Origin of the sequence: Aeromonas sp. SrichE-2G, from assembly GCF_017939565.1 — a bacterium.
Taxonomy (GTDB): Bacteria; Pseudomonadota; Gammaproteobacteria; order Enterobacterales; family Aeromonadaceae; genus Aeromonas; species Aeromonas taiwanensis.
Genome location: NZ_JAGKRG010000006.1, coordinates 168222 through 223470, shown reverse-complemented (window position 1 = coordinate 223470; position 55249 = coordinate 168222). Strand labels below are relative to the sequence as shown.

55 protein-coding genes and 1 pseudogene (2 of these 56 only partly in view) are annotated in these 55249 nt (G+C 63.4%); 30 read left to right on the top strand and 26 right to left on the bottom strand.

From position 1 onward, the window contains the following. Both J9885_RS10925 and J9885_RS10920 read left to right on the top strand, forming a co-directional pair. Positions 1 to 1167, top strand: partial view of a LapD/MoxY N-terminal periplasmic domain-containing protein gene (locus J9885_RS10925; protein ID WP_210549453.1) — the 3' portion only. Its footprint begins 129 nt before the window's first position; the window shows 1167 of its 1296 coding nt (coding positions 130-1296); its start codon lies beyond the left edge, outside the window; it ends in the stop codon at positions 1165 to 1167. Then, a pseudogene (locus J9885_RS10920) lies at positions 1164 to 2105 on the top strand (TAXI family TRAP transporter solute-binding subunit). Before J9885_RS10925 ends, J9885_RS10920 begins: the two are co-directional and overlap by 4 nt. Here J9885_RS10920 and J9885_RS10915 read toward each other — a convergent pair. Beyond that, positions 2100 to 2771 carry a transglutaminase-like cysteine peptidase gene (locus tag J9885_RS10915; protein ID WP_043809034.1) on the bottom strand — a complete coding sequence of 224 codons (672 nt, stop codon included), beginning with the start codon at positions 2769 to 2771 and terminating at the stop codon, positions 2100 to 2102. The pseudogene J9885_RS10920 and the gene J9885_RS10915 overlap by 6 nt on opposite strands. A 76-nt stretch (positions 2772 to 2847) precedes the next feature. Beyond that, positions 2848 to 3780, bottom strand: a complete 933-nt coding sequence (znuA, locus tag J9885_RS10910; RefSeq protein ID WP_210549452.1) for a zinc ABC transporter substrate-binding protein ZnuA — start codon at positions 3778 to 3780, stop codon at positions 2848 to 2850. 94 nt (positions 3781 to 3874) lie between these two features. On the opposite strand from znuA, the gene znuC reads away from it, so the two are divergent. Both znuC and znuB read left to right on the top strand, forming a co-directional pair. After that, positions 3875 to 4639 carry a zinc ABC transporter ATP-binding protein ZnuC gene (gene znuC / locus J9885_RS10905; RefSeq protein WP_043757349.1) on the top strand — a complete coding sequence of 255 codons (765 nt, stop codon included), beginning with the start codon at positions 3875 to 3877 and terminating at the stop codon, positions 4637 to 4639. A 9-nt stretch (positions 4640 to 4648) separates the two neighbouring features. Next, complete coding sequence (gene znuB / locus J9885_RS10900) at positions 4649 to 5428, top strand: zinc ABC transporter permease subunit ZnuB (RefSeq protein WP_043757346.1); 780 nt, start codon at positions 4649 to 4651, stop codon at positions 5426 to 5428. A 6-nt stretch (positions 5429 to 5434) separates the two neighbouring features. Here the strand turns inward: znuB and J9885_RS10895 are convergent, their stop codons facing one another. Next, a complete protein-coding gene (locus tag J9885_RS10895; protein ID WP_210549451.1) occupies positions 5435 to 6352 on the bottom strand; it encodes a LysR substrate-binding domain-containing protein in 918 nt (305 codons plus the stop codon). 91 nt (positions 6353 to 6443) lie between these two features. Here J9885_RS10895 and J9885_RS10890 point away from each other — a divergent pair, with 91 nt between their 5' ends. Continuing rightward, positions 6444 to 7298, top strand: coding sequence for a DMT family transporter (locus J9885_RS10890; protein WP_043757341.1), 855 nt, complete (start codon positions 6444 to 6446; stop codon positions 7296 to 7298). Between the two features lie 10 nt (positions 7299 to 7308). Here J9885_RS10890 and J9885_RS10885 read toward each other — a convergent pair whose 3' ends face one another. Next, a complete protein-coding gene (locus J9885_RS10885; RefSeq protein ID WP_210549450.1) occupies positions 7309 to 7890 on the bottom strand; it encodes a uracil-DNA glycosylase family protein in 582 nt (193 codons plus the stop codon). 100 nt (positions 7891 to 7990) lie between these two features. Between J9885_RS10885 and rarD the strand changes: the two genes are divergently transcribed. Continuing rightward, on the top strand, positions 7991 to 8884 hold the full coding sequence (gene rarD, locus J9885_RS10880; protein ID WP_210549449.1) for an EamA family transporter RarD: 894 nt from the start codon (positions 7991 to 7993) through the stop codon (positions 8882 to 8884). After that, positions 8881 to 9216 carry a GIY-YIG nuclease family protein gene (locus tag J9885_RS10875; RefSeq protein WP_210549448.1) on the top strand — a complete coding sequence of 112 codons (336 nt, stop codon included), beginning with the start codon at positions 8881 to 8883 and terminating at the stop codon, positions 9214 to 9216. The genes rarD and J9885_RS10875 overlap by 4 nt, the downstream gene beginning before the upstream one ends. A gap of 86 nt (positions 9217 to 9302) precedes the next feature. On the opposite strand, the gene pspG is transcribed toward J9885_RS10875, so the two are convergent. From pspG to J9885_RS10855, 4 genes are all read right to left on the bottom strand, one after another. After that, on the bottom strand, positions 9303 to 9521 hold the full coding sequence (gene pspG, locus J9885_RS10870; RefSeq protein ID WP_043757328.1) for an envelope stress response protein PspG: 219 nt from the start codon (positions 9519 to 9521) through the stop codon (positions 9303 to 9305). Between the two features lie 48 nt (positions 9522 to 9569). Then, positions 9570 to 9776 (bottom strand): PspC domain-containing protein, encoded by a 207-nt coding sequence (locus J9885_RS10865; RefSeq protein ID WP_043757374.1) that lies wholly within the window; start codon positions 9774 to 9776, stop codon positions 9570 to 9572. Positions 9777 to 9778: 2 nt separating this feature from the next. Continuing rightward, on the bottom strand, positions 9779 to 10441 hold the full coding sequence (gene pspA, locus J9885_RS10860) for a phage shock protein PspA (RefSeq protein WP_210549447.1): 663 nt from the start codon (positions 10439 to 10441) through the stop codon (positions 9779 to 9781). Positions 10442 to 10653: 212 nt separating this feature from the next. After that, positions 10654 to 11382, bottom strand: a complete 729-nt coding sequence (locus J9885_RS10855; RefSeq protein WP_043757323.1) for a 1-acylglycerol-3-phosphate O-acyltransferase — start codon at positions 11380 to 11382, stop codon at positions 10654 to 10656. 163 nt (positions 11383 to 11545) lie between these two features. Here J9885_RS10855 and J9885_RS10850 point away from each other — a divergent pair, with 163 nt between their 5' ends. The 4 genes from J9885_RS10850 to J9885_RS10835 are packed head-to-tail and all read left to right on the top strand — an operon-like array spanning position 11546 to position 15288. After that, complete coding sequence (locus tag J9885_RS10850) at positions 11546 to 11920, top strand: hypothetical protein (RefSeq protein ID WP_210549446.1); 375 nt, start codon at positions 11546 to 11548, stop codon at positions 11918 to 11920. A 52-nt stretch (positions 11921 to 11972) separates the two neighbouring features. Next, on the top strand, positions 11973 to 14012 hold the full coding sequence (locus tag J9885_RS10845) for a protein-disulfide reductase DsbD domain-containing protein (protein ID WP_210549445.1): 2040 nt from the start codon (positions 11973 to 11975) through the stop codon (positions 14010 to 14012). 10 nt (positions 14013 to 14022) lie between these two features. Beyond that, positions 14023 to 14760 carry a DsbA family protein gene (locus J9885_RS10840; protein WP_210549444.1) on the top strand — a complete coding sequence of 246 codons (738 nt, stop codon included), beginning with the start codon at positions 14023 to 14025 and terminating at the stop codon, positions 14758 to 14760. Positions 14761 to 14763: 3 nt separating this feature from the next. Next, on the top strand, positions 14764 to 15288 hold the full coding sequence (locus J9885_RS10835) for a protein disulfide oxidoreductase (protein ID WP_210549443.1): 525 nt from the start codon (positions 14764 to 14766) through the stop codon (positions 15286 to 15288). Between the two features lie 73 nt (positions 15289 to 15361). On the opposite strand, the gene J9885_RS10830 is transcribed toward J9885_RS10835, so the two are convergent. After that, positions 15362 to 15793 carry an EF-hand domain-containing protein gene (locus J9885_RS10830; protein ID WP_134695271.1) on the bottom strand — a complete coding sequence of 144 codons (432 nt, stop codon included), beginning with the start codon at positions 15791 to 15793 and terminating at the stop codon, positions 15362 to 15364. Between the two features lie 290 nt (positions 15794 to 16083). Between J9885_RS10830 and J9885_RS10825 the strand changes: the two genes are divergently transcribed. From J9885_RS10825 to J9885_RS10800, 6 genes are all read left to right on the top strand, one after another. Further along, complete coding sequence (locus J9885_RS10825) at positions 16084 to 16368, top strand: DnaJ domain-containing protein (protein ID WP_041212306.1); 285 nt, start codon at positions 16084 to 16086, stop codon at positions 16366 to 16368. 22 nt (positions 16369 to 16390) lie between these two features. Beyond that, positions 16391 to 16939 carry a hypothetical protein gene (locus J9885_RS10820; protein ID WP_210549442.1) on the top strand — a complete coding sequence of 183 codons (549 nt, stop codon included), beginning with the start codon at positions 16391 to 16393 and terminating at the stop codon, positions 16937 to 16939. A 12-nt stretch (positions 16940 to 16951) separates the two neighbouring features. Continuing rightward, positions 16952 to 17719: a hypothetical protein gene (locus J9885_RS10815; RefSeq protein WP_041212370.1), complete on the top strand. Its 768-nt coding sequence runs from the start codon at positions 16952 to 16954 to the stop codon at positions 17717 to 17719. An 11-nt stretch (positions 17720 to 17730) separates the two neighbouring features. Then, positions 17731 to 18633, top strand: coding sequence for a hypothetical protein (locus J9885_RS10810; RefSeq protein WP_210549441.1), 903 nt, complete (start codon positions 17731 to 17733; stop codon positions 18631 to 18633). Between the two features lie 223 nt (positions 18634 to 18856). Then, positions 18857 to 19108, top strand: coding sequence for a hypothetical protein (locus J9885_RS10805; RefSeq protein WP_210549539.1), 252 nt, complete (start codon positions 18857 to 18859; stop codon positions 19106 to 19108). Positions 19109 to 19166: 58 nt separating this feature from the next. Next, the gene (locus J9885_RS10800) at positions 19167 to 19541 is read left to right on the top strand and encodes a hypothetical protein (protein WP_210549440.1); all 375 of its coding nucleotides are present in this window, start codon (positions 19167 to 19169) and stop codon (positions 19539 to 19541) included. 121 nt (positions 19542 to 19662) lie between these two features. Here J9885_RS10800 and J9885_RS10795 read toward each other — a convergent pair whose 3' ends face one another. From J9885_RS10795 to nudF, 9 genes are all read right to left on the bottom strand, one after another. After that, entirely contained in the window at positions 19663 to 19875 is a 213-nt protein-coding gene (locus J9885_RS10795; protein ID WP_210549439.1) for a hypothetical protein, read from the bottom strand. Between the two features lie 834 nt (positions 19876 to 20709). Beyond that, positions 20710 to 23004, bottom strand: a complete 2295-nt coding sequence (parC, locus tag J9885_RS10785; protein WP_210549437.1) for a DNA topoisomerase IV subunit A — start codon at positions 23002 to 23004, stop codon at positions 20710 to 20712. An 81-nt stretch (positions 23005 to 23085) separates the two neighbouring features. Continuing rightward, positions 23086 to 24984 (bottom strand): DNA topoisomerase IV subunit B, encoded by a 1899-nt coding sequence (gene parE / locus J9885_RS10780; RefSeq protein WP_210549436.1) that lies wholly within the window; start codon positions 24982 to 24984, stop codon positions 23086 to 23088. Between the two features lie 128 nt (positions 24985 to 25112). Continuing rightward, a complete protein-coding gene (locus J9885_RS10775; protein WP_210549435.1) occupies positions 25113 to 25508 on the bottom strand; it encodes a GFA family protein in 396 nt (131 codons plus the stop codon). 36 nt (positions 25509 to 25544) lie between these two features. Then, the gene (locus J9885_RS10770) at positions 25545 to 26168 is read right to left on the bottom strand and encodes an NUDIX hydrolase (protein WP_210549434.1); all 624 of its coding nucleotides are present in this window, start codon (positions 26166 to 26168) and stop codon (positions 25545 to 25547) included. 2 nt (positions 26169 to 26170) lie between these two features. Next, entirely contained in the window at positions 26171 to 26758 is a 588-nt protein-coding gene (locus tag J9885_RS10765; RefSeq protein WP_210549433.1) for a YqiA/YcfP family alpha/beta fold hydrolase, read from the bottom strand. Between the two features lie 10 nt (positions 26759 to 26768). Beyond that, complete coding sequence (gene cpdA / locus J9885_RS10760) at positions 26769 to 27587, bottom strand: 3',5'-cyclic-AMP phosphodiesterase (RefSeq protein WP_134695282.1); 819 nt, start codon at positions 27585 to 27587, stop codon at positions 26769 to 26771. Between the two features lie 28 nt (positions 27588 to 27615). Continuing rightward, positions 27616 to 28062, bottom strand: a complete 447-nt coding sequence (locus tag J9885_RS10755) for a DUF1249 domain-containing protein (protein ID WP_210549432.1) — start codon at positions 28060 to 28062, stop codon at positions 27616 to 27618. 102 nt (positions 28063 to 28164) lie between these two features. Further along, positions 28165 to 28806, bottom strand: coding sequence for an ADP-ribose diphosphatase (gene nudF, locus J9885_RS10750; RefSeq protein ID WP_043757266.1), 642 nt, complete (start codon positions 28804 to 28806; stop codon positions 28165 to 28167). Between the two features lie 307 nt (positions 28807 to 29113). Between nudF and tolC the strand changes: the two genes are divergently transcribed. Next, complete coding sequence (tolC, locus tag J9885_RS10745; protein WP_043757263.1) at positions 29114 to 30439, top strand: outer membrane channel protein TolC; 1326 nt, start codon at positions 29114 to 29116, stop codon at positions 30437 to 30439. A gap of 99 nt (positions 30440 to 30538) precedes the next feature. On the opposite strand, the gene hldE is transcribed toward tolC, so the two are convergent. Then, positions 30539 to 31966 (bottom strand): bifunctional D-glycero-beta-D-manno-heptose-7-phosphate kinase/D-glycero-beta-D-manno-heptose 1-phosphate adenylyltransferase HldE, encoded by a 1428-nt coding sequence (gene hldE, locus J9885_RS10740; protein ID WP_210549431.1) that lies wholly within the window; start codon positions 31964 to 31966, stop codon positions 30539 to 30541. A gap of 262 nt (positions 31967 to 32228) precedes the next feature. On the opposite strand from hldE, the gene lpxL reads away from it, so the two are divergent. Continuing rightward, on the top strand, positions 32229 to 33152 hold the full coding sequence (lpxL, locus tag J9885_RS10735) for an LpxL/LpxP family Kdo(2)-lipid IV(A) lauroyl/palmitoleoyl acyltransferase (RefSeq protein WP_210549430.1): 924 nt from the start codon (positions 32229 to 32231) through the stop codon (positions 33150 to 33152). Between the two features lie 117 nt (positions 33153 to 33269). Here the strand turns inward: lpxL and J9885_RS10730 are convergent, their stop codons facing one another. The 3 genes from J9885_RS10730 to J9885_RS10720 all read right to left on the bottom strand — a co-directional run bounded on the left by J9885_RS10730 (position 33270) and on the right by J9885_RS10720 (position 37041). After that, complete coding sequence (locus J9885_RS10730) at positions 33270 to 35249, bottom strand: bifunctional 2',3'-cyclic-nucleotide 2'-phosphodiesterase/3'-nucleotidase (protein WP_210549538.1); 1980 nt, start codon at positions 35247 to 35249, stop codon at positions 33270 to 33272. 127 nt (positions 35250 to 35376) lie between these two features. After that, complete coding sequence (gene lysE, locus J9885_RS10725) at positions 35377 to 35997, bottom strand: L-lysine exporter (RefSeq protein WP_043757303.1); 621 nt, start codon at positions 35995 to 35997, stop codon at positions 35377 to 35379. Between the two features lie 261 nt (positions 35998 to 36258). After that, positions 36259 to 37041 carry a LuxR family transcriptional regulator gene (locus tag J9885_RS10720; protein ID WP_210549429.1) on the bottom strand — a complete coding sequence of 261 codons (783 nt, stop codon included), beginning with the start codon at positions 37039 to 37041 and terminating at the stop codon, positions 36259 to 36261. A 578-nt stretch (positions 37042 to 37619) separates the two neighbouring features. Between J9885_RS10720 and J9885_RS10715 the strand changes: the two genes are divergently transcribed. The 7 genes from J9885_RS10715 (at position 37620) to J9885_RS10685 (ending at position 47336) form a co-directional block, all read left to right on the top strand. Beyond that, positions 37620 to 38519: a LysR family transcriptional regulator ArgP gene (locus J9885_RS10715; RefSeq protein WP_210549428.1), complete on the top strand. Its 900-nt coding sequence runs from the start codon at positions 37620 to 37622 to the stop codon at positions 38517 to 38519. A gap of 86 nt (positions 38520 to 38605) precedes the next feature. Beyond that, positions 38606 to 40627: an exoribonuclease II gene (locus J9885_RS10710; RefSeq protein WP_210549427.1), complete on the top strand. Its 2022-nt coding sequence runs from the start codon at positions 38606 to 38608 to the stop codon at positions 40625 to 40627. 751 nt (positions 40628 to 41378) lie between these two features. Beyond that, entirely contained in the window at positions 41379 to 43307 is a 1929-nt protein-coding gene (locus J9885_RS10705) for a PTS mannitol transporter subunit IICBA (RefSeq protein ID WP_210549426.1), read from the top strand. A 37-nt stretch (positions 43308 to 43344) separates the two neighbouring features. Next, the gene (locus J9885_RS10700; RefSeq protein WP_210549425.1) at positions 43345 to 44493 is read left to right on the top strand and encodes a mannitol-1-phosphate 5-dehydrogenase; all 1149 of its coding nucleotides are present in this window, start codon (positions 43345 to 43347) and stop codon (positions 44491 to 44493) included. A gap of 117 nt (positions 44494 to 44610) precedes the next feature. Then, positions 44611 to 45132: an MltR family transcriptional regulator gene (locus J9885_RS10695; protein ID WP_043764261.1), complete on the top strand. Its 522-nt coding sequence runs from the start codon at positions 44611 to 44613 to the stop codon at positions 45130 to 45132. Between the two features lie 95 nt (positions 45133 to 45227). After that, positions 45228 to 47018: a sodium:proton antiporter gene (locus J9885_RS10690; RefSeq protein ID WP_043809038.1), complete on the top strand. Its 1791-nt coding sequence runs from the start codon at positions 45228 to 45230 to the stop codon at positions 47016 to 47018. Positions 47019 to 47087: 69 nt separating this feature from the next. After that, positions 47088 to 47336: a hypothetical protein gene (locus tag J9885_RS10685; protein ID WP_043757232.1), complete on the top strand. Its 249-nt coding sequence runs from the start codon at positions 47088 to 47090 to the stop codon at positions 47334 to 47336. A gap of 52 nt (positions 47337 to 47388) precedes the next feature. On the opposite strand, the gene J9885_RS10680 is transcribed toward J9885_RS10685, so the two are convergent. After that, positions 47389 to 47907 (bottom strand): mechanosensitive ion channel domain-containing protein, encoded by a 519-nt coding sequence (locus tag J9885_RS10680; RefSeq protein ID WP_210549424.1) that lies wholly within the window; start codon positions 47905 to 47907, stop codon positions 47389 to 47391. Positions 47908 to 47916: 9 nt separating this feature from the next. Next, positions 47917 to 48882 (bottom strand): zinc transporter ZntB, encoded by a 966-nt coding sequence (gene zntB / locus J9885_RS10675; protein ID WP_043757227.1) that lies wholly within the window; start codon positions 48880 to 48882, stop codon positions 47917 to 47919. Positions 48883 to 49014: 132 nt separating this feature from the next. Between zntB and J9885_RS10670 the strand changes: the two genes are divergently transcribed. Next, positions 49015 to 49464, top strand: coding sequence for a YaiI/YqxD family protein (locus J9885_RS10670; protein WP_210549422.1), 450 nt, complete (start codon positions 49015 to 49017; stop codon positions 49462 to 49464). A gap of 118 nt (positions 49465 to 49582) precedes the next feature. Here J9885_RS10670 and J9885_RS10665 read toward each other — a convergent pair whose 3' ends face one another. Next, a complete protein-coding gene (locus tag J9885_RS10665; RefSeq protein ID WP_210549420.1) occupies positions 49583 to 50788 on the bottom strand; it encodes a nucleoside transporter C-terminal domain-containing protein in 1206 nt (401 codons plus the stop codon). Positions 50789 to 51306: 518 nt separating this feature from the next. On the opposite strand from J9885_RS10665, the gene dbpA reads away from it, so the two are divergent. The 3 genes from dbpA (at position 51307) to J9885_RS10650 (ending at position 54768) form a co-directional block, all read left to right on the top strand. Continuing rightward, positions 51307 to 52686 (top strand): ATP-dependent RNA helicase DbpA, encoded by a 1380-nt coding sequence (gene dbpA / locus J9885_RS10660; RefSeq protein ID WP_210549418.1) that lies wholly within the window; start codon positions 51307 to 51309, stop codon positions 52684 to 52686. 90 nt (positions 52687 to 52776) lie between these two features. Continuing rightward, positions 52777 to 53067 (top strand): YkgJ family cysteine cluster protein, encoded by a 291-nt coding sequence (locus J9885_RS10655; protein ID WP_043757207.1) that lies wholly within the window; start codon positions 52777 to 52779, stop codon positions 53065 to 53067. Positions 53068 to 53367: 300 nt separating this feature from the next. Next, positions 53368 to 54768 carry a PepSY domain-containing protein gene (locus J9885_RS10650; RefSeq protein WP_210549417.1) on the top strand — a complete coding sequence of 467 codons (1401 nt, stop codon included), beginning with the start codon at positions 53368 to 53370 and terminating at the stop codon, positions 54766 to 54768. A 91-nt stretch (positions 54769 to 54859) separates the two neighbouring features. Here J9885_RS10650 and J9885_RS10645 read toward each other — a convergent pair whose 3' ends face one another. Continuing rightward, a protein-coding gene (locus J9885_RS10645; protein WP_210549414.1) for a 1,4-dihydroxy-2-naphthoate polyprenyltransferase crosses the window boundary here: on the bottom strand, positions 54860 to 55249 show its 3' portion. Its footprint extends 516 nt past the window's final position; only the last 390 of its 906 coding nucleotides appear in the window; its start codon lies beyond the right edge, outside the window; the stop codon is at positions 54860 to 54862.

The following is a 55249-nucleotide window of genomic DNA, read 5'->3' as shown; positions in this document are numbered from 1 at the left end:
ACCTCCATCACGGCGCTCGGTCTGGTGCTGCAGGGCTCCCTGCTCAATGATGACAAAGTCCTCGCGGAAACCATCGTCAACGCCATGTTCGACGGTGGGTTTGTCAGCTCCGTCGTCTTGCTGGATCCGGATGGCCAGCCGTTGTTCCAGAGGGTGTTCCACTCCGCACAGCAGAACGTGCCGAGCTGGCTCCCCTCCCTGGTCCACATGCCACCGGTCAAGGTGGAGCAGGAGCTGACCGATGGTTGGCGGATCCTCGGCACCCTCACTCTGGAAGGGCACGAGGGATATGCCTACCAGCACCTGTGGAATGCCATCAGCCGCACCGGGCTCGCACTGCTCGCCGGTGTGCTGGTCTTTACCCTCATCATCACCTGGGTATGCCATCGCCTGCTGCGCCCGCTCGAACAAGTCAGCCTGCAACTGACGCAGCTTCGCCAACGCCAGTTCAGCGGCAGTCTGCCCACTCCCTGGCTGCGCGAATTGAAGGAGGTCGTCGCGTCCATCAACCAGCTGGTCTCGGAACGCAAACGGGATCTGCTGCAACAACGGCTCAAGATCACCCAGCTCGGCAAGCAGGTCACCCCGTCAGCCCATCAGAAGTTGACGGGATTGACCGACACCGCAGGTGACATGTACCTGCAACACTTCGTCTCCACCCAGGGCAGCATCAGGCTATATAGCCGGCTCCTGCCCAAGCATCCCCCCGGCACGGACAGCTCGCCCGACGAGATCCGGTCCCTGATCCACGACTGGCTTGCCCAGAAGGCGGAGGGGCTCCAGCTGCCTCTCAGTCTGCTCAGCCATCCCGACTGGGCACAGTTCGCGCCCGTGCTGGCCGGCGCCAGGGGCAGGACCCTGGACTGGCGCTGGGATCTGCCAGCCTTTCCTGCCCTCGCCGAGGAGCGACTGGATACACTGCGAGCCCAAGGCGTCGAGATGGCCTTCAGCAATGTGCCGATGAGCAACGACAACCTGGCCAGGCTCGACCCCGTCAGGCCCGTCTTCATCTGCTGCCAGCTGACCCAGGCCCCCCTCTACTGGAACCTGCTCTCCCAGTGCCTCCATGCTTCCGGCTATACCCTGCTCGCCGAAGCCAGCGAGGTGAGCGACGTGGACACCCTGCGCAACTGGGGCATCGATGGTTATGCCCAGGAGGCCGTATGAGAACCCCGCTGCTGTTGCTGGCCCTGCTGTGGCAACCCGGTCTGCATGCCGCCATGCTGACCATAGGCACGGGGGGCGAGCAGGGCATCTATTACCAGGTCATCAAGGAGTTCTGCCGGCTGGCCCAAAAGAGTGACCCCGGGTCGCAATGCAAGCCGCAGGCCAGTTCGGGTTCCATCGAAAATCTGCACCTGCTGCAGACAGGTGACATACCCTACGCCCTCGTCCAGTCCGACTGGCTTTATTAAGCCAGCAACGGAACCGGGCCTTTCGCCCAAAAACCCCAACCCGAATTGCGGACGCTCTTCGCCACCCACGCCGAGCCCTTCACCATAGTGGTGCGAGCCGATGGGGATATCACCACCTTGGCACAGCTCAAGCTCGCGCCCATCGACATGGGGCTGAAACACTCGGGCACTCGCCAGACGGCATTGGCACTGTTCAATGCACTGGGCACCAGAGAGCAGGACCTCGACCTGAAGAGCGTGGCCAATCTTTCCGAAGCACTGTGCAGCAAGCAGATCGATGCCTATGGGCTGGTGATGGGACACCCCAACCGGATCGTCTTGGAGACCGCGAAACGCTGCGCCATCCGCTTCCTGCCGATCGAGGGGGAAACGCGGGACCAGCTGCTCAAGGGGGTCAAATATTATCAGCGCAGCCAGGTGCCGGCGCGTATCTATCCCGGCAACCTCAAGGCAACCCCGACCTTTGCCATCGCCGCCACCCTGGTGACCAATGCCGCCACGCCAGACGAAGATGTCTATCGCCTGACCAAAGCCATGCTGAGCCGGCAAACCAGTTTCAACGAGCAGACCTACGGCTACGCCAACCTGTTCCACAAGGCCCGCAACAAGGTGGGTCCGGTGCTGAGCGTCACCCAGCATCCGGGAGCAGCAAAATACTTCGAGGAGTTGAAGGCGGCAGGCAAGCTATAGCTGGCGGCGGGGAGTGCGCAGATGGTCGCTGGAGAAGCGGCTCTGCATCGAGGTCCACTGGGTCAGGCGATCGGCACTCCCCGCCAGCGTCCCATCACGGCGTGACTTCATGATCCAGATGCTCCTGGCATCGAAACTGTAGACAGGTTGCAGATCTGTACGCTGACTGCCCGGCAAGATGCGGCCATTGATGTTGTCGAGCACCATGGGATCGGACTTGGTCGTCGCGAAATAGAGCGTCACCATATGAAACTGGTTGTAACGGATCGCCTTCACATAGGCCAGCCGCAGTTTCTTCTCGTCGACGCCGAGCTCCATCAGGGTGTAGTACTTGGAGATGCTGTAATCCTCGCAATCCCCCCCCCGGGCACCGATAAACTCCAGCGGATTGGCCCAGTAGTCCTCTTCTCCCCACAGCCTGGGATCTTCGCTGTACGTCAGATTGTTGAAGTAGTTGTTGACCAGCTCCAGCTTCTGCTGGTCCGTCGTACCAGCCCTTGGCGTGAGCAGGCGAGAAAAGGCTTCGGCTCGCTGGATAGCCCTTGCCCCATAGACGGCCTGCATCTTTGCCTTGAGCTCGGGGCTGACAACGTGCTTGGAGAGACGAGACGCCTGCACGTTGCCCAGCAGGGCCAACGTGCAGACGGGAACTAACCACCATTTCATAACAGACACTCCATGTCGGATGCTGGAGGTCAGTATAGTTGGCAGTGACAGTCCTATCAGAAATGTCGGGCGTGGCTCAACGACACTGGGCGAAGGCGTCGGCCAGCTGCTGCATGAACTGCGGATAGGCATCCGGGCCGAGCGGCACCTGCTCGCCCACCTCATCCAGCAACAGCACCTTGGCCCCGGTGTTGCGGGCGACCGACTCGATCACCGCCGGCGAGAATTGTGGCTCCGCATAGATGCAGCTCGCCTTCTTCTCTTCCAGCGCCTTGCGGATCTCCACCAGAGTCTTGGCGCCGGGGCGACGCTCCGGACTCACAGTGAAGTGCCCCCTGGAGCTCATGCCGTAGTGGCGTTCCCAGTAGCCATAGGCTTCGTGAAACACGAAATAGCCCTTCTGGTTGACCACCTTCATCTGCTCGGCGATCACCTTGTCCCTGGCATCTACCTTGTGCTCGAACGCCGCGAGGTTGGCGGCATAACGAGCCTGGTTGGCCGGATCCAGTTTGCCCAGCTCGGTCGCGATCGCCCTGGCGATCACCTTGGCCTGGGTCGGACCCAGCCAGAGATGGGGATCCACCCCTTCGTGATGGTGCCCCTCGTGCCCTTCGTCATGGTCACCCTGCTCATGGGCACCATGCTCGTGGTCATCATGATCATGGTCGTCGTGATTCGCCTGGGTGGCGTAGTTGAACAGGGGCATGCCCGGCACCTGGGTCAGAGTCAGGGCATGGGGATGCCTTGCCAGTGGCTTGGCCATGAAACCTTCCAGTTCAGGGCCAACCCACACCACCAGGCCGGCGTCGTTGATGCTGCGGATGTCGGAAGGACGCAGGGAAAAATCGTGGGGGGAGGCGCCGGTCGGCAGCAACACCGTGGGCTCGCTCACGCCGTCGGTGATCGCCGCCGCGATGAAGCCGAGGGGCTTGATGGTGGTCAGCACCTCGAGGGCACGGACAGGCAGGCTCACCGCCAGCAGGGCAGTGATCAGGGCAAGAATTCGCATAGGGGTCTCGTCAGGGAGTGTGTGTGTGATAATATAACAAACCAACATCGCTGTTATATTATAACTCTCACAGGCTGTAAACCCCGGAGCTGTCATGACCCAACTGGTGGAGCTGAAAGAGGTCTGTCTGTCGTTTGACGGGCGATCCGTGCTCGACAAGGTCTCCTTTACCCTGAACAAAGGCAAAATCACCACCCTAGTCGGCCCCAACGGCGCGGGCAAGAGCACCCTGAGCAAACTGGTGCTGGGCCTGCTCACACCTGATTCCGGCAAGATCACCCGCCGCCGCGATCTGCGGGTCGGTTATGTGCCCCAGCGCCTCTACCTGGATCCCACCCTGCCGCTGACGGTGCGCCGCTTCCTGCAGCTTGGCAAGAATGGCCGCCTCTCCATCGAGGAGGCCCTGACCCGGGTCGGCGCCCAGGATCTGCTGGACAACCGGATGCAGAAGCTCTCCGGCGGCGAGATGCAGCGAGTGCTGCTGGCCCGCGCCCTGCTGGTGAAACCCGAGCTGCTGGTGCTGGACGAGCCGGTGCAAGGGGTGGACATCACGGGCCAGATCGAGCTCTACGCCCTCATCAGCCAGCTCGCCGCCGAGTTCCACTGCGCCGTGCTGATGGTCTCCCACGACCTGCACCTGGTGATGGCCAGCACCCACGAGGTGATCTGTCTCAATCGCCACGTCTGCTGCCACGGCGAGCCGGAGAGCGTGGCCCGCCACCCCGAGTTCGCCCGCCTGTTCGGCCGGCCGGAGCGGGAAGTCCTCGCGGTCTACACCCACCATCACCACTGCGATGGCGAACATCACCACCATGAACCGCAGGCCCCCGTCATCCGCCTGCCCTCTCGCAACAAATAGGATCACCCCGTGGACAGCTTTCTGTTATACGCCCTCGCGGCCGGCCTCGGCATCGCCCTGCTGGCAGGCCCTCTCGGCAGCTTCGTGGTCTGGCGCAAGATGGCCTATTTTGGCGACACCCTCTCCCACGCCTGCCTGTTCGGCATCGCGCTCGGCATCCTGCTGCAGGTGGATCTGACCCTGGCTGTGGTGGTCTGCTGCCTCGCCATGGCCATGCTGCTGGTGATCATGAGCCGCAACCAGCAGGTGGCCACCGATACCCTGCTCGGCATCCTGGCCCACAGCGCCCTGTCGCTCGGCCTGGTCACGCTGAGCTTCATGGACAACGTGCGGGTGGATCTCATGGCCTACCTGTTCGGCGACCTGCTCTCGGTGCAGCCCATGGACCTGCTCTGGATCTACGGCGGCGGCGCCCTGGTGCTGCTCACCCTGTGGCGGCTGTGGGATCCCCTGCTCTCCATGACCATCTCGGAGGAGCTGGCCCGGGTGGAAGGGGTTCGGGTGGATGTGCTGCGCTGCGTGCTGATGCTGCTGATAGGCCTGGTCATCGCGGTGGCGATGAAGTTTGTCGGGGCACTGATCATCACCTCGCTCCTGATCATTCCCGCCGCCACCGCCCGCCGTTTCAGCCAGACGCCGGAGCAGATGGCCGGCTTTGCCGCCCTGATCGGGTGCCTGGCGGTGCTGGGGGGGCTCTCGCTCTCCTGGTATCAGGACACGCCGGCCGGTCCGTCTGTCGTGGTCTGTGCCACCAGCCTGTTTGTGCTGAGCCAGTTCAAGCGCACCTGATCCGGTTCACCCTCTCCTGAACGGCTCATTCTCCCCGGGACGCAGGCTCGCCTGCGCCTCCTGCCAGAGCCACTGGCGCAACCGGCTGATGGCGGGCTCATGGGCCCGCGAGCGCTTGCAGACGAAATAGAAGTTGTCACCGGTCTCGAGTGCATGCAGCGGTAGCCGCACCAGGCCGGGGTCTTCCGGGCGCAGCATGTAATCGTTGATGAGCGCTACCCCCTGATCCCAGCTGGCCGCCTCCAGCGCCAGCAGGATATGGCTGAAGTGGTGCATCCGCGCCTCGGGGGGGATGCTCAGCCCGCCCACCTCGGCCCAGCGCCGCCAGTCCTCCCCCTTCTCCCGGTAGATCGCCTGGATGGAGAGCAGCGGCAACTGCCACAGGGCCGCGGGCCACTCCCCCTCCACCTGCTGCCACAGGCGACGGCTGCACACCGGCATCAGCCGCTCCCGGTAGAGCAGGTCGTGCAGATAGCCCGGCCCCTCGGGGGAGACGGTGATGAAGCCGTCCGCCACCCGGTCGGAGAGCTCGGGGTCTTCCGCCACCATCTCCAGGCTGAGATCCAGCTCGGGATGGAGCTGGCGCAACCCTGCCAGGCGCGGGATCAGCCACTTCACCGCGAAGGAACTGTAGACAGCGAGCCGCACCCGCATCTCGCCGCCGCCGCGCAACTGCTCGCTGCTCTGGGCGATCTGGCCGAGCCCGGCGGAGATCCCCTCGAAGTAGACCTCCCCCTGGGGCGTCAGCGACAACAGCCGGCCCTGGCGCAGCAGCAGCCGCTCCCCCAGAAAATCCTCCAGCAGGCGGATCTGGTGGCTCACCGCGCTCTGGCTGACGTTGAGCTCCTGGGCGGCGCGGGAGAAGCTCAGCAGGCGGGCAACCACCTCGAAATATTGCACCGCACGGAGGGGAGGCAGCTTCATTATCCAAAATTCTCATGCATGGTGATTTTTTATCATTTTACTGGATAACTGAGGGCGGGCTACCCTCCTCTCATCTGAATCTGGAGGTGGTATGAACGCAGTCGGAATAGGCATCCTCTATCTGGTGCTGGGCAACATGGTGGCGGTCTTTTCCGATGCACTGGTCAAGGTGCTGGAGCCGGATCAGCCCCTCTTCCAGTTCGTCTTCTTCCGCCAGCTCTCCGCCGCCCTGCTGCTCGCCCCCTGGCTGCTCTGGTCCTGGCGTCGCCACCCGCCGGTGGCCCTCAAGTGGCATCTGCTGCGGGCCCACATCTGGGCCATCGGCGTCTGCCTGATGGTGGTCGCCCTCACCCGGTTGCCGCTTGCCACCGCCAACGCCCTCTTTTATGCAGCGCCGCTCCTGATGGTGCCGCTCGCGGTCTGGCTGGCGGGGGAGGCGTTGTCGCGCCAGAAGGTGCTGACGGCGCTGCTCGGCTTTGTCGGGGTGCTCATCGTGCTGCGCCCGACGGAGGTGAACTGGGCCGCCCTGGCGGCGCTCGGGGTCGCCCTCTCCCTGGCGCTCAACAACCTGCTGATCAAGCGGATCCCGCTCCAGCAGCCCATCGCCCAGACCCTGTTTTTCACCAACGTGCTGAGCATGCCCCTCATCCTGGCGCTGGCCTGGTGGGAAGGGGGAGAGTGGCAGTGGCAGATGTGGTGGCCCGCCTTCGGCTCCTCGGCGCTGATCATGGTCTACGCGGGGCTGTGCGTGATGGCCTATCGCAAGGCGGAGGCGAGCAAGATCGCCTCGGCAGAGTACACCGGGCTGCTGATGGCGGTCGCCATCGGGGTCTGGCTGTTTGACGAGCAACCAGGCCTGCCGCTGCTGCTGGGGTGCCTGTGCATCATACTGCCGCTCATCGCCATGGCCCGCAAACCCAAGCCCCAGGCCGAACCGGCGCTCTAGGAGACACGGTTTATCCCAAGAGCGGGGCGACCCTCTGTTGCAGATGGGGGACGACCTCCTGCTCGAACCAGGGATTCTTCTTGAGCCAGAGGGTGTTGCGCGGGGACGGGTGCGGTAGCGGCAACCAGGCCGGGCCATAGTCCGTCCAGTGTCGCACCGTCTCGGTGAGGGATCCCCTGGCCGCCTTGCCCAGGTAGTAGGCTTGCGCGTACTGGCCGATAAGCAGGGTCAGCTCGATATTGGGCAACAGCATCAGCACCTTGTCGTGCCAGGTGGGGGCACACTCGGGCCTGGGGGGCAGATCCCCCGACTTGCCCCGGCCGGGGTAGCAGAGCCCCATGGGCATGATGGCGATGCGGGATTCGTCGTAGAAGACGCTCTTGTCCACTCCGAGCCACTGGCGCAAGCGATCCCCCGAGGGGTCGTCCCAGGGAATGCCGCTGGCATGGACCCGGGTCCCCGGGGCCTGGCCGATGATCAGCAGACGGGCGCGCTCGCTACCGCGGATCACCGGCCTCGGTCCCAGGGGGAGGTGAGCCTCGCACAGGCGGCAGGCCCGGATCTGTTCAAACAGGGAGTCGAGTCGGTTCATGGCCGGATAGTAACAGAGTTTTCCCCCGCTCCCGCTTGTGAAAGTGTCAGCGGATACTTATCATGCAGCCGCCATTGTTTAGTTTAATAAACGGAGAGAGATGAAGAACTGGATGGGCACCGGCAGCGCGGCCCTCTCATTCGTGCTGTGGGGCATGCTGCCCCTCTATTACCAGTTCATGCCCGAGATCAACATGTGGGAGCTGCTCTCCCACCGGGTGCTCTGGTCCGTGGTGCTGCTGGCCGGCCTGTTCCTGCTGCTCGGTCACCGGGTGCCCTGGGCGACCCTGCGCGGCGAACCCCGCCAGCTCGGCCTCATCCTGCTGGCCGGCCCCGTCATGTCCATCAGCTGGTGCATGTTCACCTGGTGTCTGACCACGGGTCAGGTGCTGGCCACCAGCCTCGCCTTCTTCATGACGCCCCTGTTCAACATCGCCTTTGCCGTCCTCTTCCTGAAAGAGAGACTCACCCCGCAGAAGCATCTGGCGGTGGCCCTGGCACTGGCGGGGCTCGCCTACATGCTGTTCTCCTACGGCCAGCTGCCCTGGTTCTCCCTCATCATGGGGGCCAACTTCGCCCTCTATGGCCTCATCAAGAAGCAGGTGAAGCTGGACGCCGGCAGCAGCCTCTATCTCGAATCCCTGGTGCAGCTACCCGTCGCCCTTCTCATCATCGGCTGGCTCTCCCTGTACGGCGCCAGCCAGTTCATGGCCGGTGACTGGACCGAGCGACTGCTGCTCATGGGCAGCGCCCCCGCCACCCTGCTGCCGGTCGGCCTGTTCTGCTACGCCGTGACGCGCACTCCCATGAGCACGGTGGGGCTGCTGCAATACATAGAGCCGAGCCTCGCCTTCCTGCTCGCCATCTTCTGGTTTGGCGAGATCCCGGATCCGGTGAAATCCGTGGGCTTTGCCTTCGTCTGGGCCGGCCTGCTGGTCAGCCTGCTCCCCCTGCACCGGCTCCGGCGCCAGCGGGCCGGGTGGCGAGCGTCATGACCGCCACCCCGTCATCCCGCTGGTTTGTCTATCTGGTGCGCACCGGCGCAGGGGCACTCTATGCGGGGATCAGCACGGATCCCGAACGGCGCCTGCGCCAGCACCAGAGCGGCAAGGGGGCACGTGCCTTGCGCGGCAAGGGGCCCCTCTCCCTGGTGTGGCAGCAGGAAGTCCAGGGCAAGGGGGAGGCACTGCGCCTCGAGTACCGCCTCAAGCAGCAGAGCAAGGCGTTCAAGGAGCGTCTGGTGCTCAATCCCGCGCAATGGCACGACTGGAGCCAGTTATGGCTAAACGCCCCCGCCGAGCCCGTGTCGGCTCCCCAGGCTAACTGACGTCACCGCCCCAAGGCTCGCGATTCCCCTCACCCGCCCCATGAAAAAGGCCACCGCAAGCGGTGGCCGAAAAGTATCAGGGAGGCTTAACGGTAGGTGTTCGACTGCTTGCGCCTGTTGCTGAGCAACCAGCACACCACCAGCACCAGCAACAACCAGGGCGCCAGCTTGATGATGAGGGCAAACATGCCGGCCAGGGCGCCAAACAGCACGAAGACCCCGCTCACCAGCAGCATGGCCAGCACGGTGAATCCGGTCAGCGCCATGCCGATCAGCACCAGTATCAAGACGATAAATTCCAGCATGTTGTGCTCCTCACAGGTGTGCACTTGCCGGCGGGACGGATCCGGGGATCACTCCAGCCAGCGCTTCAATTCACGACGGGGCGGCATGACGAGCACCGCCAGCAGATAGAGGGCCAGGGCCAGCGGTGGCATCAGGATCAGGGTGAGCAGGGCCACCACCCGCACCGTCACCCTGGAGATCCCGAGCCCCTTGGCCAGACCGGCGCAGACGCCGGTCAGCTTGCGATGGGCCAGGTCCTTGGGCCAGGGAGTCATGATCACGCCTCCGCCTTGTGGCCTTTCAGGCGGGCCAGCTCCCGCTCAATCTCGTCGTTCAGCTCCAGCTCGCGGAACTGGGCCTCGAGGGACGGATTCTGCCCCAGGGTCGCCGCCTCCAGTTGCGCCTCCAGCTGATCGACCCGGTTCTGGAAACCGTCGAAACGGGCCACCAGCTCGTGCATGCGCTGGTTGTCCACCTGGGCGCGGGCACGAAGGCGGCTGTGGGCGGTCTGCTCCCGCAGGGTCAGCAGCTTCTGCTTCTCCCGCGCTTCGGTCAGCTTGGCCGCCAGCCGCTCGCTGTCGGCGGTGAGCTGGGCCAGCACCTCGGCCACCCGGACCTTGTCCTCTTCCAGCCGTTCGCACTGCTTCACCTCGGCCAGCTTCTCGGTGAGGGCGGCGCGGGCGAGATCTTCCCGGCCTTTCTGGATGGCGAGCTCGGCCTTGGCCGACCACTCCTGGATCTGGTGGCGCAGCGCCTGCTGATGGCGCTCCAGCTGCTTCTGTTCGGCGATGACGCGGGCGGCCTGGGTACGCATCTCGATCTGGACCTGCTCCATCTCCTCGATCATCAGCCGCAGCATCTTCTCCGGCTCTTCGCTCTTGTCGAGCAGGCTGTGCAGGTTGGCATTGATCACGTCGGTCAGGCGGCTGAATACGCTCATGGTCTGGCTCCTTGTTGATGGGATGACACTCTCTTCCCATGACATTACAAGAGCCGTGCCAAGATAAATTATTGTTGTTTTACATATAGATATGAATCACACGCTCGCTACCCGCCGGCCTGATGTGGTGAAAAACACCACCTGAGTGGCGATATTTACCAACAAAAAAGGGAGCCCCTGGCTCCCTCTTTTTTCTGTCAGCTGTGGCTGGCTCAGGCCGCCGGGCGGTGACCCAGCTTGCCGTCCAGCTCCGCCAGCTTGGCTTCCATCTGCGCCCGGCAGGTGTCGGAGAGCTCGCGAATGCCAGCGGCGCCGTGCTCCTTGGAGCACAGGGGAGGCAGCATCTCCAGCAACACCTCGCCGTTATCCCAGCGGTTCAGATCCACCTGGCCGAAATAGCTGGAGCAGACGATGGGCACCACGGGCACCTCGGCCTGGACGGCGGTATGGAAGGCACCGGCCTTGAACGGCAGCAGACCGCGCCCCTGGGAGCGGGTCCCCTCCGGGAACATCCAGATGGAAGTGCCACGCGCCTTGATGCGATCCACCACCTGGCCTATGGTGCCGATGGCGCGGGAGCGGTTGGAGCGGTCGATCAGCACGTTGCCGGAGAGCCAGAAGATGAGGCCGAAGAAGGGCAGCCACAGCAGGCTCTTCTTGCCCACCGCCACCACGCCGGGTCGCACCGCACCGGTCACGGTGAAGATGTCGAAGTTGCTCTGGTGGTTGCAGACATAGACCGCCGGACCTACCGACTTGACCTCGTCCGGAATGGTGACCCGCACCTTGAGCCCGATGAGGGGGCAGACCGCGTGGTACATGCGGGCAAAGACATAGACGTTGTTCGGATGGCGCGGGCGCACCAGACAGAGCAACAGGCCAAAGACGAACCAGAAGACGAGCAGCAGGGCCAGCAGCAGCACACGGGCAAGTTTGAGCATCGAACACCTCGAAATGTGATTCGGCGCAGTATACTGGTCCCCCTTTTAGCGAACAAGCGTTCGCCAGACAGAACCGACCAGCCCCGGACGGCCATCCGCACCCCGACTTGCCCCTCCCGCCATTGGCCGTTAGGATGTGCCCATCTTGATGAACGGGGCGAGCATGATTCACCAACAACGCGTGGCGAAACGACTCCTGCTGCTGGTCTGCCTGCTGGTGCTCAACTGCGCTGCCCAGCCGCTGGCCCGGCTCGCCCTGCTCGATCAGGCCATCGGCTGCCAGATCCAGCTCACCCAGGTGACGGACGACAAGCAGGCCGATGCCAGCCCCAGTCCGCACCCCACCAGCTGCCAGCTCAACGGCAAGTGGCTGAGCGCCGCCACCCTGCTCAGCGTCGAACAGCTGTTCTTCGCGGTGGCACTGGTGGTCGCCCTGCTGGCACCGCTCTGGCGATACGTCCCCCCTCTGCCCCCGCCCAGGGTCATCTCCCCGCCCGAGCGGCGTCTTCATCTCACCCTCTGCGTCTGGCGGGAATGAGTTCGACGGTTTCTCTCATCCACCGTCATTCATTTCTTTGCGAGACAACAAGATGTCAAATCTCTTCAAGGCAACCCTGTTACTGGGCTGCTTGCTGTGGCAATCCGCAGGGTTGGCCGGCGACACCGGCTGGCTCACCAGCCCCCGGAACGATCACGCCAAAGTGCGGCTGCAGGCCGACCGCAGCACGCCGGACCACACCCGTATCCTGCTCGAGGTCGCCCTCGAGTCGGGCTGGAAAACCTACTGGCACAGCCCGGGTGAAGGGGGCATAGCGCCCCAGATCCTGTGGGATGGTCCGGTCGGCGACTTTCAGTGGCACTGGCCCACGCCGCGCCCCTTCGAGGTGGCCGGGCTCAGCACCCAGGGCTACGACGAGGCGGTGCGCTTCCCCCTGAGCCTCAGCTATCCGGCCGGGCAACCCCTCACGGGCACCTTGCGCCTCTCCACCTGCAGCAACGTCTGCATCCTGACCGACTACCCCTTCACCCTGGCGGTGGATGGGCAGGCACCCGCCGGTTTCGACTTCGCCTGGGCCCAGGCCATGAGCACGCTGCCCCAGCCCCTGCCCGCCGACACCCGGGTCGCGCTCGGCTACCAGCACAACCAGCTGCAGCTGCGCGCCGAGCGGGCGGAGGGCTGGCAGGCCCCGTCCCTCTTCATCGACTCCCTGGAGGGAGCCGAGTTCGGCAAGCCGGTGATAGACGTGCAGGGCAACACCCTGATCGCCCGGGTGCCGGTCAGCGACGGTTGGCAAGGGGATGCCCCCGACCTGCGCGGCCAGCGCCTCGGCCTGCTGCTCACCAGCGGCGAGCAGGCCTGGCAGACCAGTGCCACCATAGCCGGGCCGCTGGCCCTGCCCACCCAGGGTCACTCCCTCTTCTGGCTACTGGGGGCGGCGCTGCTCGGCGGTCTCATCCTCAACCTGATGCCCTGCGTGCTGCCGGTGCTGGCCCTGAAACTCGGCACCGTGCTGCAGCAGCAGGAGTGCGAGCAACGCCAGGTGCGCAAGCAGTTCCTCGCCGCCAGCGCCGGTATCCTCGCCTCCTTCTGGGTGCTGGCGGCCATGGGCAGCCTGCTGCGCGCGACCCAAGGAGCCGTCGGCTGGGGGATCCAGTTCCAGAGCGCCGGTTTCATCGGCTTCATGGTGGCGGTGACCCTGCTGTTTTGCGCCAACCTGCTGGGGCTGTTCGAGATAAGGCTGCCGAGCAGTCTCAGTACCCGTCTCGCCACCCGCGGCGGTAACGGATTGGGCGGGCACTTCCTGCAGGGGAGCTTCGCCACCCTGCTGGCGACCCCCTGCTCCGCCCCCTTCCTCGGCACCGCGGTGGCCTTTGCCCTGGCGGCGCCCCTCGGCCAGCTCTGGCTCATCTTCACGGCCCTCGGCCTTGGCATGAGCCTGCCCTGGCTGCTGGTGGCGGCCCTGCCCCGCCTCGCCCTCTGGCTGCCGAAGCCGGGTCGCTGGATGGGGCACCTGCGCATCCTGCTCGGCCTGATGATGCTGGGCTCCAGCCTCTGGCTGGCGAGCCTGCTCGGCAACCACCTGGGCAGCACGGCGACCGGCTGGCTGATGGCGGCCATGGTGCTGTTGCTGCTGGTGGGTATCCTCTGGCGTTACGGCATCCGGGGCGCCACGCTGGCCCTCGCCCTCTCGGCCCTCATCGGCGGCGCCCTGCTGCTGGGGGGCGCGCTCACCGCGCAGGGGTCTGGCGGCGTCGACCGGGTGGCCTGGCAGCCCCTCTCCGAGCGGGCCATCGCCGACGCCCTGGCCCAGAACAAGCGGGTCTTCGTGGACGTCACCGCCGACTGGTGCGTCACCTGCAAGGCCAACAAGTACAACGTGCTGCTGCGCGATGAGGTGCAGAGCGCCCTGTCGGCACCGGACGTGGTGGCCCTGCGCGGCGACTGGAGCCGGCCGAACGACGCCATCTCGGCCTTCCTGCGCCAGCGCGGCGCGGCCGCCGTCCCCTTCAACCAGATCTACGGGCCCGGTCTGCCAGAGGGAGAAATCCTCTCCCCCCTGCTGGACAGGGCTGACCTGCTCATCGTCTTGAAAAAGGCCGGCCTCATCCAGCCCGCCTCCCAGTTCTAAGGAGAATGCCATGAAACTGCCTACCCTGACCCTGATCGCCACCCTCTCTGCCAGCCTGCTGGCCCCGGCCCTGCACGCCGCCCCCTTCACCCCGGAGCAGGAGGCCCGCATCAAGGAGCTGATCCGCGAGACCCTGGTCCAGAACCCGAAGATCCTCGACGAGGCGGCCGAATCCTGGGAGAAGCAGAATGCCGCGGCCCAGGCGTCCCAGCTCGGTGACTTCATCAAGGGCAACCGGGATGTGCTGTTCAACAGCGCCACCAGCCCACGGCTCGGCGCCAAGAACCCCAAGCTGACCCTGGTGCTGTTCACCGACTACAACTGCCCCTACTGCAAGCAGTTCGATCCCCAGCTGACCAAGCTGCTCAAGGCCTATCCGGACGATCTGGGGCTGGTTGTCAAGCTGCTGCCGTTCAAGGGCCAGAGCTCCGCCAAGGCGGCCCAGTACAGCCTCACCCTGTGGCAGCAGGATCCCGCCCGCTTCCTCCCCCTGCACGACAAGCTGATGAGCAAGCAGGGCATGCTGACCGAGACGGACATCAACAAGGCGCTGGCCGCCACCGACAACCTGAGCCTCACCCCCAACGCCAAGGCGACCGAGGAGCTGCGCAACAGCCTGCGCATCGGCACCCTGCTCGGTGTGCAGGGCACCCCGGCGACCCTTATCGGCAACCAGCTGGTGCCGGGCGCCATCTCCTATGACGAACTGGAGCAGCTGGTGAAAGCCGAGCTGGCCAAGCGGAGCTAAACCATGGCTGAGGATGCCGCAGTAAAGGCACCGCGCTGGCGACGCTGGGGCAAGGAAGCCCTCTGGCTGCTGCTGATGGCGCTGGTCGTCTCCACCCTGCTGGATTTGTGGCGCGGCCCCAGTCTGCCGGAGGGAGCCATGACCGCCCCCCTCACCCTGCAGAACGGCACCACCACGGATCTCGCGACCCTGAGCCAGGGCCGGCCGCTGCTGGTCTACTACTGGGCCAGCTGGTGCGGGGTGTGCCGCTTCACCACGCCGACCGTGGACCGGCTCTGGCAGGAGGGAGAGAACGTGTTGACGGTCGCCTTGCGCTCCGGCGACGACACCCGGCTGCACGCGGGGATGGAGAAGAAAGGGCTCGCCTTTCCCACCCACAACGACGAATCGGGAGCCCTCGCCGAGCGCTGGGAAGTGGGGGTGACTCCCACCTTCCTCATCGTCAGGGATGGGCAGCTGGTGAGCAGCACCACGGGCTGGAGCAGTCGCTGGGGGCTCAAGGCGCGTCTGCTGTGGGCCAGCTGGTAAACCGCCGCCACGCAAGGCATGCAAAGAGCCCGGTATCGCTACCGGGCTCTTTTTTTATTGAAGGCTGCCAAACCTATTGCTGCGCGGGCGCCATCATCCCCTGCCCGAGCCGCCCCTTGACGCTGGCCCGCTCGGCCTCGTCGAGCACCCCGTCCCCGTTTTTGTCCATTCGGGTGAAGACGGCTTCATGGCGCGCCATGAACTGCTCCTTGGTCGTGTCCTGCATCGGCCTCATGTTGCCCATGTTCCCCATCTTGCCCGGCATGGCCTTGCCGGACTGCTGCATCGCCTCGTGCATCTTGGCCATGGCGGCCTCTCTCTCGGCCACCGACAGGGTGCCATCCTTGTCGGTATCCTGCCGGGCGAAACGCTGCTCGGCTCTTTCCATGAACTGGGCCTTGGTGATGTCTCCCTTGATGAGCATCATGGGCTCGTCGAGGGGCTCCTCGGCAGCAAGGGCGGCGCCGCCAAGCAATACCAGAGGCAAAAGATAAAATTTGAGCATGGCTGTCCATTCCTTAAGTAAGGGTCTCGGCCCCGCCGAGGCCTGCTGAAGATCGCCGGGGCAACGCCCGGCGCCTCCTGTAGTGTAGCCCCGGGGCCGTCCCCCACCGGGAGCCAGATCCCAGGACGCACCGGCCGTACTCTCCGTCTGGTTACTTTTCTTCCTATTCATGGCGATGGCGGGAGCTTTGCGTTAAAATCACCGGTTTTTGCCAAGCCTGGTTTGCCACCTTTCCCGTCACCAGGCCCCCGCAGGGTGAATTCCACGATGCCAGTGAGGCAGGATCCGTCATGAACAACTACTTCCGGGTGTTGGGCGTCAAGTCCAACGCCAGTGAAAACGACATCAAGAAAGCCTATCGACGGCTGTCGAACCAGTACCACCCCGACAAGCTGCACGGGGCCACGGATGAAGAGAAAGAGCAGGCAGCCGCCCGGCTGCACCAGATAAAGCAGGCCTATGAGGTGTTGTCCGATCCGAAACAGCGGGCCGCCTTCATCAAGGATTTCAACAACGTCATCGTGACCGATCCCGCTGCTGCCATGCAGGAAATGTGGGACCAGTTCTACCCCTGAGACACCAGGCAAGAAGGCGACTATGCAAAAGAAATGGGACCAGGCACGGCTCAAGGCCCTGCAAAGCGATGCCAGCGAGAATATCGAATCCTACCGGGATCAGGACGACCCCAAGGGGCTGGAGCAGTTCACCGACCAGATGAAGAGCCTGCTGCTGGCCGACATGAGCATGCTGGAATTCATGCCCGAATACCTGCCGCTCGCCCTCTATGGCCGGGTGCAGTTTCCCCCCAAGGCCAAGGGGCAGTGGAACAAGTGGCTCACCAGCGGCGAGCAGCCCTCCTGGGACGAGTTCAAGGTGAGCGTCGGCTTCAACAACGCCATCCTGCCGCTGGTCAAGGCAGTGCGGGCCGAGAGCGAAGATCAGCTGATGGAAGCCTGCGCCGTGCTGTTCCTGCTCGACAACCCGCTGCCCCGTGGCAGCCACCGTGCCGATGACGACTATGAGCTGCGCGACGAGGAAGAAGATGACGGGGAAGATGCCGACGCCGACTACCACGGCGGCGGCCGCCGCGATCGCTATGGCGACGACCAGGGCGAGCAGGATATGTACGACGAAGTCCGTTTCTAATTGGGGCAAGGCATGAGCAACAGTCTGATAGAAATTACCGCCATCGAGATCAAAGAGCTGGCCGTCATCGAGCCGAAGCAGGCCAGCGAGAAGTTCGAGCTGATCGCCAAGACCATGTCTGACGACCAGCTGGCGGAAGTCATTGAAAATATTGATATCGTTACCCTGACCCAGATCAACGGCCAGCACGACATCTCCTTCCCCTCCATCATCTCCGAGCTGATGACCCCGGAGCGGATCCGCGACATCGTCTGCCAGCAGCCCCTCTACTGGGAAGAGGCGATCAAGAACAACGCCGACGAGCTGCAACAGCACACCTTCGACTTCCTCAACTACCTGATCCGCACCCAGGAGAGCGAAGCCAAGCAGCGCGAGATCCTCGAATGCGTGGCCGAAGACCCGGCCGGCCTCTTCTACCTCGCCATCCCCTTTATCGAGTTCTACCGCGGCGATCGCTATGAAGAAGAGGAAGGCTATCGCGACGTGCTGCACGCCGAAGAGGAAGATCTCGAAGAGTCCCTGCGCTACAGCGAACGCCAGCAGAGCGAGGATGTCCACGACTACGCGCTGGACGACCCGCGCAGCCTCTTGATGCTGATCCGCGAGCTGGCCCCCGAGGTGGAAAAATCCATCAAGTCGCTGCTGCGCAATGAGCACTCCACCTGGGACGGCATCATCAACAAGTTTGCCGCCGAGCTGGTGATGCAGGCCAAAGAGAAGAACAAGGTCGAGGAAGACGAGTACGGCGACGTCGACGACATGTTCAGCTTTCTGGATTAAGGAGCCCATTCATGCAGTTAGTCATTCGCGATGCCAACCAGGGCCCCTATCTCACCCAGGTGCTGCGCTTTGGCCGCGACAATGAACGCCTGAGCGAGCAACAGCTGGCCGCCATCAAGGGCAAGGCGGTGCTGATGAGCCTGAAATTCGCCGACAAGTACTACAACAAGTACAAGATGCACCTGCTGGAGCAGGCCGCCCACGACGTCATCGGCGTGGTGAGCCTGGGGTTGCAGGAGCTCTCCCAGCGGGATCCGGCCAAGGCGCTGGCGCTCTTGCTGGCGCCGGAAGGCCCCATCAAGCCGTTCCAAAAGGGCTGGTCCATGCTCATCACCGTCAGCCCCAAGCAGGCTGGCAACAGCCTCTACGGTGACGTGGATGCGCGCCTGTTGGACAAGATCTCCAGCCCCCCCGATGTAGAGGAGTGGCAAGGGTGGCAGGAGTACGAGAAGGCGCTGGCCGAGCACAACAAGAGCCGCCTGATGGGGCTTATCGATCAGCACTTCTTCGCCAGCGAGAGCGACCACCCCACCATGGAGGACAAGCTGGCCGAGGCCCTGCTCTATCGCATCCTCTGTGGCAAGGGCAGCGGCGCCGCCCCCCTCAAGGTGAAGCAGGATCTCAAGCGCAAGCTGGCGCGGGAGATTGCCCTCGACGAGACCTGGTTCGACATCGACCATCTCGCTGCCCAGCTCGCCCTGATGCTGAGTGAGCTGCCCGCCGACATGGCTGCGGCCCTGCGCCAGGAGCTGAGCCCGGGCTTTGTGCCGAACCTGCTGCACACCCTGGGGTTTGTGCGCCAGTACCAGCAGCTGCAAAAAGAGGACGCCTCCCCGGAGAAGCTCGACAACATGGAGATGCGCGCCGGGCTCAAGCACCCCCTGCTCGGCTGGCCGCTCTATCACGACTTCTGATGAGGGGTCTTTCCCCTTCACCGTATTCCAACGCCCGGCTTGCCGGGCGTTGCGCTATCCAGCGTCCCGTTTTTAGCACGAACACTAGCAATGGCCACCACCCTCGGCAGAAAACTACCCCGTAAGCGTCATTGGCCATATTTTTGACAGGGATATAATGACTCCCCCATACAAGCCGAAGGGGAGCAAGGCCGTGAGCAGAAAGCCCGACAGGATCACCGCGATGCAGCAGATCATCGACGCCGTGAAGGCGGAATTTCCGCTCTACCAACCGGATACCTTCAAGTGCGGGCCTGACAACACCTGCATCGGTTGCCCCAAGAAGCTGATGGAGCTGGTGGATACGGACCTCTGCTACTGGCAATATCAGATCGATCGCGGCATCCCGCCCTCCTTCGACGAGCTCAACCGCTTCGGCAAGCTGTGCAAGAACATCCGCCGGGCCCTGGTGCGCAATGGTCGCATTCCCGCCTGAGCGCCCCATCGCAGCCAGGACTAAGACCCCCGCCGGCAACATCTGAGAGGTACTGAGCATGACCCAGGAGAGGATACAGAGCCGCTACACGCTAAATGGCCCCCTTGCCAGCCGCGCCGAGCTGGAGCAGGCTATCGCCCGGACCATTGAGGCCCACAAGCAGGACTTCTTCCCCCTGCTGGAGCGGCTGGTGGATGTGGGTGACAGCCGGATCAAGCTCAGCCAGAAAGATCCCCTGCGGGTGCTGGGGGTGGCGCTCGACGAGGCTCAGGCCGGCGGCACTGCCCACCTCAGCTACGAATCCAACTTCGCCGAGAGTTGCCGGCTTATCGACGAATACGACCAGCACCAGACCAGCGTGGCTTTTACCCTCGACGGGGAGCGGCTCGTCTTCGATCTTGAGCTGCCCATCGCCTGGAACGTCGACAACTAGGGCCACTCCCCGCCTTCGCCCTGCCCATCACAAGAAAGGAGCCTTGCCGGCTCCTTTTTCACTGACTCGCCGCATCGCGCGGATCGTCCCGCCCTCTGCGTCACCCCTCAGGTGAAGTAGTTCAGGTGAGGTAATAACGCCACGACCGGACCGGCTCGGCGAAACCGACCCGGATGCAGAAGGGCGCCAGATCGTGATTGGCCTGCTCCAGACTGAGGGTCTGGTGGGTATCTTCCTGGCACCACTGCACGAACTCGCCGCTGTTGAAGCTGTAGTGATCCCCGTGAAAAACCCCGTGGGCCTCGATCAGTCCGATGGCTTTGTCGATCTCCATGATTGGCCTCCTGGCACTGTGCTGCTCCCTTTAAGCTTAGCGAGCGGGGACGGTGGACGAGGTTTGAATGTCCATGCTATTGGCACAGTGGATATTGGTAAGAAGGGACAATAAGAGGGGTTGCCGGCAGGACAGTGGGCTCTGATTTTCTCGAGAACCTGATTAAGGTTCACGACTCAAATATGTAACCATGGATATAAAAGAGGACTTGGCTCACGATAAAGTGTCACTTGATGGTGCTAGTCTGCTGGTATCTATATTAACTTTTATATTTACTGCCGTTATTAAACAGAATTTACTGCACAGTTATCCACCGTGCCCCCTAGAGAGCCATTAACAATAAAAGAGTTTTTATGAAATACATCGCGCTATTGTTATCGGTTTTTCTTTTCCTTATCAGCCCAGCACATGCCAAAAACTGCAAGAAAGGACAACCATGTGGTAATTCATGCATTTCATGGAGTAAAACATGCCGAATAAGCACACATAACTACCAATCGTCTACTCCATCGACCTCATCGAAATTATCCACACCAAAGGTCTATGAAAAGAGAGATAGCACGCTGAAGTCTAGTAACATCCTTATCAGATACGTCATCCCCTCGGAATTGAATGTCCGAACGGAACCAAATACTTCATCATATATAACAACACAGCTTATAAAGGGTGATTTCGTTTTACTATATAAAACAGAAGGGGAATGGGCCTACGTTAGTAAGCGGGGAAAATATGGATGGGTGAAGAATAAATATCTCTCTTTGTCTCCTGTAAGCTGATGAAAAGAGAAAGGAGCGATCTAATCGCTCCCTTCTATTGGTGGGGTACTGTACTCCCTTACCCTTCCTGATTTTCCCCGGCTGCCGGCTCGGCGCCGGCGACGGGTTCAATCTCGATACGATCGACCCGCTGCAAACCGCGGGGCAGCTTGGCGCCGCGGCGACCGCGCTCGCCGCGGTAGTAGTCGAGATCGGACGGCTTGAGGGTCAGCTTGCGCTTGCCGGCAAACAGGGTCACCGACTGGCCTTGCGGGATAACGGCGGCCATCACCACAAACTCCTCCCGTGCCTTCACCCGCGCGGACGGGATGCTGATGAGCTTGTTGCCCTTGCCCTTGCCGAGCACCGGCAATGTGCTCAGCGGGAACAGCAGCATGCGCCCCTCGTTGGAGATGGCCATGCAGAGATCAGTCTCGGGCGCGCCTATCCTCTGGGGCGCCATGACGATGCCCCCTTCCGGCACGGTGAGCAGCGCCTTGCCGTTCTTGTTCTTAGCCGTCAGGTCGTCGTATTGGCAGACGAAGCCGTAGCCGGCGTCGGAACAGACCAGGTACGGCTCGCCCTCGTTACCCATCACCAGATGGCGCACCTCTTCGCCAGCCCCCAGCGCGAAGCGACCGGTGAGCGGCTCGCCCTGGCTGCGGGCAGAGGGCAGGGTGTGGGCCTCCAGCGAGTAGGTTCTCCCCAGGGTGGAGAGGAACACCGCCTGCTGGTTGCTGCGGCCATGGGCGTGGGCGAGGTAGTTGTCCCCCGCCTTGTAGGAGAGACCGGCCACATCCACATCGTGGCCCTTGGCGGCGCGCACCCACCCCTTGTCGGAGAGGATCACGGTCACCGGCTCACTCGGGGTCAGCTCCTTCTCGGTCAGGGCGACGGCGGTGGCGCGCTCCACCAGCGGGGTGCGGCGATCGTCGCCGTACTTCTCGGCGTCCGCCAGGATCTCTTTCTTGAGCAATGTGCTGAGACGACGCTCGGAACCCAGGATGAGTTCCAGCTTGTCGCGCTCTTCCGCCAGTTCGTTCTGTTCGGCGCGCAGCTTGAACTCTTCGAGCTTGGCCAGGTGGCGCAGTTTCAGCTCGAGGATCGCCTCCGCCTGGGTCTCGGTGATGTTGAAGCGCTCCATCATCACCCGGCCCGGCTCCTCCTCGGTGCGGATGATCTCGATCACCTCGTCGATGTTGAGGTAGGCGATCAGCAAGCCTTCGAGGATGTGCAGGCGGGCCAGCACCTTGTCGAGGCGATACTGCAGGCGGCGGCGCACCGTCTCACGGCGGAAGCTCAGCCACTCGGTGAGGATGGTCTTGAGGTCTTTCACCTGGGGCCGGTTGTCTAGACCCAGGATGTTGAGGTTGACCCGGTAGTTCTTCTCCAAGTCCGTGGTGGCGAACAGGTGGGCCATCAGCCCCTCCACGTCCACCCGGTTGGAGCGCGGCACGATGACCAGACGGGTCGGGTTTTCGTGGTCCGATTCATCGCGCAGATCGGTAACCATGGGCAGCTTTTTCGCCACCATCTGGGCGGCAATCTGCTCCATGATCTTGGCGCCTGAGGCCTGATGAGGCAGCGCCGTGATGACGATGTCGCCATCCTCCTCGCTCCAGACCGCCCGCTGCTTGATGGAGCCCTTGCCGGTCTCGTAGATTTTGCGGATGTCATCGCGCGGTGTGATGATCTCGGCATTGGTCGGGTAGTCCGGCCCCTGCACATGGGCCATCAGGGCATCCAGGCCGGCATTGGGGTTGTCCAGCAGCTCCACACAGGCGTGGGCCACTTCCCGCGCGTTGTGGGGCGGGATATCCGTCGCCATCCCCACCGCGATGCCGGTCACCCCGTTGAGCAGGATGTGGGGCAGGCGGGCGGGCAGCACCACGGGCTCCTTCATGGTGCCGTCGAAGTTCGGCGTCCACTCCACCGTGCCCTGGCCGAGCTCGGAGAGCAGCAACTCGGAGAAGCGCGACAGGCGCGCCTCGGTATAACGCATGGCGGCGAAGGATTTGGGATCGTCCGGTGCCCCCCAGTTGCCCTGACCGTCCACCAGCGGGTAGCGGTAGGAGAAGGGTTGGGCCATCAGCACCATGGCTTCGTAACAGGCGCTGTCACCGTGGGGGTGGTACTTACCCAGCACGTCACCCACGGTACGGGCGGACTTCTTGTGCTTGGACAGCGCCGACAGACCCAGCTCGCTCATGGCGTAGATGATGCGCCGCTGCACGGGCTTGAGGCCGTCGCCGATATGCGGCAAGGCCCGATCCATGATGACGTACATGGAGTAGTTCAAGTAAGCCTGCTCGGTAAAGGTGCGCATTGGCTGGCGCTCTACCCCGTCCAGACTGAGCTCGATAGCATCACTCATGTGAAATTCTCTTCCGGTTTTGGAGCCGCCGCTTGGCGACTCCGGCTAATGCTTGCTGGCCCGCGCGGGCCAGTCGATGGCTTAGATGATGGCGAGGTTGCCCTTCTCTTCCAGCCATTCGCGGCGATCACCGGCGCGCTTCTTGGCCAGCAGCATATCCATCAGTTGCAGGGTCTCGTCCCCCTCTTCCCCGGCCTCGCCCATGGTGAGCTGCACCAGGCGGCGGGTGTTGGGATCCATGGTGGTTTCTCGCAACTGCTTGGGGTTCATCTCACCCAGCCCCTTGAATCGCGTCACCATCACCTTGCCCTTCTTCTTCTCGGCCTCGACCCGCTGCAGCACGCCGTTCTTCTCGTCCTCGTCGAGGGCGTAGAAGACCTCCTTGCCGATGTCGATGCGATAGAGGGGCGGCATGGCCACATAGACGTGGCCTTTTTCGACCAGGGTTCTGAAGTGCTTCACAAAGAGGGCGCAGAGCAGGGTGGCGATGTGCAGACCGTCCGAGTCCGCATCCGCCAGGATGCACACCTTGCCGTAACGCAGGCCACTGAGGTCGTTGGAGTCGGGGTCGAGCCCGATGGCCACCGAAATGTCGTGCACTTCTTGCGAGGCGAGCACCTGACCGGCTTCAACCTCCCAGGTGTTCAGGATCTTGCCGCGAAGCGGCATGATGGCCTGGAATTCGCGATCCCGCGCCTGCTTGGCGCTGCCGCCCGCGGAGTCACCCTCCACCAGGAAGAGCTCCCCCTGCATGGGGTCGGCGCAGCCGCAGTCGGTGAGCTTGCCGGGCAGGGCCGGGCCCTGGGTTATCTTCTTGCGCACCACCGTCTTGGCGGCGCGCATCCGGCGCTGGGCGCTGCTGATGCACAGCTCGGCCAGCTGTTCTGCCAGCTCGGTGTTGCTGTTCAAGTAAAGGCTGAAGGCATCCTTCACCACGCCGGAGACAAACGCCGAGCTCTGGCGGGACGACAGCCGCTCCTTGGTCTGGCCGGCAAACTGGGGGTCCTGCATCTTGATGGAGAGGATGTAGGCGCAGCGATCCCAGATATCTTCCGGGGTCAGCTTGACCCCGCGGGGCAAGAGGTTGCGGAACTCGCAGAACTCGCGCATGGCGTCGAGCAACCCCTGGCGCAGGCCGTTGACGTGGGTACCGCCAAGCGCCGTGGGGATCAGGTTCACATAGGACTCGGCGAGGCACTCGCCCCCTTCCGGCAACCAGCACAGGGCCCAATCCACCGCCGACTGCTCCGAGCTGAAGGAGCCGACGAAGGGCTGCTCCGGTAGGCAGGTGAACTGCTTGACTGCATCGATGAGGTAGTCCTTGAGGCCGTCTTCGTAGCACCACTCAAGCCGGATGCCGGTGTTCTTGTCGAGGAACTTGATGGTGAGGCCCGGGCAGAGCACGGCCTTGGCCTTGAGCAGGTGCTCGAGCTTGGAGACCGAGAAGCGGGGCGAGTCGAAATAGCTCGGCTGGGGCCAGAAGCGCACCCGGGTGCCGGTGTTGCGACGCCCGCAGGTGCCTGTGATGGTCAGCTCCTGTACCTTCTCGCCACGCTCGAAGGCGATGTCGTAGACCTGGCCGTCCCGGCGCACCGTCACCTCGACCCTATCGGAGAGGGCGTTCACCACCGAGATGCCCACCCCGTGCAGGCCGCCGGAGAACTGGTAGTTCTTGTTGGAGAACTTGCCCCCCGCGTGCAGCTTGCAGAGGATGAGCTCCACCCCGCTGACCCCTTCCTCCGGGTGGATGTCGACCGGCATGCCGCGACCGTCGTCGATCACCTCGAGGGACTGGTCCTCGTGCAGGATCACCTCCAGATTGCGGGCATGCCCCGCCAGCGCCTCGTCGACGCTGTTGTCGATGACCTCCTGGCCGAGGTGATTGGGCCGGGTGGTGTCGGTGTACATGCCGGGGCGACGACGCACCGGTTCGAGGCCATTGAGGACCTCAATGGCATCCGCATTGTATTGAGTGGACATGGAGGGCCTTGCGAATTGACGTTTGGGGGGAATCTTAACTGCTAGGCGGGGGCAGAACAAACTCCCAGCACAGAAAGCTTGATCTGAATGGGTGCCCTGCCATTTTTCGGGAGAACGCCGGGCCGGTCTTAACGGTCGGCCGGATGGTGGATGCCGTCCAGCACCGGTACCTCACCGAGTTCATAGGGATTGACGCCCTCGAGGCAGGCCAGGTTGTAGCCATACTCCGCCGGGTTGGAGCGACGCTGGTGATGGGTGTAGATGCCGCAGACAGAGCAGAAATAGTGTTTGGCGGTGCGGGTATTGAACTGGTAGCAGCGAAGCGCCGCCTCCCCCTGCAGGATGCGGATGCCGGAGAGCGGCACCGAGGCGACGATGACCCCCCGCCGCCAGCAGAGGGAGCAGTCGCAGCGACGCGGATCCACCACGCCGTCCGGCAGGGTCAGCTCCAGCACCACGGCGCCGCAGTGGCAGCTCGCCTTGTGTTTCTCCTGAATGGGGGTATTGCCGATGCGCTTGATCATGCGGCCTCCTTGCAGACGGTTCAGGTTCCGAGCCAATCAATCGAACAGGGTATCTCGCCGCCCTTGCCGCACATGGTCATGGAGGGTGCGCAGCTGGGATGCCACGATCCGATGGTGAGAGAGGGGTGGCAACGCATCGATGGGGAAGTACCCGGCACCCTGAGTTTCATCGGTCTCGCCCAGCAGCTGGCCACCGGTCACCTCGCACAGGAAGAAGGCCTTGTGGGCGTGGGGCAGCTGGGGCGGATGGGGGTGCCTGAGCTTGTCGAACAGGGCCAGCAGCTGCACGGCCCGGCACGCCAGGCCGGTCTCCTCCGCCACCTCGCGCACCACGGCCCCCGCTGGCGAGTCGCCGATATCGCACCAACCCCCCGGCAGGGTCCAGGCCCCGTCGCTGCGCTCCTGCACCAGCAGGATCTGTCCGGCCTCATCGAGGATGAGCGCCCGCACGTCCAGCTTGGGGGTGGGGTAGCCACTATCGAGGGCAATCCAGTCGCCGATGGCTTCAGGTGCCAGCTCGCTCTGGCTGGCGATCAGGGCGACCGTGGCCGCGCGCAGCGCCTCGAAGCGGCCAATGTCGAAGGGGTCTTTGGAGTAGGTGAGCCCCGCCTGCGCCGTGGCCAGTACCTGTTCGAGGAAGGCGGCCAACGGCGGTTGCACGGCTAGAGCCCGAGGAAGCGGACGATCTGGGCTGGGTAGCGCTCAAAGCCCACGAAGGCATGATTGCCACCGCACTCCAGGGAGAGGCGGGCGAAGGCGTACTCCTGCAGCGCCTTGCGATAGTCGAGCACTTCATCGTCCTGCTGCTGCAAGATCCAGAGCCGCTCGGGAGCCGTCACCGGCACCGCCAGCGCCCGCAGCTCGTCCATGTGCGCCGGCAGCAGTTCAAACTGCTCGTTCGTGTAGGGATTGGTCTGGGGGCCGAGATAGTCGCACAAGAGCTCGTGGGGACGTACCGCCGGGTTGATGAGCGCGGCGCGGCAGCCGTACAACTCGCTCACCCTGGTCGCCATAAAGCCGCCGAGGGAGCTGCCCACGGCGCCGAGGCGCAGCCCCTCCCCATGACGGGCCTGCAGCCCGGAAAGGGTCTGCTCGATGGCCGCCCAGGCCTGCGCCGGAGTATTGGGCTGGGCCGGGATCACCACCTCGATGTCGGGCCTGTGCTCTGCCACCCAGGCCGCCATCTGTTGCGCCTTGGCGGAACCCGGTGAGGAGTTGAAACCGTGCAGGTACAGGAGAACTGAGGTCATGCAGTGCTCCTCAATAACCGGTGGCATTGGGGTCTGGCACAAACTGCCCCAGCGGCAGGCGCCACACCTGGCTCGCGATCCGGCCGTCCGGATGCAGGGTGAGATAGCGCCAGCCCGGGCCGGATTCGTCCAGAGCGAAGCCATCGGAGAGCGGCTTGAACTGGATGCAGGTGGAGGGGCTCGCGATGAGCCGCACACCGCGATGCACCTCGTCGAACTCCTGATGGACGTGGCCGAACAGTATGGTCTTCTGCTGCGGGTGACGGGCCAGCACGGCAAAGAGATCGTCGGCATTCTTGAGGTTGTGCTGATCCAGCCAGGCGCAGCCCACCGGCACCGCCTGATGGTGCAGGGCGATCAGGGCGTGCCGCTCGGGATGCTGGCGCAGTGCGCTGTCCAGCGCCGCCAGCTGGTGATCCCCCAGCACGCCGTGGGGTTTGCCACGCACCTGGGTATCGAGCAGGATGATCTGCCAGTGCTCCCCCACCAGCTGCTTGGCCTCGCTGATCCCGGCCGCATGGAGGTACTCGGTCATCAGGGGGCCGTCGTCGTGGTTGCCGGGCAGCCAGTAGATGGGGCGCGCCAGGGGAGCCATCATGGAGGCAAAGCGCTGATAGGATTCCGGGCTGTGATCCTGGGAGAGATCCCCGGTAGCGAGGATGAGATCGAACGGATGGTCGTTGCCCTGCACCTGTTCCAGCACGGCGGCCAGGCTCGCTGCGGTGGGCACGGCCAGCAACCGCCCCTCGGCACTGGCGAAGAGGTGGGTATCGGTAATCTGTAACAGGCGCACACTGCCGTCCGGCGCCTGAGGTAGCTCTGTTTCCAAAATCACGCTTCTTTTTTTATGAGTTCGACTAGAGGATGTTGATCAGGCTGGTGCCGTGTTTGAGACAAAATCTTAACCAATCGGCCAGGAATAGATTTACCTGCTCTTTTTCATCCCTGTGGTGCATTTTTTGATTGGGATAATCATAACGTGGTTGCAACATCGAAATCTGTTGCGCCGCACACACTTCCGCCATCCGCACGTCGTGATACAAACGAATCTCAATGCGAGCCTGCAAGTAGCCCGGCAACTCGGGATTGTGCTGGGCCAGGATCACCTGGCTGGTGAAGCGGCTCTCTTCGGTGACGGTGAGCCGGAACTGCAGGCCGTTGCCCACCTGATAGCGGCGCTCGGCCCCCACGACGCAGTCGGGGGGCAACAGCTTCATCAAGGCCATGTAATTCACCTCGCAGGTACGCTGCAAGGACATCAGGTCAGGCACATAGCGCTTCATCGGGCTCTGGACTAATGGCATATCGCAGCTCCATCAATCAGGGTCCATGGGGAGTTCACCTCGCAGGTACGCTGCAAGGACATCAGATCAGGTACATGGCGCTTGGCCAGGAGTACGGACATCTCAGCGCCCCGCCAGCCAGCGGGCTTGCAGCTCGCCGTGGTTGAGGGCCAGCCATTGCAGGGCGATGACGGAAGCGGCGTTGTCGATACGCCCCTCCTTGAGCCAGGCATAGGCTTGCTCACGGCTCACCACGTGCACCCGGATGTCTTCCCCCTCTTCCGCCAGACCGTGGATCCCCGAGGCCCGGCTCGCATCCACCTCGCCCACATAGACCTCGATCCGCTCCGTGCTGCCACCCGGGCTCACCAGGTAGCTGATGGCATGCTCGCAGCGGCCCACCTCGATGCCGGCCTCTTCCACCGCCTCGCGGCGCACCACAGCCTCGGCGGTCTCCCCTTCATCTATGATGCCGGCCACCAGTTCAAGCAGCCAGGGGGTGGCGCTGGTCTCCATGGCACCTATGCGAAACTGCTCCACCAGCACTATCTCATCGCGCACCGGGTCATAGGGCAGCAGGGCGGCGGCATGGCCCCGTTCGAACAGCTCGCGTACTATGGGCTCATTCCAGCCACCGGCGAACAACCTGTGTTGCAGACGGTAGACGTTCACCTTGAAGAAGCCGTTATATCCAGCTGATTTATCGATGATTTTCACATCATCACTGGCGAAGTGGGCGGTTTGAGGCAAGGCTTGCTGTGACATTCGAGACTCCTGCCAGCTTGACTTGGCTTGGTTTGACCATAATATTCGGGGTCATGAATGAACATTCATTCACTCGTGCTCGCCGACGATGAGGGAAGGATTTTAGCAGTCACAGGACATTTGGCTAGGCGCCTTGCCGAGAAAACTCGCCCCAAACCTTGACGTTGCCCCTGCTGGAAAAGAGACAGTTCGCAATGAAATCTGCTTATAGTAGAGTGGTTAAGCTGAAATCAAGCTTGGTCGGTGACAATCCCTCTCTTCATCCAGCGGACAGCTTTGGGTTGATACAAAAGGTTAAAACTATCATATGAAAAGAACACTCTTGTCAGTCATGGTGATGCTGGGTGTGAGCGCGACCGCTCATGCCGAAAACCTGCTCGATATTTACCAACAAGCCCAGCTCAAGGATACCCAACTGCTGGAGTCCAAGGCCAAGCGCGACCAAGCCTTCGAGAAGATCAACGAATCCCGTGCCGCCCTCTTGCCCCAGATCAACCTGGGTGCCGGCCTGAACTACCTGCAGAACAAGGATGACACCCAGACCAACACCGGCGCCACCGGCTCCCTGACCCTGGATCAGTCCATCTACCGTCGCAGCAACTGGGTCAACCTGGATCTGACCGAGAAGAGCGCCACCCAGTCCGACGTGGCCTACAACCTCGAATACCAGACCCTGATGTTGCGTACCGCCCAGGCCTACTTCAACGTGCTCAAGGCGATGGATACCCTGGAGTTCGTGCGTGCCAACAAGACCGCGGTCGAGCGTCAGCTTGAACAGACCCAGCAGCGCTTCGAGGTGGGCCTGACCGCCATCACCGACGTGCACGAAGCCGAGGCCGAGCGCGATCAGGCGCTGGCAGACGAGATCAACGCCGAGAATACCTTGGACAACAGCTACGAGAGCCTGCGCGAGCTGACCGGTATCGATCACCGCCAGCTGGACGTGCTCAACACCGATCGCTTCAGCCCGCAGAAGACCGCTTTCAATTCCGACAAGTGGCTGGAGCTGGCGCTGGACAAGAACCTGGAGCTGCACAGCGCCCGTATCGGCAAGGACATTGCCAAGGAACAGATCGATCTGGCCAAGACCGGCCACGAGCCGACCCTGGATCTTGGCGCCGGCCTCAGCGCCGGTTACAACGACTACAAGGACGAGATCCGCAACCCCGAGAGCAACAGCAACCAGGGCAACATCGGTCTGAACTTCAACCTGCCGCTCTACACCGGGGGTGCCACCACCTCCCAGGTCAAGCAGGCGCAGTTCAACTACGTGGCCGCCAGCGAGCAGCTGGAGCGCAGCTTCCGCTCGGTGCAGAGCACGGTCCGCTCCTCCTACAACAACGTGAACGCCAGCATCGGCTCGGTGCGCGCCTACAGCCAGTCCGTCATCTCCGCCGACAGCGCCCTGAAGGCGACCGAGGCCGGTTACGAGGTGGGGACCCGCACCATAGTCGACGTGCTGGACTCTACCCGCAAGCTGTACGAGGCCAAGCAGAAGCTCTCCGAGGCCCGCTACAACTACATCCTCAGCATCCTCTCCCTCAAGCAGGCCGCCGGCATCCTGGAGCAGAAGGATCTGGAAGAGGTGAACCAGGGTCTGATGCCCGCCCCTCAGGTCACCAAGCAGTCCTGAGCCAGGCGCACCCCATGAAAAAAGGCGACCCTCGGGTCGCCTTTTTGCTGCCTGCTTGCCAGCCCCTTGCGGGGCCGGCCATGGGCAGGATCTCTTGACTCAGCCGCGCTCGCGGATGGTCTTGATGATGTCGGTGGTGGAGCAGCCGTCCTCGAAGTTCAGCACCCGCACCTCGCCGCCATTGGCGGTCACTTCGGCGTAACCCGCGATCTCTTCGGGCTTGTAGTCGCCGCCCTTGACCAGCAGATCCGGCAGGATCTCGGCGATCAGGCGCTGGGGGGTGTCTTCGCTGAAGGGAACCACCCAGTCCACGGCACCCAGCGCCGCCAGCACCGTCATGCGGCGCTCGGTCGGATTGACCGGACGGCCCGGGCCCTTCAGGCGGCGCACGGACTCGTCGGTGTTGACCGCCACGATCAGGCGATCCCCCAGCTTGCCCGCATTGGCCAGGTAGGAGACGTGGCCCGCATGCAGAATGTCGAAGCAGCCGTTGGTCATCACCACCTTCTCGCCACGCAGGCGTGCAGCCTGGACGGCCACCTTGAGCTGGGCCTCGGACATGACGCCAAAACCGGTCTCCTGCTCGGTGTAGAGCGCGTTGGCGAGCTCCACCGGGCTGACGGTGGAGGTCCCCAGCTTGCCAACCACGATGCCGGCGGCGGTATTGGCCAGGGCACAGGCCTCGTCCAGGCTCATGCCGGCGGCCAGCGAGGTCGCCAGGGTGGAGATGACGGTATCGCCGGCACCGGTCACGTCATAGACCTCGTGGGCCTGGGCCGGCAGGTGCAGCTCGGGCCGTCCTTCGCGGATCAGGGTCATGCCGTTCTCGGAGCGGGTCACCAGCAGGGCGTCCAGCTCGAAGCGCTTGACCAGGTCCAGCCCCTTGGCGACCAGCTCCTCCTCCCCCTTCACCTTGCCCACCACGGCCTCGAATTCGGACATGTTGGGGGTCAGCAGGGTGGCGCCGCGGTACTTCTCGAAGTCGGTCCCCTTGGGGTCGACCAGCACGGGAATGCCGGCGGCGCGGGCGCGGCGGATCATACCGGGCACGTCGTTGAGGGCACCCTTGCCGTAGTCGGAGAGGATCATCACGTCCGCCTCGGGCAGCGCCTGCTCGACCTTGCCCATCAGCAGGCTCGCATCCACGTCGTGGAAGGCCTCTTCGAAGTCCAGGCGCAGCAGCTGCTGGTTGCGCGACAGCACCCGCAGCTTGGTGATGGTCGGGTAGTCGGCCAGGCGAACGAAATCACAGGCGACCTTGACCCCGGCCATCTGGCCGGCGAGGGCATCGGCAGGCTCATCCTGACCGGTCAGCCCCAGCAGCACGGCCTGGGCGCCGAGGGCGGCAGAGTTGAGCGCCACGTTGGCAGCGCCCCCCGGGCGTTCCTCGATGTGCTCGACCTTGACCACGGGCACCGGTGCCTCGGGGGAGATCCGGCCGGTGGGGCCATGCCAGTAGCGATCCAACATGACATCGCCAACGACCAGAACGCGGGCTTTTTCAAACTCGGGCAGGGTGATCTTCATCTGTATCGGCTCTCAAAACCTGAAAAATTCAGCGGTCGATTTTATCACACTCTTTTCTCCGACGTGAAAAAAGCGCTGCCGTGGGCACCGGCCCCATCCCTCCCGACCCCTCTGACCAGGCGACGGTGATTCGCACCCGTCCCGCTTTTTCGGATAGAATCCCCAGATTGCGAGTGGCACCATCCGCACGGCCAGGCACAAGCACGGCCCGCCCCGTTCGGCTGGACTCCCCTATTTTGCGTTTGTGAACAAGAGACTCTTCATGGCCCAAGAACAAGCTCCCCGCCTCGAACCCCGCCTGTTCCATCCCCGTTACTGGGGCAGCTGGCTGGGCCTCGGTCTGCTCTGGCTGCTGGTGCTGCTGCCCTGGCGCAGCCAGATGTGGCTGGGTCGCCAGCTCGGTACCCTGGCCCGCAAGGTATTGAAATCCCGCGTCAAGGTTGCCCGCCGCAACCTGGAGCTGGCGATGCCGGAGCTCAGCCGGGATCAGCGCGAGGCCCTGCTGGTGCAGAACTTCGAGAGCGTGGGTTGCGCCATCTTCGAGGTGGGCATGGCCTGGTTCTGGCCGGACTGGCGGATGCGCCGCCTGATGAAGGTGGAAGGGGAAGAGCACGTCGCCCGCGCCGTGGAGCAGGGCCAGGGCATGCTGCTGCTCTCCTGCCACTTCCTCACCCTTGAACTCAATGCCCGTTGCTTCGGCCTGGTGCGGCCCGGAGTCGGCGTCTATCGCCCCAACACCAACCCGGTGCTGGAGTACGCCCAGTACCACGGCCGCTGCGCCTCCAACAAATACCTGGTGGACCGCATGGACGTGAAGGGCATGATCAAGGCGCTGCGCAACGGCGACGCCCTCTGGTATGCGCCGGATCACGACTACGGTAGCCATGCCAGCGTCTTTGTGCCCTATTTCGCGGTAGAGCAGGCGGCCACCATCACGGGCACCGCCACCCTGGCCCGGGTGAAGAACACCGTCACCCTGCCCTGCTACAACATCCGTACCGCCACCGGTTACACCCTGCACATAGGGGCGCCGCTGACAGACTACCCGAGCGGCGACGACGTGGCGGATGCCAGCCGCGCCAACCGGGAGATAGAAGCCGCCGTGCGCAAGGCCCCCGAGCAGTACATGTGGCTGCACCGCCGCTTCAAGACCCGTCCCAATCCGGAAGATCCCGGCTACTACTGATGGCCGGCCTGCCACTCCCGACGCCGGAGGGGGACACAGCCGACAGCGCCTTGCCACCAGCCCCAATGACAAAGCCCTCGCACTGCGAGGGCTTTGTGTTATCTGCCTGAGTGGTCGTTATTGACGAGTCAGGCGGTAGATGGCGTAGCCGGGGTGCTTGGCATCGTCCGTCGGCAGGGTGGACTGGTAGGCCAGATCCGACCCCGCCAGGGCTTTGGCCTCGTCCGTCGGCGAGGAGTAGAGCCGCACGTCCACGCTGGCGGGCAGCGCCTTCATGTGCCAGTTGTTGTTGGCTGCCGGGCTGAAGCCGGCCGGGTTCTCGGCGGACTGGACCTTCAGGTACTGGGCAATGATCTCGCGCGTCTCGGAGGGATCCTCATGGACGATGTTGCTGCCATCGATGCCCGGGAAGTGGCCGCCGCCGCTGGCGCGGTAGTTGTTGGTCACCACGTAGAACTTCTGGGCCGGATCGATGGGCTGGCCGTTGAAGGTGAGGCCGCTGATGCGCTGGCCGTCGCTCACCTTGACCCCGTCCTTGCCGTAACGGGCGGGCTGGGTGATGTCTACCTCATAGCTGACCCCGTCAATCACGTCGAAGTTGTAGGTGGGGAAGTTCTCGTTCACCAGCCACTGCACCTCTGTCTTGGTGGTGTCGATCTGGTTGAACTGGCCGGCGCTCATCTCCAGCCACTCCTTGACGGTGGCCCCGTTCACCTCGACCACCTGCAGGGTGTTCGGGTAGATGTAGAGGTCGGAGACGTTGCGCAGGGAGATGTCGCCCTGGGCCACATAGGTGAAGTCGTTGATGCCGTTGCGCCCGCCACGGAACGGGGCCGCAACCGACAGGATCGGATAGGACTCCTTGAGCAGGCCGTCTTTTTGCAGTTGCTCGGCGTGGCGGCGCTGGGCATCGCTCACCAGCTGCACCGAGGGGTCGTCCTGCACCAGGGCGAAGAAGCTGTGGATGGGAGAGGTGATCTTGCCCAGCGGCTCGTCCAGCCACTGGTTGGTGGCGTCGTGATCCGCCTGCACCAGGTCCACCACCCGCTGATCCACGGCGCTGCCCTCGCTGGAGTCGATCTTGCGCAGGCTGGCCTGGCTCTGTTTCACCTGCCACTTGCCGTCCACCTGCTCCAGCTTGAGGTCGATGATGCCGAGGTGGTTGCCCCAGTAGCCGGGCATCACGGTCGGGATGCCGCTCAGGGTGCCGGCCTGGTTGTCCACCTCCGGCAGATCCGGGAAATCCCCCGGGAAGTTCTTGTGGGCATGGCCCAGCATCAGGGCATCGACCCCCTTCACCTTGGCCAGGTGCCAGGCGGAGTTCTCCATCATGGCCTCGTAGCTGCTGGCGTTGATGCCGGTATGGGCCACCACCACCACCAGATCGGCCCCCTTGGCACGCATCTCGGGCACGTAGTGGTTCGCGGCCTCGACCATGTCGGCCACCACCACCTTGCCTTCCAGATGGCGTTTGTCCCACTGCAGCACCTGGGGCGGGGTCAGGCCCAGAATGCCCACCTTGACGGTCTGACGCTGACCCTTGTCGTCGGTCACCTCGCGATCCAGCAGCAGGTAGGGGGTGAACTTGTTGCCACTCCACTCAATCTGCCCCTTGGCGTCCCGCTTGAAGGCCGCCGCCTCGAACACGTTGGCGTTCACATAGGGGAACTCGGCTCCCGCCAGCACCTTGCCGAGGTAGTCCAGGCCGTAGTTGAACTCGTGGTTGCCGAGGTTGCCGGCGTCATAGCCGAGCTCGTTCATCGCCTTGAACACAGGGTGGGCCTGCTTCTCCAGGTAACCGGCGCCGGACTGTTCGAAGATGTAGTCCGCCAGCGGCGTGCCCTGGATCAGGTCGCCGTTGTCGAGCAGCAGGTTGTTGGGGTTCTCGGCGCGGGCCGCGCGGATCAGCAAGGCGGTGCGGGAGAGGCCGAACTTGCGGTCCTCCTTGTTCTGGTAGTAGTCATACCCCAGCACGTTGGAGTGGATATCGGAGGTCTGGATCAGGCGCAGGGAGACGGTCCCCGGCTGCGCCTTGCTGTCGTTTTCGTTGCTGCAGGCAGACAGCAGCACGATGGCGGCAATAGCCCCCAGCTTCATGGTGTTATTCACTGTGTTTTCCCTTTTATTATGAGTAACGCTTTACCAGCGCTGGGAATTTAACAGACGAATATGTCAGCAGATGACACCGGGACTCATTTTTATGAAGCCCGGCACAAAAATAGCCTTATGAGGCCAGAATGGCCCCGCCTGCCAGCTTGGCCGCCAGCACCAGCATGATGAGACCAACAACAAGATCAATGGCTTGCTGCACTCTTCCCCGAGCGAGCCAGGGTGACAGCGCCGCCGCCCCGAATGCCAGCCCGTAGAACCAGACCAGGGACGCCAGCATGGCACCGGCCGCAAAGGCAGGCCGCAGCTCCTCGGAAAACTGGCTGCCGAAGGAGCCGAGCAGCATCAGGGTATCCAGATAGACATGGGGATTGAGCAGGGTCACCCCGAGTGTCATGGCCAGCACGCTCTTGACCCCCATCAGCTGCGGCGAATCCGCCAGCGCCGCCTCCTGGCCGCGCCAGGCGCTGCGCAGGGAACGCACGCCGAACCAGCCGAGGAAGAGCACGCCGCCCCAGGTGAGCAGGGCCAGCCCCACCGGACTGGCCGCCAGCAGGTTGGCGCCACCGAAGACACCTATGCCGATCAGCACGAGATCGCACAGGCAGCAGAGGGTCGCCGTCAGCAGGTGGTGGTTGCGGTGGATGCCCCGGCTCAGCACGAAGGCATTCTGGGCTCCGATGGGGATGATCATGGCGAGGCCGAGGGTAAAGCCTTGCAGGGTGGTGGCAAACATGGACATGCGTTCCTGTAGAAGAGTTGGACGCACTATAAAGGGGCGCACGCAATCAGAGAAATTCATTCATTTTCTGGTGCATTCGAAAATCTTATGACCAGAACGGGAAGTTGCTCGGCGGCGGGCTGTCAGTGGCAGGATCTGGCCATTGTGGCGCCCTGACACAGCCCCGACAATCGGCGGGATAGGAAGTACGGGTGAGAAGGCGAGGAGGCGACTGGGAAAATATCGAACGACGGGAGTGCGCGACCCGGTCGGCGCTCACTGCGGCAACTTGGGGAAGTTGGTGACCACGACCTGCTCGAGGTTGGGCAGCAGGATGCCGCTGCTGACGCCCTTGGCGACGGCCTGGTAGCGGTTCATCGAGCCCGTTTTGCGGGTCACCTGATTGAGGTGGTAGTTCACCGTACGCTCGGTGATCCCGAGAATGCAGGCAATCTCCCCCGACGTCTTCCCCTCGCTGGCCCAGAACAGGCACTCGGTCTCCCGCTCCGTCAGGGCCTCCTGGGGAGCATCTTCCCTCATGCTGCTGCGCACGACCCGGATCGCCGCCTCGAAGATGTAGTGGGACATCCAGGAGAGGATGGGCGAGGACTCCAGCATCAGGTCGCTCGACGCCCGCTCCCGGGTGATGAACGACAGTATGCCGTTTTCTCCCGCCGCGCCGTGCAACGGGAACGAGATGCCGTTGCGCAACCCGAACTCCGCCGCCAGTCCCATCACGTCCATGCTCCCCTCTTGCAGGAAGCGCGCCTTCTCGTCCAGTCGGTTCCAGTAGATAGGCAGGGTCTGCTGGCGGGCAAGCTGGATGATGGGGTCGCAGGCCAGCATGTTGTTCGCCGTATAGGCCTGCACCCAGGAGTCGGGGCACTGGTTGAACAGCACGACCTTGGGCCTTTGCATCGACATGGGCAGGATGAGCGCAAAGCGATAGTAGTCGTAGCCCATACCCCGAGAGAAACGACCGATCAGCTCGGACAGCCGGTTGCCATCGGTCACCAGAGTGAAATGTTCCAGATACTCAAGCAGTTGGTCGCGTGTCATGGGCAAGCCTCCCCGTGGCCAAGGCCTGGGATTATAGCGGCTAACCCTGAAATGCAGAGATATGAATGCTTGTTTTCAAAGAAAAATCAGCCGAACACCCCAGATGGTAGGCCGGAAACGAGCGCAATCGGTTTCGCAAACGAGCCCTTTCCAACCGACTCAATCGAGGCAAAAAACCTGAAGGAAACCCACCCGGAACGATATCGACAAACTGGATACCCATCGGGTACAGAGCGGAAATGGAGCATGGCCCGTGCAGCTGACGCCACCTGCTCAGCTTTACCAGAGCGATATGTGTTCAGCCCCCTTGCAAGGGGAGTACAGAGTCGCCAGCACGCTGGTTGCGGCGACCTGATCCCGTAAAAAGGTCCCGGGGCTGTGCCCGGGACCAAGACGCTCGCTATGGCCCGTTTCCACCCCATGCAAAAACGGACCAAATGAGTATCTTATGAATCTCATTTGGCCTCTACTGTCACATCTCACAGTGGCGCCCCCTCTCCACCATCCGCAGCGGGTTGTCCTCCCGGCGCCGCTCCAGTAGCATTCTTGCTCAATCCTCCTTCTCATAAGGAATGCTGATGAAGACGCTGGACTACAAGCTGCTGCTGGCGCTGGATGCGGTGATGCAGGAGCAGAACTTCGAGCGCGCCGCCCAGCGCCTGCACATCACCCAGTCTGCCATCTCCCAGCGCATCAAGCAGCTGGAGCAACAGTTTGCCGAGCCCCTGCTCATCCGCAGCCAGCCCCTGCAGGCCACCCCGCTCGGCCAGAAGCTGCTGGCCCACTACCGTCAGGTGCGCCAGCTGGAACTGGAGCTGGCCGGGGAGCTCTCTCCCGCCGCGCCCCAGGCGCCGATCCGGGTCAGCATCGCCGTCAATGCCGACAGCCTGGCCACCTGGTTCCTGCCCGCCCTGGCGCCGCTGCTGGAGCAGCACCCCATCGAGCTGAATCTCCTGGTGGACGACGAGAGCCGCACCCTGGATCGGGTGCGCGAGGGGCAGGCGTTCGGCGCCGTCAGCCTGCAGTCCCAGGCACTGGCCGGCTGCTGCGTCGACGAGCTCGGCGAGATGCGCTACCTGTTGACCGCCAGCCCCGCCTTCGTCGCCCGCCACTTCCCCCACGGCCTGACCCCGGAGGCACTCGCCAAGGCGCCGGCGGTGGCCTTCGATCAGCGGGACGACATGCACGTGAGCTTCATGGCCCGCCACTTCGCACTGCCCCCCGGTGGCTACCCCTGCCACACGGTGCGCTCGTCCGAGGCCTTTGTCGCCATGGCCGAACAGGGGCTGGCCTGCTGTCTCATCCCTGAACTGCAGATCCGTCAGCAACTTGCCGAGGGGCGCCTGCTCGACCTCAGCCCGGATCACCACCTGATAGAGCGACTCTACTGGCACCGCTGGGTGCTGGAGCGGGGGCTGCACAAGCAGATATCCCAGCGCCTCATCCAGCAGGGACGCCGGGCACTGCAACCGCGCTGAGGGGGCCGTTCACCTTGGCTTTGGAGGGGTAAAAACGTATAGTGCTGGGCGATTAACCATCAGGTCTCCACTCAGGTTCCCCATTTATGTTCCAAGACAATCCGCTGCTGGCCCAGCTCAAACAACAAATCCGCGAAAACATCCCCAAGAAAGAGGGTGTGATCCGCGCCTCCGATCGGGGCTTCGGCTTCCTGGAGGTCGATGAGAAGACCAGCTATTTCGTGCCGCCTCCCTATATGAAGAAGGTGATGCACGGTGACCGGGTGAGCGCCCTGATCCGTACCGAGAAAGAGAAGGAAGTGGCCGAGCCGGATGCCCTGCTGGAGCAGGCGGTCACCCGCTTCGTCGGCCGCGTCAAGATGTTCCGCGACCGCCTCAACGTGGTGCCGGACCATCCCCTCATCAAGGACGCCATCAAGGCCCGCGCCAAGAAGGGTCTGGACGAGAAATCCTTCAAGGAAGGGGACTGGGTGGTTGCGACCCTCAAGCGCCACGCCCTGGCGGACGGCAACTTCTCCGCCGAAATCACCCAGCTCATCGCCACCCAGGAAGACCACAACGTGCCCTGGTGGGTGGTGCTGGCACGCCACAATCTGGCCCAGGTCGAGCCGGCGGATCTGCCTGAGTGGAAGGTGATCGAAGAGGAAGAGCTGCCCCGCCGCGACCTCACCCAGGTCCCCTTCTTCACCATCGACGGCGCCAAGACCAAGGACATGGACGATGCCCTGGCCATCCGCAAGCTGGACAACGGCTGGGAGCTGCTGGTGGCCATCGCCGACCCGACCGCCTATGTGGCCGAAGGCAGCGAGCTGGACAAGGAGGCCGCCCAGCGCGCCTTCACCGTCTACATGCCGGGCCGCAACGTGCCCATGATCCCGCGCACCCTCTCCGACGAGCTCTGCTCCCTGAAGGAGGGCGAGGAGCGCAACACCCTGTGCGCCCGCCTGCTGATCGCCGAGGACGGCCTGCTGCTGGAGGAGACCGAGTTCTTCGCCGCCCGCATCAACTCCCACGCCCGCCTCAGCTATGACGACGTCTCCGACTGGGCCGAGCACGGCAAAGCGCTGGCCATCGACGCCGGCGTCCTGGCCCAGCTGCCCCTGATGAAGGCGATGACGGAGGCGCGCATCAAGTGGCGTACCGAGCACGCCCTGGTGTTCCCGGACCGCCCCGACTACGACTTCGAGCTGGGCGAGAACGGCGAAGTGCTGGCCATCCACGTCGAGCCACGCCGCATCGCCAACCGTATGGTGGAGGAGTCGATGATCGCCGCCAACATCTGCGCCGGTCGCGTGCTGGGCAAGACCGTCGGCTACGGTATCTTCAACGTCCACACCGGCTTTGACGAGGAGTCCCTCGACGGTGCCATCGAGCTGCTGAAGAGTGCCGAAGCCCCCTTCGAGAAGGAAGATATCGCCAGCCTCTCCGGCTTCTGCGCCCTGCGCCGCTGGATCGACAACCTGGATACTCGCTGGCTGGACGGCAAGATCCGCCGCTTCCAGAGCTATGCCCTGATGTCTGCCGAGCCGGGCGCCCACTACGGCCTGGGGCTGGACGCCTACGCCACCTGGACCTCCCCGATCCGCAAGTACGGCGACATGGTCAACCATCGCCTGCTCAAGGCCGTCATCGCCGGCAAGACCCCGGGTGAGCGCCCGAGCCTGGAGCTCACCGAGCACCTGACCGCCTGCCGTCGCCTGCACCGCATGGTGGAGCGCGACATCGGCGACTGGCTCTATGTCCGCTACCTCAAGGCCGATGCTGGTACCGACAAGGTGTTCAACGCCGAGATCATCGACGTGATGCGTGCCGGCCTCAAGCTGCGCCTGCAGGAGAACGGTGCCGTGGTCTTCATGCCCGCCCGCCACATCCTGGACAACAAGGAACGGCTGGAGTGCAACTGGGACAACGGCCGCGTCTACCTGGACAAGACCGAGGTGGTCTATGAACTGGGCCAGATCATCGAGGTGAAGCTGACCGAGGCGGTGGAAGAGACCCGCTCCCTCATCGCCAAGCCGGCGGTGGATCTGGTGCCGGGCCCGGCGCCGGTGGCGCCGGCCAGCGATGCCGTGGCAGCGCCGACCGACGAGGCTCCCAAGGCGGAATAATCCCACCCCGCCTTTTCGCCAAAAAAGCCCGCATGATGCGGGCTTTTTTTATGCGTGCCGGTGGCAGTCAAAGCGTGAGGAAGGAGTCACAGGCCACGACCCTCCCCCCACCAGCCCGGCATGTTTCGCTCCCCTTGTCGGTGTAGGCCCTCTCCAACCGGCAAACAACGGGGATGGATACCCGGTAACGTCCCCTCGACGCGAGCAGATCCCATCCCCCCGCTCCTCCGGGTCGGAGAAGTAGCACATGGGTATCACCTCCCCCTTGGTGGCTGATGGTGCCCCATACGCTGCTCTGTCTTGGGAGCGGAAAAACTGAAAGTAAATTACATCTTTCCAGATCCATCGGCTGTTAACAGGCAATAATGGAAAATCCATCGCTGAAACCCTGGTTCACATCACCGCCAGACGGGCATCAAATGAATACACATTTCATATATGTGATGTGTATCACATTGACACGGGGTTTGCGCAAACCGTAATTGGTGATCCGCTTCACATAAATAGGGTCTGCGCGACAGAAGAGAACGAAATGTAGCCGAAATACGGAGCAATGATGTGATCTACATCACCATGAAGGGAGGGGGGGGATCGGGGTATTCGAGATCCGGATCACAATACCCCCCGTTTTCAGCCTAATTTGATCACAAGCTGGTAGATTGAAGTTGCTTAGACGACAGGGATGGGGTTCTGCAAAACCGACCATTCCGACTACCACTTACAATCACACAGGCTTAAACGGGGTGCCGTCATGTTATCACCGGATACCAAAGTCAAGATACAGAATTTTGGACGCTTCCTGTCCAATATGGTCATGCCCAACATAGGCGCCTTCATCGCCTGGGGCTTCATTACCGCCCTCTTCATCCCCACCGGCTGGCTGCCGAGCGAAACCTTGGCCAAGCTGGTCGGCCCCATGATCACCTACCTGCTGCCGCTGCTCATCGGCTATACCGGTGGCAAGCTGATCGGGGGTGATCGCGGTGCCGTGGTCGGTGCCATCACGACCATGGGCGTCATCGTGGGGACCGACATCCCCATGTTCATGGGCGCCATGATGGTCGGCCCGCTGGGTGGCTGGGCCATCAAGCGCTTCGACCTGGCGATGGAAGGTCGCGTCAAGAGCGGCTTCGAGATGCTGGTCAACAACTTCTCCGCCGGCATCATCGGCATGCTGTGTGCCATCCTCGCCTTCTTCGTCATCGGTCCCTTCGTCAAGGTGCTCTCCGGTGCCCTGGCCGGTGGCGTCGACTTCCTGGTCGCCCACGGTTTGCTGCCGCTCACCTCCATCTTCGTCGAGCCGGCCAAGATCCTGTTCCTGAACAATGCCATCAACCACGGCATCTTCTCGCCGCTGGGGATCCAGCAGGCCACCGAACAGGGCCGTTCCATCTTCTTCCTGATTGAAGCCAACCCGGGCCCGGGTCTGGGCGTGCTGCTGGCCTACATTGTGTTCGGCCGTGGCAATGCCAAGCAATCCGCGGCGGGTGCCTCCATCATCCACTTCTTCGGCGGCATCCACGAGATCTACTTCCCGTACGTGCTGATGAATCCGCGCCTCATCCTGGCGGTGATCGCCGGCGGCATGACCGGGGTCTTCACCCTGACCCTGTTCAACGCGGGTCTGGTCTCCCCCGCCTCCCCGGGCTCCATCTTCGCCGTGCTGCTGATGACGCCGAAAGCCTCCCTGATCGGGGTGCTGCTCTCCATCATCGCCTCTGCCACCGTCTCCTTCCTGGTCGCCTCCGTGTTCGTTCGCGCCCAGCAGCCGGAAGCCGACGAGGCCGATGCCCTGGATGAAGCCACTCGCAAGATGAAAGCCATGAAGGGGGCCAGACCCGAGACCACAGCGGCCAAGAAGCCGGGTGCCGAGCTGACCGCAGTGCGCAACATCGTGGTCGCCTGCGACGCCGGCATGGGCTCCAGCGCCATGGGTGCCGGCATGCTGCGCAAGCGGGTGCAGGCCGCCGGCCTCAACATCAGCGTCACCAACCGTGCCATCAACAACCTGGACGATCAGGTCGATCTGGTCATCACCCACAAGGATCTGACCGACCGCGCCCGTCGCCATGCGCCGCACGCCCAGCACATCTCCTTGAGCAACTTCCTGGACAACGAGCTCTACCAGGAGCTGGTGATGAACCTCAGCATGGCCAATGCGGCCAACGACGACGTGGCCAACCCGCAGCTGCTGGTGGCGGCCAACGATGACAGCTACGAACAGCAGGAGCCGGAAGTCTTCACTCTGAGCCTGCAGGACGTCCACCTGGGCCTCAAGGCCGACAACAAGGAAGCCGCCATCCTCACCGCCGGCAAACTGCTGGCCGAGCGGGGCTATGTGGCACCGGACTACGTCAACGCCATGCTGGAACGGGAGAAGCTGGTCTCCACCTACCTCGGCGAGTCCATCGCCGTGCCCCACGGCACCATCGCCGCCAAGGAGCACGTCAAGCGCACCGGCATCGTCATCTGCCAGTATCCGGCCGGCGTGCCGTTCGGCGAGGCGGCGGACGAGGTCGCACGCCTGGTGATCGGCATCGCCGCCCGCAATGACGAGCACATTCAGGTAATAACCCGACTGACCAATGCACTGGATGAGCCCGGTCTCATCGACCGGCTGGCCAGCACCCAGGATCCCCAGGAGTTCCTGGACTTGCTGGGCGCCGAACAGGCCGCCTGATCATCCTTCATCGTCTTTGGTTATAGAGGTTAATATCATGAAAACATTGCATTTTGGTGCCGGCAATATCGGTCGTGGCTTCATCGGCAAACTGCTGGCTGACGCCAGCCACCAGGTCACCTTCGCCGACGTCAACGAGACCCTGATCGATCAGCTCAACCACAGGCAGGAGTACAAGGTGCACGTGGTGGGCACGGATCAGAAGCTGGACGTGGTGCGCAACGTCGCCGCCGTCAGCTCCGCCGGCCACGAGGTGATCGCCCGCATCATCACCGCCGATCTGGTGACCACCGCGGTCGGCCCCAACATCCTGGACAAGATTGCCAGCACCCTGGCCAAGGGGCTGCAGGCCCGCTTCGATGCCGGCAACCTGACGCCGCTCAACATCATCGCCTGCGAGAACATGGTACGCGGCACCAGCCACCTCAAGGAGGAGGTACTCAAGTACCTGCCGGTCGCGTATCATGCCACCCTCGAGCAGTGCGTCGGCTTTGTCGACTCGGCGGTGGACCGCATCGTCCCGCCCACGGCAGCGGCAAACGACGACCCGCTGGAGGTGACGGTGGAGAGCTTCAGCGAGTGGATCGTCGACAAGACCCAGTTCAAGGGGGAGCTGCCCCAGGTGGCAGGCATGGAGACCACAGACAACCTGATGGCCTTCGTCGAGCGCAAGCTGTTCACCCTCAACACGGGTCACATCGTCACCGCCTACCTGGGCAAGCTCAGGGGCTATCACACCGTGCGCGAGGCGATCGAGGATCCGGTGATCCGCAGCAAGGTGCGCCGCGCCATGGAAGAGAGCGGGGCCGTGCTGGTCAAGCGCTACGGCTTCGACCCGCGCCTGCACGCCGCCTACATCGAGAAGATCCTGGCCCGTTTCGCCAACCCCTATCTGGTGGACGAGATTGACCGGGTCGGTCGCCAGCCGCTGCGCAAGCTGGCGGCGGGGGACAGGCTGGTGAAGCCGCTGCTGGGCACCCTGGAGTACGGTCTGCCGAGCGATCATCTGCAGGAGGGCATCGCCGCGGCGCTGCACTACCGCAACGCCGATGATCCCCAGGCGGTGGAGCTGCAAGCCCTGCTGGCGGAGCAGGGCCCGGCCCGGGCCCTGGCAAAGGTGACCGGTCTGGAGGAGGACAGCGACATCGTCCGCACCATAGTCGCCCGTTACAACAACCTGAAGTGACCCGATGAGGCGCCTTCACTGCCGCCGGCCCCGACAGGCTGACACGTGAAGCGCCTCATACGATAAAAACCGGGAGAGAGGCCGGCTCTCTCCCTGTCAGCTGGACCCAATGCACTTATGACCACACACCAGGAAGATGAAGTACTGGAACGACTGAACGAGCAGGATGGCCCCCGTGGCTTCTTTCTCGAGGTCGTGACCATCCTGGAAGAGGCGGTCGACTCCCTGATGCGGCGAGCCTTTCGCCAGGAGGAGTATGCCGTCAAATACGCCATCGAACCCCTGCTCAACCAGAGCGGCCCCCTCGGCCAGCTGGAGGTGCGCCTCAAGCTCATCTTCGCCCTCGGCCTCATCTCCCTCGAGTGCTATCAGGATCTCGAGGCCTACCTGAAGATCCGCGATTTTCTGGTGCGCGATCCCAAGGATTACCGCTTCAGCGACAAGCCGATCCGCGATCTGCTCGAACGCCTGAATGCCATCAATCAGGCCAGCATGATGCCGCAGGATCCCCCGGCCAACGAGGAAGACTGGCCCCTCTACCAGATGCAACTCAACCGGCTCGATCAGATGGTGCGCTCCGCCCTGGTACTGGCGGTGACCGACTGCGTCACCGAACTCCACAAAGAGAGCCCCATCTGATCAGGCCTGCGCGCTGAGTCCCCTGCTGGCGGGTGTCAATGTGCCCCGCTTCCCCGCTACACTACTCCCAACCCCATCATCTGCTCGAGGTTGGCATGATTGCACTCTCCCTCGCCGGGATCGCCCTGATCTCCCTGTTGGCCCAGTGGCTAGCCTGGTCGCTGCGCGTTCCCGCCATTCTGTTTCTGCTGCTGAGCGGCCTCTTGCTCGGTCCGGTCACCGGCCTGCTCGACCCGGATGCCCTGCTCGGCGACCTGCTGTTCCCGCTGGTGTCGTTGTCGGTCGCCATCATCCTGTTTGAGGGGGCACTGACCCTGCACCTGGCAGAGCTCAAGGGGATCGGCAAGGTGGTGCGCAACCTCTGCTCCACCGGCATGCTGGTCAGCTTCGCGGTGATTGGCGGGGCCAGCTACTTCTTGCTGGGGCTGGACTGGCGGGTCGCCATGGTGCTCGGCGCCGTGCTGGTGGTCACCGGCCCCACGGTGATCGCCCCCATGCTCAACGTGATCCGGCCGGTGCGGGAGGTGGACAAGATCCTGCGCTGGGAGGGGATCGTCATCGACCCTATCGGTGCCCTGTTTGCGGTACTGGTGTTCGAGGCGGTGCGCCTCGGCAGCCAGGGGAATCTTATCGATCACACCCTGCTGGCCCTGGCCAAGACGGTGGGCGTGGGCTCCCTCATCGGGATAGCAGCGGGATGGCTCACCACCCTGCTCATTCGCAAGGACTGGCTGCCGGTCAGCCTGCACAAGTTCGGCGTGCTGGCCCTGGTGCTGGTCACCTTCACCCTCTCCAACTGGCTCAGTCATGAGTCCGGTCTGCTGGCGGTCACCGTGTTCGGCATCTGGCTCGCCAATCAGGAGGGGCTGGACCTGGAGGAGGTGCTGGCCTTCAAGGAGGATCTCGCCGTCATCCTCATCTCCTCCCTCTTCGTGCTGCTGGCGGCCCGCCTCGATCTGGCCCAGCTCTGGCAGCTCGGCCCCATGGTGCTGGTACTGCTGTGCGTGGTGCAGTTCGTGGCCCGCCCCCTCGGCATCCTGCTCTCTACCTGGGGCTCGGATCTCCCCTGGCGGGCGCGCGCCCTGCTGGCCTGGATAGCCCCCCGCGGCATAGTGGCCGCGGCGGTCAGCGCCTCCTTCGCCATCAGCATGCACGAGGCCGGCATTGCGGATGCCGACAAGCTGGTGCCCCTGGTGTTTGCCGTCATCATCTTCACCGTGGTGCTGCAGAGCCTGACGGCGACCCCCCTCGCCAGGCTGCTCGGCATGCGCCAGAGTGCCCCCAATATCTGGCTGCTGATCGGCGCCAACTCGGTGGCGCGGGCCATCGGCAAGGCACTGGCGGATCAGGGCATCCCCGTCCATCTCTCCGATCCCGCCTGGGAGCATTGCAAGCTGGCCCGCATGAGCGGCCTGCCCTGCTATTTCGGCAACCCGCAGTCGGAGCACGCCGAGCTGCACCTGCCCCTCACCAGCATCAGCACAGTGCTCGCCGTCTCCCCCAACCGCCACAACAACGCCCTCGGCGTGTTGCACTTCGCCCACCTCTACGGCGAGGAGCGGGTCCATTCCCTGCGCTCCAGCGAGCAGCACGGCAAGGCGAACCGGGAGAGCGCCACCTTCCGCGCCCGCCAGAACCTGTTCGGCCCCGACATGAACTTCGCCCGCCTGAGCGGCCTGCTGGGCCGGGGCGGCCAGATCAAGGCAACCCGGCTGAGCGAGGCCTTTGACTGGGATCGCTATCAGGAGGCCAATCCGGGCGCCATCCCCCTGTTCGTGCTGGATGCCAGGGGCAAACCCAGGGTTGTCACCGGTCCCGTCTCGCCGCTGGCCGGTGAGCTGCTCATCGCCTTGCAGCCCCCGCGGGAGACGCCGACAACGGATTGACCCCGCTTTGCGGATGACGGAGGCTGACGACTAGACTTGAGGGTGCGCCATGAGTCATAGGAGGATGTCATGACAGTCAGCGAATTGCGCACGCTTCACCAGCAACACAGGTTCAAGGAAGCGGAGATCATGCACGACGTCATCGCGCCCGGCTGGATAGTGGAGTTTCGGGGGCTGGACGGCCATCTCTACGTGATGACGGATACCCTGGGATGCCCGATGAGTTTTTCTTCCACCGAAGAGGCTCGTGACCACATCCACCTCGTGGCCGATTGTCCCATCCAGGTCGAGCACCTCTACCGCTTCTTCGAACGTTGAGTGCCTGCTCAGCAAAAAGGCTCCCGAGGGAGCCTTTTTTCATTCCGCTTTCTTATTCCGTAGACAGGGGCTCAGGCTCCTTGCCCTCAAGCCGCCTGACCGGTTTTTGCAGGATCAGGTTGGCCGGATAGGTGACCAGATCACCGTTGTCATCGCGTACCCGCACATAGAAGAGGCCGATCTCGGTGATGACGCCGGTCACCGAGTCATCCTTGTCGAGGATGCGGATGCGATCGCCAATCCGGTAGGGGAAGGCGAAGAAGATGGTGATGCTGGCGGTGATGTTGGAGAGGATGGACCACTGGGCCACCATGGCCACCCCCAGCACCGCGAAGAAGGAGGAGGCGAGCACCACCAGCCGGGAGAAGTCGAGCCCCCACACCCCGGCCAGGATCAGCAGGGTGGCGCAGCCGAGCAGGAAATGGAACACGTGCTCCACGTAGAGCACCCGGTTCTCGCTCACCTGCCGGCTCTGGCCGAGGGCCATCAGGCTCTTGTGAATCAACCCGCGGATCAGGGTGTGCCCCAGCAGCAGAACCAGGGTCACGCCAAAAGATTCCCATGTCGTCATGTCGGCTCCTTACCACCAGCGCCTGTGCTTGAGCCAGACCGCCAGCCCGGTCGCCAGCGCCAGCAGGGATCCGCAGAAGACCCAGAAGGCGGTCGGGCTCTCCGCCCCGGGGATCCCCCCCAGGTTGATGCCGAACAGGCCGGTCAGGAAGCTGGCGGGCAGGAACAGCAGCGCCATCACCGACATCTGGTAGGCACGGCGGTTGGTCGCCTCGGCCATCAGGTTGTTGATCTCGTCCGCCAGCACGGCGGTGCGCGCCACGCCGGCATCCAGATCGTCGAGCCAGCGCCGCAGCCGGTCGGCGATGTCGAGCAGACGGCGCCTGTCGTCCTCGTCCAGCCAGCTGATCTTCTCGTTGGCCAGACGCGCCACCAGATCCCGCTGGGGGGAGAGGTAGCGGCGGATCATGATGAGTTGCTTGCGGATCCTTGCCAGACGGCCATTGGGGGGCAGATCCCGCATCAGCACCATCTCCTCCAGATCCAGGATCTGATCGTGCAACTCCTCGACGAACTCCCCGGCCCGGTCGGTCAGGGCGTCGCAGATCTCCACCAGCCAGTCGGCCGGAGAGTCAGCACCGCCCCCCAGCTTCAGCTGCTCGAAGACATCTTTTTCCGACAACAGCGGCCGGCGGCGGCTGCTGATGATGAGATCCGGGGTGATGTAGATGCGCAGCGCCACCATCTCTTCGGGGCGGTGATCCTTGTTGTGATTGATGCCCCGCAGGATCAGCAGCACCGTCTCCCCCATCCGCACCAGCTTGGGTCTGTTGCTCTGGCCGAGCAGGGCCTCCCGCGCCGCGTCTCCCAGCAAGGGGGTCTGCAGCAGCCAGCGCGCCGCCTCAGGATTGCCGTAGTCCAGATGCAGCCAGCTGGGCCGGGCTCCCGGGATCTCGCTCCCTGCGGCCAGCGGAGTCATCCCCCCCTTGCCATCCAGGGTCAGGCCATAAATCACATCACTGGGCACCCGATCCATCCACACGTCCTTCTCATCATGGTTGTTGGCCCAGAGCTTACACCAAAGCCGCGGCCGACTCAGCCCCGGGGCAGCCGCCCCGCGCCGGCCGTGCTAACATGCAACCCCGTTTCAGTCACAGGAAGCCATGCCATGCCCATCTGGGTCGATGCCGATGCCTGCCCCATTCCGGTCAAGGAGATCCTCTACCGCGCCGCCCACCGCGCCCAGGTGGTGACCACGCTAGTGGCCAACCAGGGGCTCAGAGTCCCCCCCTCCCCCTTCATCAAGACCCAGCAGGTGGAGAAGGGATTCGATGTGGCGGATCATGTCATCGCACAGCAGGTCAAACCCGGCGATCTGGTGATCACCGGCGACATCCCGCTCGCCTCCTGGGTCATCGATGCCGGTGGCGAGGCGCTCAACCCCCGCGGCGAGATCTACACCCGCGAAACCATCAAGGCGCGCCTCGGCATGCGCAACTTCATGGAGGAGCTGCGCTCCGCCGGGGTGCAGACCGGTGGCCCCGCGCCCCTCAACGCCGCCGACAAGCAGCGCTTCGCCAATGCGCTGGACAAGTGGCTGATCAGAGGCAAGCTCTGACCCCTGCATACAGGGTCTGACAGGGCCAGTCCCTTGCTTGCGGCCTGTGACCGCCAGACGCAAAAAAACAAGCCCCTGCCGGGGCAGGGGCTTGTCACCGCGAATGCGGGCGGACGAATCAGATCATCACGCCGGCAATGACGGCGGAGAGCAGGCTCACCAGGGTGGAGCCGTAGACCAGCTTCAGACCGAAGCGGGAGACCATGTTGCCCTTCTCTTCGTTCAGCGCCTTCACTGCACCGGCGATGATGCCGATGGAACTGAAGTTGGCGAACGACACCATGAAGATGGAGAGCATGCCGACGGTGCGGGGGGAGAGCTCGGCGGCAACCTTGCCGAGATCCATCATGGCCACGAACTCGTTGGTCACCAGCTTGGTCGCCATGATGGAGCCGGCCTGCAGCGCCTCACCACTCGGGATGCCCAGGACCCAGGCGATGGGGTAGAAGATGTAGCCCATGACGTGCTGGAAGTTGACGCCAAACGCCGCCTCGAACAGGAAGTTGATGAGGGCGATCAGGGCGATGAAGCCCACCAGCATGGCACCGACGATGACCGCCACGGTGAAACCGGCCATGATGTATTCCCCCAGCATCTCGAAGAAGTTCTCCTGCTTCGGGGTGTGGTGCTCGTCACCTTCGGCCAGCGCCTTGGCGTCGGTCACGGTATTGTCCGGCTCGTAGGGGTTGATGAGGGAGAGCACGATGAAGGTGCTGAACATGTTGAGCACCAGGGCCGCCACCACGTAACGCGGCTCGATCATCTGCATGTAGGCACCGACGATGGACATGGAGACGGTGGACATGGCGGTCGCCGCCAGGGTGTACATCTGCTTCTCGTTGAGGTGCGGCAGTATGTTCTTGAGGGCGATGAAGTTCTCGGACTGGCCGACGATCATGGAGCTGATGGCGTTGAAGGACTCCAGCTTGCCCATGCCGTTGATCTTGGCCAGCACGGTGCCGATGCCGCGAATGACGATGGGCAGCAGGCGGATGTACTGGAGGATGCCGATCAGCACGGAGATGAAGACGATGGGCATCAGCACCATCAGGAAGAAGGAGAAGGCCCCCTCATTCATCAGACCGCCGAACACGAAGTCGGTCCCCTGCTTGGCAAACTCCATCAGCTTGGTGAAGCCGGCGGCAAAGCCACCGATGACGGCCAGACCCACTTCGGAGTTCAGCATGAACCAGGCCAGCGCCAGCTCGACCACCAGCAGTTGGCCGATGTAGCGCAGCTTGATCTGTTTCCAGTTGCGGCGGTTTGCCAGCAACGCCAGAGCGAGGACCATCACGAGTCCGAGCGCAAAGTGAACGTATTCCATACCTGTAGCACCTGAGTAAGTGATAATTTTTGACTGGCGCCATCATAAATAACTGCATATTTAAAAATCAGATGGCCATCACAATCCGCAGTAAAAATATGCATCCTAGATAATACAAACGTTTTTAAATTAATTCCCCTTTCCAGCCTTATTAATCATTTTTCACTAGTTATAAAACTTGTTAAAAAACAATTATATAATGACACATCACGCCCACTTGCATCAGCAAACGTTTTTTCTCGACATCATGATACAAGAATATAAAACCCATCTTATTCACTGCCCCGCGTCTTGTGTCTAATTAAAAACGTTTTCTCTCCGGGAAATAATGATTCCGGCAGGATGGTTGTCATACGGTGCAGTCCCATGACCAGCCCCCATGTCGGGAGATGGTATGGCACCCTCCCGGTACCTCACGGACAACAGCTCAAATTTCCGCCACATCGAACGCCACATTCTGGTATGATGCGCCCCCTTGCGCGCCGCGCACCCCGTTTTCAGTGAAATAGAGTCCTTTTGTGAACAACAGCGAATTTAGCAGCCTGAACCTCTCCCCCGCCCTGCAAGAGAACCTCGCCAGCCTGGGCTATCTGCAGATGACCCCGATCCAGGCCCAGAGCCTGCCCCTGGTTCTCGATGGCAAAGATCTGATCGCCAAGGCAAAAACCGGCAGCGGCAAGACCGCCGCCTTCGGCCTCGGCCTGCTCTCCCACCTCGACGTCAACCGGCTCGAGGTACAGGCCCTGGTGCTCTGTCCGACCCGCGAGCTGGCGGATCAGGTGGCCACCGAGATCCGTCGACTGGCCCGCACCCTGCCGAACGTCAAGCTGGTGACCCTGTGCGGCGGCACACCGACCGCCCCCCAGTCGGCCACCCTGGGCTTCGGCGCCCACATCGCCGTCGGCACGCCAGGCCGGGTGCTCAAGCATCTGGAGCAGGGCACCCTGGATCTGGATTGCCTCAAGACGCTGGTGCTGGACGAGGCGGATCGCATGCTGGACATGGGCTTTGGCGAAGACATCAACCGGGTCATCGGCTATGCCCCGCACGAGCGTCAGACCCTGCTCTTCTCCGCCACCTACCCGGAGGGGATCGCCCGGATGAGCCGCGGCGTGCAGCGCAACCCGGTCGAGGTGAGCGTGGAGTCCCTGCACGAGGAGAGCGCCATCGAACAGAAGCTCTACGAAGTGCCGGCCGGTCAGCGCCTTGACGCCCTCACCTGGTTGCTGAGCCACCATCAACCCGCCTCCTGCGTGGTGTTCTGCAACACCAAGCGTGCCTGCAGCGACGTGGCCGATCACCTGGCGGCCAAGGGCTTCTCGGCCCTGGCGCTGAACGGCGATCTGGAGCAGCGGGAGCGGGATCAGGTGCTGGTGCGCTTTGCCAACGGCAGCGCCACCATACTGGTGGCCACCGACGTGGCGGCCCGCGGCCTCGACATCAAGGAGCTGGGTGCCGTCATCAACTACGAGCTCACCTATGACCCCGAGGTGCACGTGCACCGCATCGGCCGCACCGGCCGCGCCGGTCAGCAGGGTCTGGCCCTGAGTCTCTATCAGCCCAATGAAGCCCAGCGCGTCAACCTCATCGAGGAGTACCAGCGGGCCCCTATGCCCCTGGGGGATCTCGACGCCATCGGCCGCGCCGTCAAGCCGATTGCCCCGCAGATGGTGACCCTCTCCATCGATGCGGGCCGCAAGACCAAGGTACGGGCCGGCGACATCCTGGGCGCCCTGACCGGCGAGGGCGGCATTGCCGGGGCAGATGTGGGCAAGATCCAGATCGCCGAGCAGTACTCCTACGTCGCGGTCAAGCAGGGCGTCGCCAAGGCGGCGCTCAAGCGGCTGCAGGAAGGCAAGATCAAGGGGCGCAGCTACCGTGCCCGCAAACTGGGCTAAGGTTTTCAACATCCCCGGATCCAGACCACAGGCGCCTGACAGGCGCCTGTTTCATATAGTTCGATGCCGCCCTGCGGCAAGACAGGTGCCATGAGCCAAGCAACCCAGACCGATGTCAGCTGCCAGAACTGCGAGGCCTGCTGCTGCCGCCTCGAGGTGATGCTGTTTACCGATACCGGCGTGCCGGATCGCTATGTGGAAGAGCGGGAGGGCGAGGTGCCGGTGATGCACCGGCTGGAGGATGGCTGGTGCGCGGCGCTCGACCGCAACACCATGATGTGCCGCATCTATGAGGTGCGTCCGCTCATCTGCCGCGAGTTCGAGATGGGGGAACCCGACTGCCTCGACGAACGGGACAAGTGGTTTATCAGGCTCGAATAACGCGCTCCGAAGGGCTCACATCCCGACACTACCCCAAGCCTCCCTTCCGTCCTGGATCCTCGCCTCGCGATACCGCCTCCAATGTGGCAACGAGGTAAGGATATAGCATCAGGGCCCCCGCCCTTGCCCCGGCGAAAACCGGTTGTCATCCCTCGCGAAACACCGCAACCCGGCAACATTTAAGGACCCATATCGGCCCATTTGTGCGGTTGCAGTTAACAAAACGTTGCTGCTATCATCCGCGCCGACTCAAAACATTCCACCAACTGAAACCTTTTGGCATCCACCCGGGGACCCACGATGAAGCACCAAGACACCGCCTGTTACCAAAGGATCTGGCGCTGGCATTTCTATGCCGGCCTCTTCGTCGCCCCCTTCCTGATCCTGCTCTCCCTCACCGGCATCGTCTATCTGTACAAACCCCAGCTGGACAACCTCATGTATCCCGAGCTGATGAAGGTGACGCCCGCGACCCACTCCCTGAGTGCCGATGCGCTCCTGGCCAAGGCGCAGATCGCCATGCCGGATGCCAGCCTGCGCAAATATCTGCCCCCGGCGGCGGAGGACGCGAGCGCCCAGCTCATCGTCATGCGTGACGGCCAGGAGCTGACCCTCTTCCTGGATCCGGCCACCGGAGCCCTGCTCGGCACCATGAACAACAGGTGGAATCTGCAGGCGGTGGCCCGCGCCCTGCACGCGGAGCTGATGCTCGGCACCACGGGGGATCGCCTGATCGAACTCGCCGCCGGCTGGGGTATCGTGCTGCTCATCAGCGGGCTCTATCTCTGGTGGCCCCGCAAGGGGCCGGGGATGGGCGGCATCCTCTGGCCGCGCCGCAGCCAGCACGGTCGCCTCTGGTGGCGCGATCTGCACGCCGTGGTCGGCTTCTGGGGAGCGGGCTTCCTGCTGCTGCTGCTCTTGAGCGGCATGACCTGGACCGGCTTCTGGGGCAGCCAGTTCGCCGACCTGTGGAACCGTTTCCCTGCCGCCATGTGGAACGAGGTGCCCAAGTCGGCCCCCCTCGGCCGCAGCCTCAACCACGCCCACGAGCAGACCCTGCCCTGGGGGACCGAGACCCTGCCCATGCCGAGCTCGCAACCCAAGCCAGAGAGCCATGATCACAGCGCCATGGACCATGGCGGCGGGCACGAGGGCATGGTCATGGCCAGCCACCGCATTCCGCTGCAACGGGTGGTCGACATCGCCACCGAGCGCCGGGTCAGCCCGGGCTACAGCATCACCCCGCCCGCCGGAGACAGGGGCGTCTACACCATCGCCATCTTTGCCGACGATCCGCGCAACGACGCCACCCTGCACATCGACCAGTACAGCGGCGAGGTGCTGGCCGACGTGCGCTGGCAGGATTACGGCCCGGTCGCCAAGACTGTGGAGACTGGCGTCATGCTGCACATGGGCAAGATGTATGGCTGGCCCCACCAGCTCGTCATGTTGATCATCTGCCTGATGATACTGGCCAGCTCGGTGAGCGGGCTCTGGATCTGGTGGCGCCGCCGCCCCAGCGGCCGCCTCGCCGCCCCGCCCCTCCCGGCAACCCTGCCCCCCATGGGCGGTGCCATCGCCGTGCTGGTGGTGCTCGGGATCTGCTTCCCCCTGGTGGGCGGCTCCATGCTGGTGATCTGGCTGCTGGACAGCCTGCTCTTCGCTCGCCGTCGGGCCTCCCGACTGGCACGGGCCAGCTAGTCGCGGGCCGGGGTTAGGGCAACCTGACGCACCCGCCAGCAAAAAGGCTCCCCTGCGGGAGCCTTTCTTCATTGCCAAACAAGGCCGCGACTCAGGAGAGCGCCAGCCCGATGGAGAGCAGCAGACTGTAGAGGAAAGCGCTGATGGCGGTCTTCTTGAGGGCACCTGTCAGCACCTCACCATCGAAACTCTCTCGCAGGGTCCTGGCCGCATCGGTCAGCGGCTTCATGGCGGGCAGGAAGATCCAGGGCCAGACGCTGGCGGGCTGGGTCAGGATGAAGGCGATGGTGACCAGCAGCGCCGCCCCCAGCAGGACCCAGTGATAGGCGATGGCGCGGTTGCGACCCAGGCGCACCGCCAGGGTGATCTTGCCGCTGGCGGCATCGGTCTCGATGTCGCGCACGTTGTTGATGTTGAGCACGGCGGTGGCCAGCAGACCGCAGGCGGTGGCTGGCAGCAGCAGATCCCACTCCAGGCTATG

What these genes read in the sequence shown, in the direction of transcription:
- J9885_RS10915 (WP_043809034.1), bottom strand. Translation starts at nt 2,771, where the DNA reads ATGAAATGGTGGTTAGTTCCCGTCTGCACGTTGGCCCTGCTGGGCAAC.
- znuA (WP_210549452.1), bottom strand. Translation starts at nt 3,780, where the DNA reads ATGCGAATTCTTGCCCTGATCACTGCCCTGCTGGCGGTGAGCCTGCCT.
- znuC (WP_043757349.1), top strand. Translation starts at nt 3,875, where the DNA reads ATGACCCAACTGGTGGAGCTGAAAGAGGTCTGTCTGTCGTTTGACGGG.
- J9885_RS10895 (WP_210549451.1), bottom strand. Translation starts at nt 6,352, where the DNA reads ATGAAGCTGCCTCCCCTCCGTGCGGTGCAATATTTCGAGGTGGTTGCC.
- J9885_RS10890 (WP_043757341.1), top strand. Translation starts at nt 6,444, where the DNA reads ATGAACGCAGTCGGAATAGGCATCCTCTATCTGGTGCTGGGCAACATG.
- J9885_RS10885 (WP_210549450.1), bottom strand. Translation starts at nt 7,890, where the DNA reads ATGAACCGACTCGACTCCCTGTTTGAACAGATCCGGGCCTGCCGCCTG.
- rarD (WP_210549449.1), top strand. Translation starts at nt 7,991, where the DNA reads ATGAAGAACTGGATGGGCACCGGCAGCGCGGCCCTCTCATTCGTGCTG.
- J9885_RS10875 (WP_210549448.1), top strand. Translation starts at nt 8,881, where the DNA reads ATGACCGCCACCCCGTCATCCCGCTGGTTTGTCTATCTGGTGCGCACC.
- pspG (WP_043757328.1), bottom strand. Translation starts at nt 9,521, where the DNA reads ATGCTGGAATTTATCGTCTTGATACTGGTGCTGATCGGCATGGCGCTG.
- J9885_RS10865 (WP_043757374.1), bottom strand. Translation starts at nt 9,776, where the DNA reads ATGACTCCCTGGCCCAAGGACCTGGCCCATCGCAAGCTGACCGGCGTC.
- pspA (WP_210549447.1), bottom strand. Translation starts at nt 10,441, where the DNA reads ATGAGCGTATTCAGCCGCCTGACCGACGTGATCAATGCCAACCTGCAC.
- J9885_RS10855 (WP_043757323.1), bottom strand. Translation starts at nt 11,382, where the DNA reads ATGCTCAAACTTGCCCGTGTGCTGCTGCTGGCCCTGCTGCTCGTCTTC.
- J9885_RS10850 (WP_210549446.1), top strand. Translation starts at nt 11,546, where the DNA reads ATGATTCACCAACAACGCGTGGCGAAACGACTCCTGCTGCTGGTCTGC.
- J9885_RS10845 (WP_210549445.1), top strand. Translation starts at nt 11,973, where the DNA reads ATGTCAAATCTCTTCAAGGCAACCCTGTTACTGGGCTGCTTGCTGTGG.
- J9885_RS10840 (WP_210549444.1), top strand. Translation starts at nt 14,023, where the DNA reads ATGAAACTGCCTACCCTGACCCTGATCGCCACCCTCTCTGCCAGCCTG.
- J9885_RS10835 (WP_210549443.1), top strand. Translation starts at nt 14,764, where the DNA reads ATGGCTGAGGATGCCGCAGTAAAGGCACCGCGCTGGCGACGCTGGGGC.
- J9885_RS10830 (WP_134695271.1), bottom strand. Translation starts at nt 15,793, where the DNA reads ATGCTCAAATTTTATCTTTTGCCTCTGGTATTGCTTGGCGGCGCCGCC.
- J9885_RS10825 (WP_041212306.1), top strand. Translation starts at nt 16,084, where the DNA reads ATGAACAACTACTTCCGGGTGTTGGGCGTCAAGTCCAACGCCAGTGAA.
- J9885_RS10820 (WP_210549442.1), top strand. Translation starts at nt 16,391, where the DNA reads ATGCAAAAGAAATGGGACCAGGCACGGCTCAAGGCCCTGCAAAGCGAT.
- J9885_RS10815 (WP_041212370.1), top strand. Translation starts at nt 16,952, where the DNA reads ATGAGCAACAGTCTGATAGAAATTACCGCCATCGAGATCAAAGAGCTG.
- J9885_RS10810 (WP_210549441.1), top strand. Translation starts at nt 17,731, where the DNA reads ATGCAGTTAGTCATTCGCGATGCCAACCAGGGCCCCTATCTCACCCAG.
- J9885_RS10805 (WP_210549539.1), top strand. Translation starts at nt 18,857, where the DNA reads ATGCAGCAGATCATCGACGCCGTGAAGGCGGAATTTCCGCTCTACCAA.
- J9885_RS10800 (WP_210549440.1), top strand. Translation starts at nt 19,167, where the DNA reads ATGACCCAGGAGAGGATACAGAGCCGCTACACGCTAAATGGCCCCCTT.
- J9885_RS10795 (WP_210549439.1), bottom strand. Translation starts at nt 19,875, where the DNA reads ATGGAGATCGACAAAGCCATCGGACTGATCGAGGCCCACGGGGTTTTT.
- parC (WP_210549437.1), bottom strand. Translation starts at nt 23,004, where the DNA reads ATGAGTGATGCTATCGAGCTCAGTCTGGACGGGGTAGAGCGCCAGCCA.
- parE (WP_210549436.1), bottom strand. Translation starts at nt 24,984, where the DNA reads ATGTCCACTCAATACAATGCGGATGCCATTGAGGTCCTCAATGGCCTC.
- J9885_RS10775 (WP_210549435.1), bottom strand. Translation starts at nt 25,508, where the DNA reads ATGATCAAGCGCATCGGCAATACCCCCATTCAGGAGAAACACAAGGCG.
- J9885_RS10765 (WP_210549433.1), bottom strand. Translation starts at nt 26,758, where the DNA reads ATGACCTCAGTTCTCCTGTACCTGCACGGTTTCAACTCCTCACCGGGT.
- J9885_RS10755 (WP_210549432.1), bottom strand. Translation starts at nt 28,062, where the DNA reads ATGCCATTAGTCCAGAGCCCGATGAAGCGCTATGTGCCTGACCTGATG.
- nudF (WP_043757266.1), bottom strand. Translation starts at nt 28,806, where the DNA reads ATGTCACAGCAAGCCTTGCCTCAAACCGCCCACTTCGCCAGTGATGAT.
- tolC (WP_043757263.1), top strand. Translation starts at nt 29,114, where the DNA reads ATGAAAAGAACACTCTTGTCAGTCATGGTGATGCTGGGTGTGAGCGCG.
- hldE (WP_210549431.1), bottom strand. Translation starts at nt 31,966, where the DNA reads ATGAAGATCACCCTGCCCGAGTTTGAAAAAGCCCGCGTTCTGGTCGTT.
- lpxL (WP_210549430.1), top strand. Translation starts at nt 32,229, where the DNA reads ATGGCCCAAGAACAAGCTCCCCGCCTCGAACCCCGCCTGTTCCATCCC.
- J9885_RS10730 (WP_210549538.1), bottom strand. Translation starts at nt 35,249, where the DNA reads ATGAAGCTGGGGGCTATTGCCGCCATCGTGCTGCTGTCTGCCTGCAGC.
- lysE (WP_043757303.1), bottom strand. Translation starts at nt 35,997, where the DNA reads ATGTTTGCCACCACCCTGCAAGGCTTTACCCTCGGCCTCGCCATGATC.
- J9885_RS10720 (WP_210549429.1), bottom strand. Translation starts at nt 37,041, where the DNA reads ATGACACGCGACCAACTGCTTGAGTATCTGGAACATTTCACTCTGGTG.
- J9885_RS10715 (WP_210549428.1), top strand. Translation starts at nt 37,620, where the DNA reads ATGAAGACGCTGGACTACAAGCTGCTGCTGGCGCTGGATGCGGTGATG.
- J9885_RS10710 (WP_210549427.1), top strand. Translation starts at nt 38,606, where the DNA reads ATGTTCCAAGACAATCCGCTGCTGGCCCAGCTCAAACAACAAATCCGC.
- J9885_RS10705 (WP_210549426.1), top strand. Translation starts at nt 41,379, where the DNA reads ATGTTATCACCGGATACCAAAGTCAAGATACAGAATTTTGGACGCTTC.
- J9885_RS10700 (WP_210549425.1), top strand. Translation starts at nt 43,345, where the DNA reads ATGAAAACATTGCATTTTGGTGCCGGCAATATCGGTCGTGGCTTCATC.
- J9885_RS10695 (WP_043764261.1), top strand. Translation starts at nt 44,611, where the DNA reads ATGACCACACACCAGGAAGATGAAGTACTGGAACGACTGAACGAGCAG.
- J9885_RS10690 (WP_043809038.1), top strand. Translation starts at nt 45,228, where the DNA reads ATGATTGCACTCTCCCTCGCCGGGATCGCCCTGATCTCCCTGTTGGCC.
- J9885_RS10685 (WP_043757232.1), top strand. Translation starts at nt 47,088, where the DNA reads ATGACAGTCAGCGAATTGCGCACGCTTCACCAGCAACACAGGTTCAAG.
- J9885_RS10680 (WP_210549424.1), bottom strand. Translation starts at nt 47,907, where the DNA reads ATGACGACATGGGAATCTTTTGGCGTGACCCTGGTTCTGCTGCTGGGG.
- zntB (WP_043757227.1), bottom strand. Translation starts at nt 48,882, where the DNA reads ATGGATCGGGTGCCCAGTGATGTGATTTATGGCCTGACCCTGGATGGC.
- J9885_RS10670 (WP_210549422.1), top strand. Translation starts at nt 49,015, where the DNA reads ATGCCCATCTGGGTCGATGCCGATGCCTGCCCCATTCCGGTCAAGGAG.
- J9885_RS10665 (WP_210549420.1), bottom strand. Translation starts at nt 50,788, where the DNA reads ATGGAATACGTTCACTTTGCGCTCGGACTCGTGATGGTCCTCGCTCTG.
- J9885_RS10655 (WP_043757207.1), top strand. Translation starts at nt 52,777, where the DNA reads ATGAGCCAAGCAACCCAGACCGATGTCAGCTGCCAGAACTGCGAGGCC.
- J9885_RS10650 (WP_210549417.1), top strand. Translation starts at nt 53,368, where the DNA reads ATGAAGCACCAAGACACCGCCTGTTACCAAAGGATCTGGCGCTGGCAT.